42 protein-coding genes and 6 pseudogenes (1 of these 48 cut by a window edge) are annotated in these 57,671 nt (G+C 71.6%); 25 read left to right on the top strand and 23 right to left on the bottom strand.

The genetic code is table 11. The annotated features are described in order from the left end of the window. A protein-coding gene (locus OHS82_RS00620; RefSeq protein ID WP_328432945.1) for a PadR family transcriptional regulator crosses the window boundary here: on the bottom strand, positions 1-143 show its beginning. The gene continues 391 nt to the left of window position 1, outside the view; only the first 143 of its 534 coding nucleotides appear in the window; its start codon is at positions 141-143; the stop codon falls past the left edge of the window. Positions 144-236: 93 nt separating this feature from the next. Here OHS82_RS00620 and OHS82_RS00615 point away from each other — a divergent pair, with 93 nt between their 5' ends. The 5 genes from OHS82_RS00615 (at position 237) to OHS82_RS00595 (ending at position 5,662) form a co-directional block, all read left to right on the top strand. Beyond that, positions 237-1,559, top strand: coding sequence for an MATE family efflux transporter (locus tag OHS82_RS00615; RefSeq protein ID WP_328432944.1), 1,323 nt, complete (start codon positions 237-239; stop codon positions 1,557-1,559). 25 nt (positions 1,560-1,584) lie between these two features. After that, the gene (locus OHS82_RS00610) at positions 1,585-2,355 is read left to right on the top strand and encodes a response regulator transcription factor (protein ID WP_328432943.1); all 771 of its coding nucleotides are present in this window, start codon (positions 1,585-1,587) and stop codon (positions 2,353-2,355) included. Further along, the gene (locus tag OHS82_RS00605) at positions 2,342-4,414 is read left to right on the top strand and encodes a sensor histidine kinase (RefSeq protein WP_328432942.1); all 2,073 of its coding nucleotides are present in this window, start codon (positions 2,342-2,344) and stop codon (positions 4,412-4,414) included. The genes OHS82_RS00610 and OHS82_RS00605 overlap by 14 nt, the downstream gene beginning before the upstream one ends. Positions 4,415-4,537: 123 nt before the next feature. Continuing rightward, positions 4,538-4,930, top strand: coding sequence for a sortase-dependent protein (locus OHS82_RS00600; RefSeq protein WP_328432941.1), 393 nt, complete (start codon positions 4,538-4,540; stop codon positions 4,928-4,930). 102 nt (positions 4,931-5,032) lie between these two features. Next, positions 5,033-5,662 (top strand): class F sortase, encoded by a 630-nt coding sequence (locus OHS82_RS00595; protein WP_328432940.1) that lies wholly within the window; start codon positions 5,033-5,035, stop codon positions 5,660-5,662. 1,298 nt (positions 5,663-6,960) lie between these two features. Here OHS82_RS00595 and OHS82_RS00590 read toward each other — a convergent pair. After that, a pseudogene (locus tag OHS82_RS00590) lies at positions 6,961-7,541 on the bottom strand (IS6 family transposase); the annotation flags it as partial. 193 nt (positions 7,542-7,734) lie between these two features. Here OHS82_RS00590 and OHS82_RS00585 point away from each other — a divergent pair. The 4 genes from OHS82_RS00585 (at position 7,735) to OHS82_RS00570 (ending at position 9,854) form a co-directional block, all read left to right on the top strand. Beyond that, positions 7,735-8,136 carry a hypothetical protein gene (locus OHS82_RS00585; RefSeq protein WP_328432939.1) on the top strand — a complete coding sequence of 134 codons (402 nt, stop codon included), beginning with the start codon at positions 7,735-7,737 and terminating at the stop codon, positions 8,134-8,136. A 905-nt stretch (positions 8,137-9,041) separates the two neighbouring features. Continuing rightward, positions 9,042-9,227: a hypothetical protein gene (locus OHS82_RS00580; RefSeq protein WP_328432938.1), complete on the top strand. Its 186-nt coding sequence runs from the start codon at positions 9,042-9,044 to the stop codon at positions 9,225-9,227. Between the two features lie 20 nt (positions 9,228-9,247). Further along, positions 9,248-9,583: an ArsR/SmtB family transcription factor gene (locus OHS82_RS00575; RefSeq protein WP_328432937.1), complete on the top strand. Its 336-nt coding sequence runs from the start codon at positions 9,248-9,250 to the stop codon at positions 9,581-9,583. Between the two features lie 118 nt (positions 9,584-9,701). Further along, positions 9,702-9,854 carry a DUF6126 family protein gene (locus tag OHS82_RS00570; protein WP_328432936.1) on the top strand — a complete coding sequence of 51 codons (153 nt, stop codon included), beginning with the start codon at positions 9,702-9,704 and terminating at the stop codon, positions 9,852-9,854. Between the two features lie 74 nt (positions 9,855-9,928). On the opposite strand, the gene OHS82_RS00565 is transcribed toward OHS82_RS00570, so the two are convergent. From OHS82_RS00565 to OHS82_RS00510, 12 genes and pseudogenes are all read right to left on the bottom strand, one after another. Next, complete coding sequence (locus OHS82_RS00565) at positions 9,929-10,279, bottom strand: ArsR/SmtB family transcription factor (RefSeq protein WP_328432935.1); 351 nt, start codon at positions 10,277-10,279, stop codon at positions 9,929-9,931. A gap of 231 nt (positions 10,280-10,510) precedes the next feature. Next, a complete protein-coding gene (locus OHS82_RS00560) occupies positions 10,511-10,924 on the bottom strand; it encodes an STAS domain-containing protein (RefSeq protein ID WP_328432934.1) in 414 nt (137 codons plus the stop codon). A gap of 51 nt (positions 10,925-10,975) precedes the next feature. After that, entirely contained in the window at positions 10,976-11,401 is a 426-nt protein-coding gene (locus tag OHS82_RS00555; RefSeq protein WP_328432933.1) for an ATP-binding protein, read from the bottom strand. 98 nt (positions 11,402-11,499) lie between these two features. Then, entirely contained in the window at positions 11,500-13,221 is a 1,722-nt protein-coding gene (locus tag OHS82_RS00550; RefSeq protein WP_328432932.1) for a SulP family inorganic anion transporter, read from the bottom strand. After that, complete coding sequence (locus OHS82_RS00545) at positions 13,218-13,559, bottom strand: ArsR/SmtB family transcription factor (RefSeq protein ID WP_328432931.1); 342 nt, start codon at positions 13,557-13,559, stop codon at positions 13,218-13,220. The genes OHS82_RS00550 and OHS82_RS00545 overlap by 4 nt, the downstream gene beginning before the upstream one ends. A 177-nt stretch (positions 13,560-13,736) precedes the next feature. Beyond that, positions 13,737-14,096, bottom strand: coding sequence for a zinc ribbon domain-containing protein YjdM (locus OHS82_RS00540; RefSeq protein ID WP_328432930.1), 360 nt, complete (start codon positions 14,094-14,096; stop codon positions 13,737-13,739). A 108-nt stretch (positions 14,097-14,204) separates the two neighbouring features. Beyond that, positions 14,205-14,336 carry a hypothetical protein gene (locus OHS82_RS00535; protein WP_328432929.1) on the bottom strand — a complete coding sequence of 44 codons (132 nt, stop codon included), beginning with the start codon at positions 14,334-14,336 and terminating at the stop codon, positions 14,205-14,207. Positions 14,337-14,557: 221 nt separating this feature from the next. Then, the gene (locus OHS82_RS00530; RefSeq protein WP_328432928.1) at positions 14,558-14,761 is read right to left on the bottom strand and encodes a hypothetical protein; all 204 of its coding nucleotides are present in this window, start codon (positions 14,759-14,761) and stop codon (positions 14,558-14,560) included. A gap of 240 nt (positions 14,762-15,001) precedes the next feature. Beyond that, on the bottom strand, positions 15,002-15,406 hold the full coding sequence (locus tag OHS82_RS00525; RefSeq protein WP_328436002.1) for an SgcJ/EcaC family oxidoreductase: 405 nt from the start codon (positions 15,404-15,406) through the stop codon (positions 15,002-15,004). A gap of 153 nt (positions 15,407-15,559) precedes the next feature. Next, positions 15,560-15,748, bottom strand: coding sequence for a YbdD/YjiX family protein (locus OHS82_RS00520; RefSeq protein ID WP_328432927.1), 189 nt, complete (start codon positions 15,746-15,748; stop codon positions 15,560-15,562). Further along, positions 15,745-16,818 (bottom strand): annotated as a pseudogene (locus OHS82_RS00515) (carbon starvation CstA family protein). Before OHS82_RS00515 ends, OHS82_RS00520 begins: the two are co-directional and overlap by 4 nt. A 49-nt stretch (positions 16,819-16,867) precedes the next feature. Further along, positions 16,868-17,254: pseudogene (locus OHS82_RS00510) on the bottom strand (DEAD/DEAH box helicase family protein); the annotation flags it as partial. A 43-nt stretch (positions 17,255-17,297) separates the two neighbouring features. Here OHS82_RS00510 and OHS82_RS00505 point away from each other — a divergent pair. Then, a complete protein-coding gene (locus OHS82_RS00505) occupies positions 17,298-17,534 on the top strand; it encodes a hypothetical protein (RefSeq protein WP_328432926.1) in 237 nt (78 codons plus the stop codon). 246 nt (positions 17,535-17,780) lie between these two features. Here OHS82_RS00505 and OHS82_RS00500 read toward each other — a convergent pair whose 3' ends face one another. Then, complete coding sequence (locus tag OHS82_RS00500; RefSeq protein ID WP_328432925.1) at positions 17,781-18,494, bottom strand: SDR family oxidoreductase; 714 nt, start codon at positions 18,492-18,494, stop codon at positions 17,781-17,783. Positions 18,495-18,605: 111 nt separating this feature from the next. Here OHS82_RS00500 and OHS82_RS00495 point away from each other — a divergent pair, with 111 nt between their 5' ends. Beyond that, the gene (locus OHS82_RS00495; RefSeq protein ID WP_328436001.1) at positions 18,606-19,433 is read left to right on the top strand and encodes a helix-turn-helix domain-containing protein; all 828 of its coding nucleotides are present in this window, start codon (positions 18,606-18,608) and stop codon (positions 19,431-19,433) included. A gap of 27 nt (positions 19,434-19,460) precedes the next feature. After that, positions 19,461-19,709: pseudogene (locus OHS82_RS00490) on the top strand (alpha/beta hydrolase); the annotation flags it as partial. Positions 19,710-19,868: 159 nt separating this feature from the next. Here OHS82_RS00490 and OHS82_RS00485 read toward each other — a convergent pair. Then, positions 19,869-21,290, bottom strand: coding sequence for a non-reducing end alpha-L-arabinofuranosidase family hydrolase (locus tag OHS82_RS00485; RefSeq protein ID WP_328432924.1), 1,422 nt, complete (start codon positions 21,288-21,290; stop codon positions 19,869-19,871). Between the two features lie 1,057 nt (positions 21,291-22,347). On the opposite strand from OHS82_RS00485, the gene OHS82_RS00480 reads away from it, so the two are divergent. From OHS82_RS00480 to OHS82_RS00455, 6 genes are all read left to right on the top strand, one after another. Further along, positions 22,348-22,755 carry a hypothetical protein gene (locus OHS82_RS00480; protein WP_328432923.1) on the top strand — a complete coding sequence of 136 codons (408 nt, stop codon included), beginning with the start codon at positions 22,348-22,350 and terminating at the stop codon, positions 22,753-22,755. 610 nt (positions 22,756-23,365) lie between these two features. Then, the gene (locus tag OHS82_RS00475; RefSeq protein ID WP_328432922.1) at positions 23,366-25,810 is read left to right on the top strand and encodes a M48 family metallopeptidase; all 2,445 of its coding nucleotides are present in this window, start codon (positions 23,366-23,368) and stop codon (positions 25,808-25,810) included. Positions 25,811-25,921: 111 nt separating this feature from the next. Further along, positions 25,922-26,071, top strand: a complete 150-nt coding sequence (locus tag OHS82_RS00470; protein WP_328432921.1) for a hypothetical protein — start codon at positions 25,922-25,924, stop codon at positions 26,069-26,071. Next, positions 26,071-26,748: an RNA polymerase sigma factor gene (locus OHS82_RS00465; RefSeq protein WP_328432920.1), complete on the top strand. Its 678-nt coding sequence runs from the start codon at positions 26,071-26,073 to the stop codon at positions 26,746-26,748. Before OHS82_RS00470 ends, OHS82_RS00465 begins: the two co-directional genes overlap by 1 nt. 338 nt (positions 26,749-27,086) lie before the next feature. After that, positions 27,087-27,350, top strand: a complete 264-nt coding sequence (locus OHS82_RS00460; protein WP_328432919.1) for a hypothetical protein — start codon at positions 27,087-27,089, stop codon at positions 27,348-27,350. 473 nt (positions 27,351-27,823) lie between these two features. Further along, positions 27,824-28,495: a DUF4142 domain-containing protein gene (locus OHS82_RS00455; protein ID WP_328432918.1), complete on the top strand. Its 672-nt coding sequence runs from the start codon at positions 27,824-27,826 to the stop codon at positions 28,493-28,495. A 137-nt stretch (positions 28,496-28,632) separates the two neighbouring features. On the opposite strand, the gene OHS82_RS00450 is transcribed toward OHS82_RS00455, so the two are convergent. The 3 genes from OHS82_RS00450 to OHS82_RS00435 all read right to left on the bottom strand — a co-directional run bounded on the left by OHS82_RS00450 (position 28,633) and on the right by OHS82_RS00435 (position 29,762). Beyond that, positions 28,633-28,845 carry a DUF5988 family protein gene (locus OHS82_RS00450; RefSeq protein ID WP_266715597.1) on the bottom strand — a complete coding sequence of 71 codons (213 nt, stop codon included), beginning with the start codon at positions 28,843-28,845 and terminating at the stop codon, positions 28,633-28,635. A 181-nt stretch (positions 28,846-29,026) separates the two neighbouring features. Then, positions 29,027-29,158 carry a hypothetical protein gene (locus OHS82_RS00445; RefSeq protein WP_328436180.1) on the bottom strand — a complete coding sequence of 44 codons (132 nt, stop codon included), beginning with the start codon at positions 29,156-29,158 and terminating at the stop codon, positions 29,027-29,029. 241 nt (positions 29,159-29,399) lie between these two features. Further along, on the bottom strand, positions 29,400-29,762 hold the full coding sequence (locus OHS82_RS00435) for a hypothetical protein (protein ID WP_328432917.1): 363 nt from the start codon (positions 29,760-29,762) through the stop codon (positions 29,400-29,402). A 240-nt stretch (positions 29,763-30,002) separates the two neighbouring features. Here OHS82_RS00435 and OHS82_RS00430 point away from each other — a divergent pair. Further along, positions 30,003-30,824, top strand: a pseudogene (locus tag OHS82_RS00430) (IS5 family transposase); the annotation flags it as partial. 107 nt (positions 30,825-30,931) lie between these two features. Here the strand turns inward: OHS82_RS00430 and OHS82_RS00425 are convergent. Both OHS82_RS00425 and OHS82_RS00420 read right to left on the bottom strand, forming a co-directional pair. Further along, positions 30,932-31,231, bottom strand: a complete 300-nt coding sequence (locus OHS82_RS00425; protein WP_328436000.1) for a contact-dependent growth inhibition system immunity protein — start codon at positions 31,229-31,231, stop codon at positions 30,932-30,934. A gap of 329 nt (positions 31,232-31,560) precedes the next feature. Further along, complete coding sequence (locus tag OHS82_RS00420; protein ID WP_328435999.1) at positions 31,561-32,304, bottom strand: 2OG-Fe(II) oxygenase; 744 nt, start codon at positions 32,302-32,304, stop codon at positions 31,561-31,563. 563 nt (positions 32,305-32,867) lie between these two features. Here OHS82_RS00420 and OHS82_RS00415 point away from each other — a divergent pair. The 6 genes and pseudogenes from OHS82_RS00415 (at position 32,868) to OHS82_RS00390 (ending at position 54,885) form a co-directional block, all read left to right on the top strand. Further along, a complete protein-coding gene (locus tag OHS82_RS00415) occupies positions 32,868-33,221 on the top strand; it encodes a hypothetical protein (protein WP_328432916.1) in 354 nt (117 codons plus the stop codon). A gap of 50 nt (positions 33,222-33,271) precedes the next feature. Further along, a pseudogene (locus OHS82_RS00410) lies at positions 33,272-33,851 on the top strand (transposase); the annotation flags it as partial. A 407-nt stretch (positions 33,852-34,258) separates the two neighbouring features. After that, positions 34,259-35,038 (top strand): thioesterase II family protein, encoded by a 780-nt coding sequence (locus OHS82_RS00405; protein ID WP_328432915.1) that lies wholly within the window; start codon positions 34,259-34,261, stop codon positions 35,036-35,038. Between the two features lie 643 nt (positions 35,039-35,681). Beyond that, positions 35,682-38,546 carry a helix-turn-helix transcriptional regulator gene (locus OHS82_RS00400; protein ID WP_328432914.1) on the top strand — a complete coding sequence of 955 codons (2,865 nt, stop codon included), beginning with the start codon at positions 35,682-35,684 and terminating at the stop codon, positions 38,544-38,546. 153 nt (positions 38,547-38,699) lie between these two features. After that, a complete protein-coding gene (locus tag OHS82_RS00395) occupies positions 38,700-53,198 on the top strand; it encodes a type I polyketide synthase (RefSeq protein WP_328432913.1) in 14,499 nt (4,832 codons plus the stop codon). Between the two features lie 85 nt (positions 53,199-53,283). Then, positions 53,284-54,885 (top strand): DHA2 family efflux MFS transporter permease subunit, encoded by a 1,602-nt coding sequence (locus OHS82_RS00390; protein WP_057581199.1) that lies wholly within the window; start codon positions 53,284-53,286, stop codon positions 54,883-54,885. Positions 54,886-55,567: 682 nt separating this feature from the next. Here the strand turns inward: OHS82_RS00390 and OHS82_RS00385 are convergent. Next, entirely contained in the window at positions 55,568-56,773 is a 1,206-nt protein-coding gene (locus tag OHS82_RS00385) for a cytochrome P450 (protein ID WP_057584795.1), read from the bottom strand. A gap of 133 nt (positions 56,774-56,906) precedes the next feature. Then, positions 56,907-57,545 carry a TetR/AcrR family transcriptional regulator gene (locus OHS82_RS00380; protein ID WP_328432912.1) on the bottom strand — a complete coding sequence of 213 codons (639 nt, stop codon included), beginning with the start codon at positions 57,543-57,545 and terminating at the stop codon, positions 56,907-56,909. Positions 57,546-57,671 lie beyond the last annotated feature (126 nt).

Genomic DNA, 57,671 nt, shown 5'->3' with positions numbered 1-57,671 from the left:
GCGAGGAGCCGGTTGATGGCCGGGTACAGCGCGCCGTCACTGATCGGGCGGACATGCCCGCTCAGCGCCTTGATGCGCTCCTTCAGCTCGTAACCGTGCAGCGGTGCCTCGGCGAGGAAGCCGAGGATCGACAACTCCAGCACGCCTTCTCCTCCTTGCGGTGCTCGGGACACCATGATAACTCTTTTCGAGCTACCTCGATTCGAGGTAGCTCTTGGAGGTCGAGGAGGCCGGACGTGAATCCCCACCGCAGGCAGCTCATATCGCTCGCCCACCCCGTCTACTTCTCGCTCCTCGCCTCGGTCGTGTCCGGGATCGTCAACACCGTCTGGGTCTCCCGGCTCGGCGGCGCCGCCGTCGCCGCCGTGGCCGTCGCCACCAACACGGAGAACGTGCTGCTCGGTGTCGCCCTGGTCTTCGCTTCCGGTACGACCGTGCTGGTGGCGCATGCCCGGGGCGCCCGCGACCCGGCCGCCGTACGGGCCGCCGTACGCGGCGGTTGGGCGCTGTGCGGGCTGGTCAGCCCGGTCGTCGCGGTGGGCGGGTTCCTGTTGCGCGGGCCTCTGGCCCGGCTGGTCCTCGGCAGCGCCGACCCCGAGTCCCTGCGGCTGGCCACGGCCTACTTCGCGATCTCCCTGCCCGGCACGGCCGTCTTCTTCGCCCAGCAGCTCATCGACGGCATCCTCAAGGGCGCCGGCGACACGCGCACCCCCCTGCGGCTCGCCCTCCTGGCCAACGGGCTGATCCTGCTGTGCGACCCTGTCCTCATCCACCTCTACGGCGTGCTCGGCGCCGCCGCCTCCACCGTGCTGTGCCGCTGCGCGGCCCTCGCGGTGGGTCTGCGCTCCCTGCGCCGCAACGCGCTGCTGCGGACGGCCGCCAAGGCCCGTCCCGCCGACCCGCTCCCCGCCGCCCTGCACCGCACGCTCACCACCGGGCTGCCCATGTCCGCCGACTTCACCGTGCGACAAGGAGGGGCGCTGGCACTGGTCGCGATCGTTGCCCGGCTCGGCGTGACCGCGGTGGCCGCCTACGCCATCGCGTACAAGGTGATGTACGTCGCCACCATGGCCTTCTACGCGGTACGGCAGGCCGCTGCCATCCACACCGCGCACACCCAGGGCGCGGGCGAGGACGCACGGCGGGACACCGGCCGGCAGGCGGTACGCCTCTCCGGGACGCTGGGGCTCGGTGCCACCGCTCTGTTCGCCGCCGCCGCGCCCTGGATCATGGCCGCGTTCGGCGCCGGACCCGACGTCGCCCACCAGGGCGTGCTGTTCCTGCGCTGCATCGGCCCCTACCTACTGCTGATGGCGTGCTTCATCGCGCTCGGCGGCGTCTTCGAGGGCAGCGGGGGAGCACCCGCGCTGTTCCGGGTCACCCTGCTCGGCACCGCCGTCCAACTGCCCCTGGCGTACGCCCTGTCCGGCCTCGGCCTGCCCGGCGTCTGCCTGGCGCTGGGGCTCGCCATGGCCGTGCAGTGCGCGGCCGCCGCGGTGCTGCTGCGGCGCGCCCGCAGTCAGGCGGAGACGGGGGTGTCCTTGGTGCGGGCGGGCTGAGGCGGGAATCGCTACGCTCTGCGGCGTGTGCGCAAACATTGTGGTCGCCGAAGACGACGCGAAGCAGGCCGAACTCGTGCGCCGCTACCTGGAGCACGAGGGGCACGCCGTCACGGTCGCCGAGGACGGCCGGACGGCTCTCGAGACGGTCCGGCACCAGGAACCCGACCTGATCGTCCTCGACGTGATGATGCCCAGGGCCGACGGCCTCGACGTCGTACGGATCCTGCGCGCCGAACGCCGGGAGGTGCCGGTGCTGATGCTGACGGCCCGCAGCACCGAGGACGATCTGCTGCTCGGCCTCGACCTCGGAGCCGACGACTACATGACCAAGCCGTTCAGTCCGCGTGAACTCACCGCCCGGGTAAGGACGTTGCTTCGCCGCAACCGGCGCGGCCCCGACCCGGCTCCGGCGACCGTACCCGCCCCGGCTCCCGCCTCGGAGCCCGAAGCGGCCCCGGACGACGAGGTGTTGACGGTCGGTGCGCTCACGGTCGATCCCTCGCGCCACGAGGTGTCGGTCGCGGGGACGCCCGTCGAGTGCACGCCCGGTGAGTTCCGTATCCTCGCGGCGATGGCGGCCGAGCCCGGCCGGGTCTTCACCAGGGCACGGCTCCTGGGCGAGCTGCACGGCTTCGACAAGTACATCAGCGGCCGGACCGTCGACGTGCACGTCATGAACCTGCGCAAGAAGATCGAGCGCGCCCCACGACGGCCGGACCGCCTCATCACTGTCTTCGGCGTCGGCTACAAACTCACGGACCCCGCGAAGAACGTGCGCCATGCGTCGTCCTGACAGGGGAGGTGCGGCGGGGGACGCCCGGCTGCCGCTGCGCAAGAGCCTGGCGGGGCGGCTGTTGACCGTGACGGCGCTGGTGGCCTCGTGCTCGGTCGCCGCGACCGCCTGGCTGGCCGTGCAGACGACCTCCGTCGCGATCCGCCAGGAGCAGGGGCAGAACCTCAAGTCCGACGCCAAGATCTACAACACTCTCCTCGGCTACGCGGCCACCCACCCCGACTGGGACGGCGTCGACACCACCGTGCGAGATCTGGCCCAGGAGTCCGGGCGCCGGATCGTGCTCACCACGCCGGGCCGACGCCCGATCGTGGACTCGGCCGACTCGCGCTCAGCGGGCGGCGGTTCGTCCGACGATCTGCTCGCTCAGCAGGCCTCGGCGGTCGTGGATCCACGCTCCGTCGACACCGTGCTGGTGCCCGACGCGGCCAAGGCCAGCGCCGACCGCGTCGATCCACGGGCCGTGGGGCCCTTCCGGCTGCCCGCGAAGGAACACGACGCACTGCGGAAGGCCGCCGCCGGGAGGGTGGAGTGCCTCAGTCAGATGGGTATTGCCGCCGACGTCGTCGAGAGCCCGGGCGGACGGCCCCGCGTCCAGCTCGTGAGCGACGAGACCGAGGGGACCGACAGCGTCACCGACCGTGACATGGAGGCCAAGTGCTTTGCGTCCTACCCGGTCGGTCCCACCGCGACCGAGCGGAATGCCCTGAGCGCCCTCAACCAACTGGCTGACGCCTGTCTGAAACGACAGGGTCGCACCGCCGTAAAACTGAAACTGGACCTGTCCTGGGACCGGAGTTACGCATACGGGCGGGACGGCGCGGTCTCCGGTGCCGAGGACGGCCTCAGCGATCGGGAGGCGAAGGCCCTGGCCGCCAAGAAGGCGGAGGACGCCGCGACGGCCGAACGCAAAGCGGCTTCCGGCGGCGCACTCGACTACGCCCCCGCCGAGATCCGCGACAGCACGTACGACCGGGCCGTGGCCAACTGTGTCGAAAGCGCCCGCCGGGAACAGCTCACGGGCTATGTCGCCGAGCCCGCACTCCTGTTCATCGACGGCCCCGGTGCCGCCGGCGTGCCTGGCTTCGACCTCTCCCGCGCCAACACCGCACGCATCGCCGGTGTCACCGCTCTGGTCCTCGCCCTCACCGTCGGTGCCTCGGTGCTCGCCGGAGCCAGGCTCGTACGCCCGTTGCACGCGCTCACCGGCGCCGCCCAGCGCATGCGGGAGGGCCTGGACGCGACGCCGGTGCCCGTGCCCGTCGTCTCCGACAATGAGATCGGACGGCTGACGGCGGCCTTCAACGACATGGCCGCGCACCGGGCCCGCCTGGAGGAGCAGCGCAAGGTGATGGTCAGCGATGTCGCCCATGAGCTGCGAACGCCGCTGAGCAACATCCGGGGCTGGCTGGAGGCGGCCCACGACGGACTGGCCGTGCCGGACCCCGCGTTCGTCTCCTCGCTCCTGGAGGAGGCGGTGCAGCTCCAGCACCTCATCAACGACCTCCAGGACCTGGGCGCGGCCGACGCGGGCGCCCTGCGGCTGCACCGGAAGCCGGTACGGATCGATGAACTGCTCGGCCAGGTCGCCGCCGTTCACCAGGGGTTGGCCGAGACGGCGGGCGTCACCCTCACGGTCCTGACACCGCCGCGGGGCACCCCTCACCCACCGCTCCTCGACGCCGACCCCGTACGGCTGCGGCAGACCGTCAGCAACCTGCTCTCCAACGCGGTGCGCCACACCCCGGCCGGCGGCACGGTGACCCTGCGCCGGTACGTCACCGACCCGGGGGACGAGCTCGCCGTGGAGGTGTCCGACACGGGCAGTGGCATTCCGGCGGGTGACCTCCCGTACGTGTTCGACCGTTTCTGGCGGGCGGAGAAGTCCCGCAATCGCAGCACCGGCGGCAGCGGCCTCGGCCTGGCGATCGTCCTCAAGCTCGCCGAGGCCCACGGCGGCACGGTGGACGTGGCGAGCACGGAGGGGGAGGGGGCCACCTTCACCCTGCGGCTGCCGACAACCGAGTCACGGAAGCCGGAGGGGCCCGGTCGACCCTGATGGGATGACGACAGCGCTCTGACAGTTTCCTCACAAGCAGCCGTCAGGGTGAAGCCACGCCCGGAACCTGGTGCGGATCGGCAACCAGGAACGACCAAGCCGGGCTGGAACTGGAGCCCTCACATGTCCCGCCGTCTCACCCTGCGCCCGCTGCGTATCGCTGTCCTGACCGGCGTCGCGGCCGGCGCGCTGCTCGTCCCGGCCACCGCGGCCTTCGCCACCGCCCCGACTCCGTCGCCGGGCGCGACCGACTCGACCTCGGCCGACAAGGAGGCGCTGGCGAAGAAGAAGGCCGAGGACGCCAAGACGCTCAAAGAGGCCGAGGCCCGGAAGGCCATGGAAGCCCAGAAGACCGGAGGCAAGGGCTACCCGCGTGGCGGTGTCGCCGCGGGCGAGGCCCCCGCCAAGGAAGACGACACCGGCACGCTCATCGGCTCGGCCACGGGCGCGCTGCTGCTCGCGGGCGCCGGCACCTACGTACTGCGCCGCCGCACCACGGCCCGCCGCGAAGGCTGACCTGGCAGCACTGCCTCTCGTACGAAACGGTGGCGCCGCCCTTCACCAGGCGGCGCCACCGCGCGTTCCGGTGAACCTCCGCACCCTGTTCTGGAGCCCGCGTTGCCCACTGCACACCGCCCACCCCTGTCCCGGGCCCGCCTCGCGACCCTCACCCTGCTGACCCTCGTCAGCGTGCTCACCGGCTGCTCGGCCGGCCCCGACCCGACAGTGCGGGTCGTCTCCTCCGCCTCCGCACCCGGAACCCCGAGGACCGAGCAGCCCGCGTCTTCTGACGCTCCGGCGGCTCCGGCTGCCCCCGCCGAGGTGGCCGTTCCCTCCGTGGAGATCACCAGTTCGCTGATGGAGTTGGGCCTCAACACGGACGGGACGGTCGAGGTCCCGCCGGCCGAGGAGGGGATGACCGCGGGCTGGTACACGGGCGGTGCGGTGCCCGGTGAGATCGGCGCGGCCGTCATCATCGGCCACAACGACACCCGCTTCGGCGAGGCCGTCTTCCACGACCTGAAGAAGATCAAGGAGGGTGCGGACATCACCGTCACCGACAAGACGGGAAAAGCCCTCCACTTCACCGTCACGGCCACGGAGAGCGTCGCCAAGAACGCCTTCCCGACGGAGAAGGTCTACGGGCCGACCCAGGAACGCGCTCTACGGCTCATCACGTGCGACGGCGACTTCGACGCGCAGGGGCACCCTGTCGACAACCTCATCGTGTACGCGACAGCGCGCTGAGGGCCGTAGGCGTGTCCGTTTCGCCCTATCGTCACGAGTACCTGACTTCGGTTCGTCAGGGTGATCTTTGGTGATGTGCCTGTTGGGCCAGGGGTGCGGGCCGTATTTCGTGCTGTGTGAGATATGCGGATGGGGGCGGGCTGACCGCTGCGGGACGGCAGCGTCGGGAGGCCGTACGGCGGCAGGCGGCCGTGCTGTTCGAGCAGAAGCATCAAGCCATCAAGCACCGGGGCGGGCACGGCGTGGGCAAGGTCCGCCGGAATCCGAGACGACGATGCCGAAGAAGCAGCCCCGCACCGCGCAACTCGCCCACCGACGCTGTCACGTTGGCTGACCGGGTGGGATGATCTTCGGGTTGATCTGCTGGAGGGGGGTGTCGGTGGGGACTACGTCGCCGTCGTACAGGGGGCACCGGTACCCGGCCGAATCACGGCACTGCCAGCCGACCCGCCACGGTCTGAACAAAGGCCCGGACCGTGGACCCACCACACCCCGACGCACCATCAGACAGTCACGCTCCTAACAACGTGACAACGCCCTCGTAAGGCCTCGCTGCACGGTGTGGAAGCGCGACACGATGCTGGACCGAGAACTGCCGGACGGATCTCTTCTTTCCCGTCGCGAGGGCGAGTTCCGGATCACCATCGAAGAGTGAGCCGCCTGGGTGACCTGAAGCCGCGGCCTCCGATGCCGTCGGTGTCGAGGACGGACCGACTCGGCCACATCGTCGTCGTCGCCTGGGCCAGCCCGGCGAGGACATCGTGGGCCTCGGGTGGGTAGCGTCCGTCCCCGGCGGGCGAACCCCCCCGAGTGCCCGCTCGGGGCAATGCCAAGCCGGTCACTTCCGCAGACCGCAGCACTTCGGGCTCGCTGCGGGACAAGGTCCTCGGTGACAGAGGCTTGAAAGCATCTGGACGCGACCGGTCTCTGTGGTCGGGCTACTGTCGATCCCTGACGAACCGGGTGAAGGTGAACCGAAGACCGCTCGACCTTCGAATCTTTCCGATCCGAGAAGAAGACACGAGAGCGCTTACCGGCCAAGTGTGGAAGACGTAAACACGTTGCCGAAACTTGCCGGGTGATCCGTTCGATCACTACCTTTCGAAAATACCGAATTGCTATGCAGCCGTGTGCGCTTTTTCGTCCGCAAGTGCGCGGTAGTGGCTCGCCGGTGGAGGAGATTCATTGCGATCACCCCTCTGTGCCCGGTTAGGGAAATCCCTGCCTCTTTTCGCTCCGCATGACGAGCGGACGGAAAGCGAGCGTCACGCGGCCCTGGCATCGATACTGCGCCCCTTTGACAGGAACCGCCGGGCCCCGCCCACGGAGCGGAAGCCCTTCATCGCCCGTTCACGCTGCCGGGTCGGCTGGTGGCGGTTCTCCGCCCGGTTGTTCAGGTACTTCGACTGGCGGTGCTCGACGCAGGGCATGACCTCGCGGTGGGCAGTGCCGTAGGAGCGGAGCTTGTCGGTGACGACCACCCGCGGCACCGCGCCCGTCCTCTTCAGCAGCCTGCGGAAGAAACGCCTCACTGCGGCCTTGTCCCGTCGGTTCTGCACCAGGATGTCCATGACGTTGCCGTTTTGGTAGACGGCCCGCCACAGGTGCTGCAACTGCCCGTTGATCTTGATGAAGACCTCGTCCAGGTGCCACTTGTCACCGGGCCGGGGCTGCCGGCGCAGCGCGTTGGCGTAGGCCTGCCCGAACTTGGCGCACCAGCGGCGGATCGTCTCGTAGGAGACGGTCACGCCGCGCTCGAGCATCAGCTCCTCGACCTCTCCCGGAAGCTGAGCGGGAAGCGGTGGTACAGCCACACCCAGTGGGAGATGACCTCGACCGGATACCGGTGCCCCTTGTACGACAGCGACGCGCTCCCCACCGACGACGCCTCCCCGCCTGATCAACCAGAAGATCATCCCATCAGTCCGTCAACGTGACAGTGCCGTCAGCCACCTTGCCCGCCTCGACCTCTCCCTCGCCGCGTGAGGAACTGCTCCAGACCCTCGTGACGTGGTCCGGGGCGGCATCGATGGCATGGAAACGAAGGACGAGTCAGGTGCAATCCTGCATGTATGAACGATCTCGGCGACGCACACCAGCGCACCTGGACGCTGCGATTTATGACCCTCCTCGCAGCTGACACTCAGGATCAACTTGCCTGGCTGGGCGAGCGTGAGCTGGAGACGGAGACGGAGTCCGTCGTTGAAGAAGCGGAGCTGCTCTGCCGCATTTCCGAAGGACTCGCGGAGCGCGGAGTCTTCGAGTCCGAGGAGCTTTGCGGTCTTCAGACCATCGGCCGTCGCCTCGGCGAGATCGATGCCGCCTGCCGGGCCGGACTCTGGACCAACGCCCTGGCTACGGATCCGGCGTGGGACGAAATACGTTCTCTCGCTCGCCAGTTCCTCCTCACGGTACTGGGCGATTGGCGTCAGCCACTGCCACAACCCGTGCGCCCACCCAAGGACGATCGCTGAGGAGCTTTGCGAGACCTCGTAACGTCGGTCGGGGCAGCGTAGATGCCGTTGAAGGCAAGGACGCCGCCTCACGTCGCGAGCCTGGCCGCGCCGCGTGAACCAGCCTCTCCAGTGGCCATCGGGGGGTCGAGTCTTTCTGCTGACTGTCCCGCCCGTGCCTCATGAGTGCCATCACCCACAGGGATATCCGGGCTCCTTCGAATCCCAGCTTCTGACCGAACATGCCAGCAGAATCGCCACCAGCCGCAAGCGGCGGCATTCCTAAGGCGTGCGCGGCGGTACATGTCTGCTCCGCTCAACCGACACGGACGGTTGCCAGGGAGATGTCGGTGTGCCGTCAGGGTCCAGGCCATGCGGCCACAACCTGTTGAAGCCGTCCGGCCATTCGGCCAGGCTGATGCTGCTGTGGTCGGCGGCCTGTCGGGCCAGAGTCTCGGCGTCGTCCCGGTCCCCGGATACCTCCCTGCCGGGGAGGGCTGACCGGCCCCTCACAACGGGCCATGCGGCCTCGATCCAGGACGCCCGGCTGGGGGGGCGGGGTCGGCTCGCGCGCGGCGGCCGGTCGCAGCGGACGGCCGGCGCGCGCGAGCCGACGATCTTCCGTACAGCGACAGCATGTGGATCTTCCGGTAAATCAAGTGCCACCCCGTCTCGGCTCCGGCGTGGGGGGCCGGGCCGTGGAGCGTCGGCGTCGACAGCCGGGCTTCTTCCAGGCGCACGAAGAAGAGGTGGCGGGCGGAGGCCTGGCCGTTCGCCGGGCGGGGATTCATCGTGCGTGGTTGCCGTACGGCCCGGCCCGGACATGGTGTATCACGCGATGGGCGGGGATGTGCCGTCCGGTACTCTTGAAGAGTTCTTCAATTCATTAGTTGCCGTGAATCGCGGCTGTCGGGGAGGAGACCCGGGTGGGCGGGTCGATGTTCGCCGAGGCGATGCTGGGGCGGGTGCTTCGGGCGCGAGCGGCTCTCGCAACGGCACTGGAGGCCGCGAACGCGGACGCGTATGCGGTGGCGGTGGCTCAGGACGAGGTGGACGATGCCGTGCGGGTGGCGTGGAGGCACGGGGTCGGCGTCGGTCCTGTCGAGGCTTGAGCCGAAGGGGAGTGATCCGGATGCCTGTTCCCCTCTATGAGGCCAAGGCGGAGTTCTTCCGGATGCTCGGGCATCCGGTACGGATCCGGGTGCTGGAGCTGTTGCAGGACGGGCCGAGACCGGTGCGGGAGCTTCTGGCGGAGATCGAGGTCGAGCCGTCGAACCTGTCGCAGCAGCTGGCGGTGCTCCGCCGCTCGGGGATCGTCACCGCCACCCGCACCGGGTCGACGGTGACGTACGAGCTGGCCGGCGGCGATGTCGCCGAGTTGCTGGCCGCGGCCCGGCGGATTCTGTCCGTGCTGCTGACCGGGCGCCAGGACCTGCTCGACGAGTTGCGCGGGAAGCCTGCACAGTGACGGGCGGGGAACGGCCGTTGCGGGGGCCGTGGCACCGAAGCTGGCCCGCCGTTGCGATGGGGCGCGTTCTGCGGTCCCTTGTCGGCACGCACGGCAGCCGAACGGAAGGAATGGCACGGTGAGCGACAGCAGGAACGGCAGACCCCAGGACGCGGAGATTCGGAAGGAGCGCGGCGTCACACTGCGCGCCGGCTTCTACATCTTCGGCACACACCTGTTCGCCGGCTTCGTGTGGCTGCTCTTCTACCTGGGCGAGCACGCCAACAAATAGTGACATTCCGCAGCAGGTGTCCTGTACGGCGGGCCTGCGCCTATTCGAGAGCGGCCGCCGTCCATGGGCCGTCGCTACGACGGCGGCTTTCCCGTCCCCCGCGTGGTCTGAAGGTCGGCGAGAAGCTCGGCCTGGCCGGCCAGCACCCCGGACAGGATGGTCCGCGCCACCCGGAGCAGCTCGGACACGTGTGGGCTGGTGAGCGAGTAGTACACGGTCGAGCCCTCCTTGCGGGTCCTGACCAGGTTCGCGCGCCGCAGCACGGCCAGTTGCTGCGAGAGATGCGCGGGCTCGATGCCCACCTCGGGCAGCATCTCCGCCACCGCGTGCTCGCGCTCACTGAGCAGTTCCAGGACGCGGATGCGGGCCGGGTGACCGAGGGTTTTGAAGAACTCGGCCTTCAGCTGGTACAGCGGCGTACTCACCTGGCCGTCCCCTCCCCGGTATAGCGGCACGGACCCCCGGCCGGGCCGTGTGCGCATCGTATCCACCCACTGATCGACAACATGTGGCCCATCCTCGCCTGCGCCACCGGCGGCACCGAACCCGCGGTGGGGAACCGAGCCTCCGAATCCAGCTGTGACCGCGCCCCTTGCCGGTAGCAGCAATGACTGAGGTCGTGGGCGGGGGATTGCGTGATCGCGTCGCCGCACAGGTCACTCGTCTGTCTGGTCTCCGGCCGGCCATCCGGTGGTGCACCACTCGTGGCGCCCCTCCACCGGTTCGCCGCTCCCCGCGCCATGTGCGGCGAGCGCGGCGGCCAGATCGGCGTGGACCGGGATCGCCGGGGAGTCCCCGGTGGGGACGACGGACCCTTCGGGGGGAATGGCGGCCAGTTCCAGTCTGCGGCCCGCCTCGGCGACACGGCGGGCGGCGTCGGTGATCGCCGCCTGCCCCTCGGCCGACCAGCTGCGCAGCTCGGTCAGGTCGACGATCACAGGGCCGGTGCCGCGGGCGAGCGCCCAGCCGACCGCGCCGGTGAAACGGCGGACGGCGTCCGGGCCCAGGAATCCGGCGACGGACAGGATGCAGCGGTTGTCCTCGACGGTGTAGCGCCAATGGATGGTCATGGTGGCAGCTTCCTTACGTGAGCGGCCGGTCGGATTCCGGCGTGGGGTGGTTCAGAGGGGGAGGGTGATCCAGATGCTCTTGCCCTGGCCGTCGGCATCTGCGCGGACCACCGCGGTGCCGCCCAGGACGAGGACCAGCTCCATGACAGTGGCCAGGCCGCTGGCGCGGCCGCCGGTCACCGCCCCGTACAGCGAAGGCTGGTGAGGATGGCGGTCATGGACGGCGAAGGCCAGACAGTCTCCGCCCGCCGCGTAGATCACGGTCACCGTTGGAGAGAGGACCGCGGCGTGCCGGACGGCGTTCGTGACCAGCTCGCTCAGGATCAGCAGGGCCGGATCCACCGTGGGATGACGCAGGCCGATCCCCCACTCGACCAGCGTCTGCTCGGCCGTCTCGCGGGTTGTCCGCACGGCGGACGGTTGCGTGGGCAGGGTGAGCACATGCCGGTAGGGCAGGCTCTCGAGTCGGGTGGCCATTGCTCACGCCTCCGCGCCGGGGGAGGCGCATTCCAACAGCCAAAGGGCCTCCACGCCGGGGAACTCGGCCGTACGGGGGGTGGCGACGGCAGTGCTCGTCACAGGGCTTCCTCGCTCAGGGTTCGGGACTTCTGGGCAAGAAGGGCGGGGAGGACTCCGGCTCTCTGCAGGTGGTCGCGGGCGGCGTGGATCGCCTCGGGGGTGGTGGCGTACTCCCGGCCCTCGTGCCGCAGCAGGTCCAGTGCGCCGACGGAGTCCAGGACCCGGCGCTGGCCGGGGCGGATCCCGGAGGCGAGGACGACGATGCCGCGGTGGCGCAGCTTCTCCACCGCGTCCTTCAGGACGAGGGCGCCGGTGGCGTCCATCGTCGACACCCGGGACAGACGCAGGATGACGACCCGGACGTCGGCGACCTCGGTCAGCTCCAACAGGAAGCGGTGCGCGGCGGCGAAGAACAGCGGGCCGTCGATGCGGTAGGCGACGATGTGCTCGCCCAGCAGGGCGTGCTCCTCGGCACTGTGGTCGCCCCGGTCGAGCGGCACCTGGTCGAAGCGGGCCTCCTGTGCCACCGCCCGCAGAGCGAGGGCGCCCGCGACGCCCAGGCCGATGATGACGGCGTACACGAGGTCCAGGGCCAGGGTGGCGACGGCGGTGAGGACGAGGATCAGGGCGTCGGAACGGGTTGCCTTCGTCATGGCCCTCAGCGAGCCGACCTCGACCATGCGCACTGCGGTGGCCAGCAGGACACCGGCGAGAGCGGCAAGCGGGATCATCGAGACCAGGGGGGCGGCGGCGAAGACGATCCCCGCGAGGATCGCAGCGTGGGTGAGTGCGGCGAGGCGGGAGCTCGCGCCGGTGCGGACGTTGACCGCGGTGCGGGCGATCGCGCCGGTGGCGGGGACGCCGCCGAAGAGCGGGGCGAAGATGTTCGCCAGGCCCTGACCGAACAGCTCCCGGTCCGGGTCGTGTCGCTGGCCGACCGTCATGCCGTCGGCGACCGAGGCGGACAGCAGGGACTCCAGGGCGGCCAGGGAGGCGACCGCCACGGCCGGGGCGAGCAGGGAACCCAGAGCGCCCGGGTCCAGGAAGGACAACGTGGGCGCGGGCAGGCCGCGAGGCAGGTCGCCGATCGGCTTCGCCGCGTCCAGCCCGGCGGCTCGCGCGACCACGGTCGCGGCGATGACGGCCAGGATGGAGAACGGAACCGTCGGCCGCCACCGCGCCCCCGCCAGCATGGCCGCCGCGACGGCGGCGGCGAGGCCGACAGCGGTCCAGTTTGGGGACCGGACGAACTCCTCGACCGCCCGCCAGGTCACCACCAGCACCCGGTCGCCCTCGGGCTTGGCCACGCCGAGGGCGTTCGGGACCTGCTGCAGGCCGATCACGCAGGCGATGCCGAGGGTGAAGCCTTCGACCACGGGGGCGGGGATGTACCGCATGGAGCGGCCGGCCCTCAGCGCGGCCAGCGCCACCAGCAGCACGCCGGCCATCACGCCGACCGTCAGGACGCCCGACGGCCCGTGCTCGGCCACGATGGGGACCAGGACCACCGTCATGGCACCGGTCGGGCCGGACACCTGAAGGTTCGATCCCCCGAAGAGCGCGGCGAGCGCCCCCGCGACCACGGCGGTCGCAAGGCCCGCCTCGGCGCCCAGGCCGGACGAGACGCCGAAGCCGAGGGCGAGCGGCAGCGCCACGACGGCCACGGTCAGCCCCGCCAACAGGTCCCGACGCGGATCGCGGCGCATCTCCGCCAGATCGGCGCGGGTCGGCGACAGCGCGGCGATCCAGGCCCAGACCCGGCTGATCTGCGAGCTCATCGCGCGGGGACCTCGGTTTCCCGCAGCTCCGCGAGCAGCTTGCCCTGCCCGGACAGCATCTCGGTCAGAATCCGCCGCGCGGCCTTCATCAGGTCGGCCACGTCCCCGCCGGCCAGCTCGTAGACGACCGTCGAGCCCTCCCGGGTCGCGGTAACGATCCCCGAACGGCGCAGCACCGCCAGTTGCTGCGACAGGCCGGAAGGCTCCACCTCGATGGCGGCCAGCAGGTCCCTCACTGACGTCGGCCCGTCCTGCAGCAGCTCCAGAACCCGTATGCGTACCGGATGCCCCAGCATGCGGAAGAACTCGGCCTTGGCTTGGTACAGCGGAACGGACACGACCCCTCGACCTCCCTTGCAGACCCGCCCACCGGGAGCAGAGACGACAGGCTGCGCCCGCATCTACCTGCAAGCACAACAAACACAGCATCTAACCAATTGCGAAATTTTGCAATTCTGCATGAGATTGCCGCGCAGGTCTCCGCCCTCAACGGACCGAGGGGCGATTCGGCCGGATCAGCCCTTCTTGACCACGCTCGACTTCAGCTGCATCGCCCCGAAACCCTCGACCTTGCAGTCGATGTCATGCCCGTCCACCCCGTCCACCAGCCGGATGTTGCGGACCTTCGTTCCAGCCCTGATCCCCGAGGAACTGCCCTTGACCTTGAGCGCCTTGACGACGACGACCGTGTCGCCGTCCTGCAGCACATTGCCCACGGAGTCCTTCACGACGCGCTCCCCGACGGTCTCCCCGCTTTCGGCGACGCTCTCGGTGGGAACCCACTCGTGGCCGCACTCGGGGCAGACCACCAGGGCGTTCATCTCGTAGGTGTAGTCGCAGGAGCACTTCGGACAGGGAGGAAGATTCTCGATCATCCCGCCAGGCTATCCGGCGTGTCCGGCACCGGATTCCCGGACCGCGGTGGCTGCGTCCGGCAAGGTTCGGGCGCGCACGCTGCCTCCTCCTGTCCGTCGCGCCGACAGTCAGGTGGCGGGCAGGGCCGTGGCGAGCAGGACGACGTCCAGAGAGCCGATGAGGGAGACGACCGGCAGGGCCCGGGCCAGGTCGGCGCGGTTCTTGGAGTGGGCGAGTTCGTGTCCGGCGGCGGCGAGCATGACGAGGACGAACAGGGCGAGTTTGGTCGCCAGCGTGCGGCCGTAGCCGGGTTCGGGGAGGCCCAGGTGACGCCTCGGTGCCAGGCCATGGCCCAGCCGGTGGCCAGCTGGACGGGCAGGAACACCATTGCGTCAGCATGCCGAAGCGGTGGCCGGCTGCCGCGGTGCAGCGGTCCTTGGCCTCCGGGAGGGCGTCGGCTTCCGCGCTGAGCGCCACCGACCTACTGACTCGTCGTGGCCGCCCGCTGGCTGGGAACCTCACCGGTCCGCAGCATGTGAATGTGCTGGCGAACGGCCCCGTAGGCCAGCAGGTGACGGGGCAGCGGCAGGATCACCATGGAGAGCGCCATTTGGCCGCCGACCCACATGGCGGGGTCGGCCGCGTGCGCGAACCGCACCAGGGACCACCAGTCGACGGTGTCCATCAGCCGCTCACCTGTACCATGCCGTGCGCGCCGGCCTCGGCGTGGCGCATGTCGTGGTCGCGGTGTCAAAGACGGTGCCGATGATGTGGAAGGCGATGCCGTCGGACGGTCCGGCGGCGACCACCCAGAAGCGGGCCCGCTCGCCGGCCATAGAGTGCGGTGGCGAGGGTGTCCAACTCTGTCTTCACACACTGGCGTTGGACACTCTCGCCTCTTCGCGCAGTCAATCCGCCCGAATCGTCAGTCGGCGACGACCGCCGTGTTCTGGCAGGCAGTCAGCAGCCAGCGGCCGTCGTCCTGCTTGGTCATCACGTAAAGCGGCGCACCCTCGCTCTCGTCGTCCGAGGCCAGGTAACGTTGACGAACTTTGACTGCCGCAACGTCAGAGCGGATGAAGAGCACGTGGACCACCTCGTAGGTGACCGCGCCGTCCCAGTCGGCCGCAGGGAGCACCTTACGGGTGAACTCGGAGATCGCATCGAGGCCGATGAGAACCTTGCCGTGGGCTGTGGTCCAGACCGCCTCGGGCCGGAAGAGGGCCAGGAATTCGTCGGGGTCCTTGTGCTGCTGGGAGTGCTCGACGGCGGCAACGACCTGCCGGATGGCTTCAATGTCTGCGGCGTGCGCCGTGGATTCCGTGTCCATGCCGAGCATGATCCAACCTCAAGTGTGGTTGAGATCAAGATGCGACCGCTGACCCCTTGGAATCGATCATCTAGTGCTGCTGGGCGCATACCGCTTGCACTGGACCACAATCCTCTGCAGTTGCGGGGGCGCCGGCATCCGGCGTCCCCGTTGTCAGCAGCAGCGTCCCTGCGGATGGGTCTCCCGGTGCAGGGTCCGCAGCACCTGATACTCGCGGCGGGTCGGAACGGGTGCGAGCGGGTGGTGGCGCAGGTGGCGCTCGCAATAGCGGTCGTACTCGGTCTCCCCTGTCAGTTCCCGGAGGTACCAGCCCACCGCTCGTATCCAGGCACGAACCCTCACCTCGCCGCCTCCACCAGCTCCGGTGCCGCGTCGATGCGGGACTCGACGTACGGTGCCTCGCTCGTCGGCAGCGCGCCCGGCGACCGCACAGCTCGGAGGCTCACCATCGCCGCGTTGCCGATGACGGTCGCGACGAGCAGTAGGAACAGAGTGATGAGGACGCCGTCGACGGTGGAGTTGGTGACGACGGTGTGCATGTCGTCGAGGGTCTTGGCGGGCGCGAGGACCTGTCCCGCGTCGATCGCGTCGGCGTACTTGGCGCGCTGGGCGAAGAAGCCGACCTTGGGGTCGTCGGAGAAGATCTTCTGCCAGCCGGCGGTGAAGGTGACGGCGGTGACCCGGGCGAGCGGAATCCCGGTGACCCAGGCCCAGCGCAGCCGCCCGGACTTGATCAGGACCGTCGTGCAGACGGCGAGGGCGATGGCGGCCAGGAGCTGGTTGGCGATGCCGAAGAGCGGGAAGAGCTGGTTGATGCCGCCGAGCGGGTCGGTGGCGCCGGTGTAGAGGAAGTAGCCCCAGGCGGCAACGACCAGGGCGCTGCAGAGACGGATGCCGGGCTTCCAATTGACCCGCCCGATCGGCTTCCAGGCGTTGCCGAGCATGTCCTGGAGCATGAAGCGGCCGACCCGGGTGCCGGCGTCCACCGTGGTCAGGATGAACAGCGCCTCGAACATGATCGCGAAGTGGTACCAGAACGCCTTCATGGCCGTGCCGCCGAAGACGCCGGAGAAGATCTCCGACATGCCGACCGCCAGCGTCGGCGCGCCGCCGGAGCGCAGTCCGCTGCCGTTGTCGGCGCCCGCCACGGGACCGGAGCGTTGCTGGATGACGTGGGTCAACTCGTGGGCCAGCGTGTGCCGGTCCGCCCCGTCCCGGCCGATGACGACATGGCTGCCCGACGTCTAGGCGTGCGCGCCGACCTCCGCCGCGGAGCGCTGGGCGGCCCCGTCGTCATGGACGCGCACATCCGAGGAGTCCGCCCCCAATCGTGCCTCCATGTCGGCACGGGCCTCGCCGTCCAGCGGCTTTCCCGGGCTGCGCAGGACGTCCGGGACCGTCGAGCGCTGGATGTCGGTGGATGCACCGGCGTCCCCGCGTGCAACGGCAGTCGAAGTCCTAGCGGTCCACGAGAGAGGCGTACGTGGCGAACACGATGACCGGCCCGGGCGTGGCCCACCGGGCGAGTTGGATCGGGTCGGTCGTGGTGCGCACCTCGAGTTCGTTTCGCGAGCACACCGCGACCACGGAGAAGCGGTGGCCCACCGCCCGCCACGCGTGGGCGGTCTGCACGAGCAGGTCCAGGGTCGGTACGGTCACGAGGATCCGGCCGCCGGGGAAGCACTCCACCGGGCACGCGGCAGGTGGTGATCGTCTTACCGGGCCCGGTCGCGGACACGATGGTGCCCCGGGCCTCCTGCGGGGGCGCAGATGACCTTGCAGGGAATCCCACCCACTACGGAACGCCGACTTCTGGTCTATCTGGTGTTCTTGGAGGCTGATGCGCACGTCGCGGGGAGGGGCCCAGTCGTGCACGGCTTAGGGTCCGTATGTGGCACACACCTTCGAAGAACTCGTGGAGAAGCAACGCGGCGCCGACCAGGCGCACGCGACCGCACAAGCCCTACGTACCAAGGGCGACCCGGCCGCTTACGAGGCCGCATGGCAGGTATGGCGCGACCTCGCCCAAGACGTGCAGGGCGCAGTCACCGTACACGCGAAAGAGCAGGGTGTGATGCGGGCCGGCGTGGAGCTCGAAGTGAAGAAGGCGGTCCGCCACCCCGAGTAGCGAGCGCGCGGCTGCGCCCTCGATCAGGACAGGGCCGCCGACGCTCTCGGTATTCCGCAGCACACCGTCGAGCGATACATCGAGCGCCAGATCCGCCGGCCCCGCGCCGACCTTGCCCAGCGCCTGGAAGGCGCCGTGCGCGCCCGCCGGCAGGCCTGCGTCCGCGAATTCGCCCGCCGCCAGGCCGCGACCACTACCGGCCTGGTCGGGTGAGGGGCGCTGGCGCCGGGCGCCTCGGTACCCGGATCAGGTGATGCGGTGTCCTCCATCGATGTGCAGGACGGTCCCGGTGATGAATCCATTGCCTATCACCGACAGGAATGCCTGCGCGATGTCGTCGGGGGTGCCGACGCGGCGTGCCGGGAGTCGTGCGGCCAGCTCGGCGAAGGCTGCTTGTTTATCCATGCCGAGTTGGTCCCAGATGGGGGTGTCCACCCAGCCGGGGGAGATGACGTTCACTCGCACGGGGGCCAGTTCGATCGCCAGCCCATACGCCAGTGACGCGAGCGCGCCGTTGGCCGCGGCCATGATGGTGTTCGACCCGTTCGGCCGGTAGGCGTTGATGCCCGAGGTATAGGTGATCGAGCCGGTGACTCGTCCGGTCGCGTGTTTGCCGACCAGCCAGGCACCGAGCAGCTTGGTTTCGATGATGGCCCGTGCGGTCGCGGTGGTGACGTCGGCGGTCCGCCCGTACACACCGGTCGCGTCCGCAGCGGTGACCGCCACGTGCTCCACGCGCTCCACCTGGGCGAACAGCTCGGCCACGTCCTCCTCCCGCCCCATGTCGGCCGTGATTGTGGTGATTTTCCGGTGGCCGGGGCGTTCCAGTTCTGCCCGGGCCGTCGCGAGCCGGTCCGCGGATCGGCCGACGATCGTCACATTCATGTTCTCGGCGAGCAGAGTGCGGGCCAGGGCGAGGCCCATGCCGGATCCGCCACCGATGATGATCGCGTCAGTCATGATGCGAGGCTGCGCCGCCGGGCCGGTTCCGGGAAGGCCGTGGGATTCCTGGGTGTGCCACGGCCACCCAGGAAGGCATCGGTCGGTGGCAGACTCGAAGCCGTGAACGCTATGGCCGACTTCCTTCGGATCCGGCGCGGGCGGATCGGCCCCGCCGACGTCGGGCTGCCCACCGGGCCGGGCGCCCGGCGCACACCCGGGCTGCGGCGAGAGGAGTTGGCGGCGCTGGCCGGCGTGAGCGTGGACTACTACATCCGGATCGAGCAGGGGCGGGAGAGCGCGCCCAGCGACGCGGTACTGGGCGCGTTGGCCCGGGCCCTGCGGCTCACCGCCGACGAGCACTCCCACTTGCTCGGCCTCGCCGACCAGGTCGCCGGGCGGACACCGCGCCGCCGTCCAGCCGACCCGCGGCCGGCCAGCCCTGGCCTGCGGCTGCTGCTGGAGTCGGTCCGGCCCAGCCCGGCGTACGTACTGGACGATGTCAACGACGTGCTGGCCTCGAATCCGGAGGGCCTTGCGCTGATGCCCGGGCTCGGCGACTGGCCGCCCGCACAGCGCAACACGATTCGGTTCACGTTCCTGCATGCGGCCGCGCGGACCCTTTTCGCCGACTGGGACCGGGTGGCACGTAACTGTGTCGCGCACCTGCACACCGCCGAACTGACCGCCCCGGAGCGGACTGCCGCGCTGGTCGCCGAACTGGCAGCGGCCAGCGACGAGTTCGCCGCTCTGTGGCGCCGGCACGAGGTTTGGGTCAAGCGCGCTGGTGAGACCGCGTTCCGGCACCCGGTGATCGGCTCGCTGACCCTCGCAAACGAGGTGCTCAGCCCTGCTGGCGAGGGCCAGCGCTTGCTGATCTACCAGGCCCGGCCCGGCACGGCCGAGCACGACTCGCTGGTCCTGCTGGCAATGACCGCCGAGGACGTGGGAACTCCGTGAACCCGCAGTGGAGGACGTGCTCCGACGAGCGTCCCCTACGCGCCGCCCGGCGGCCCCCGACCCGCCGACGTCTTCGGCCGGATCGGCGGCCCCGAGCAGGAGTTCTACGTCTCCTGATTCCATGAACCCGGCCGCGCCGAGTCGGAGATCGAGCCCGACGTACGGAACTGGTTCGCCGGCTTCTACGCTGCGTCGTCCGCTGACACCCTGCCCGCCCATGACCAGCCGGACCCGCACTTCGTCGCCCTGGGCGGCCGACCGCGCGACCGTTGCCCCCCGTGCAGGGCCACAACTGGGGGGACCCCAGCCGACGCACGGCAGGGGTCCCATTGGGCGGTGAGCATCGGTCAGCAGGCGAAGTCGCCCGCGCCGTGAACCGCTCGTCCACGCACCGGCGGACCACACTGGGGTGCGATCATCCGTGGACGGGCAGGATCAGCGCTGCAGGGTGAGGACACCCGGCCGCCAGGGCAGTTGGTCGTAGGGGCCGCCCGCGGTGGGGGACTTGCCCTGGTAGAGGAACTGCAGGTTGCACGGGTCGATGGTCATGGTCTGGTCGGGGTTGTTGCGGACCAGGTCGCCGTGGCTGATGTCGTTGGTCCAGGTGGCGCCGCTGTTGGCCTTGCCCGCGAAGGGGTTGTTCTCGCTGGCGGCCTGCGGGGTCCACGAACCGTTCAGACTGGAGGCCGTGAACGATCGGAAGTAGCGCTGCTCGTTCGCACCCCGGGCCTCGACGATCATGAGGTACTGGTTCTGGCCCTGGACCTTGTACACCTGCGGCGCCTCGAACAGGTTCTTCACCGTGTCGCTCATGACGGTCGTGTACGAGGAGCCGAAGTTGCCGGGGAAGTTCCCGATCGGCATGCTCGCCCGGTAGATGCTGCCGTTGTCACCGGCGAAGAACAGGTACATGTTCTGGCCGTCGGCGATCAGGGTCTGGTCGATCGGGGCGGAGCCGGGCACGCTGCCCGTGAACAGCGGCTGCGGCGCGGACCAGCCGTTGGGGTTCGTCGGGTCGCTCGACGTGCGGTAGATGAAGGGCCAGGCACCCCACTGGTACGCCAGCACCCAGATGTTCTTGGGCGCGAAGTAGAACAGCGTGGGCGCCACCGTGGACTGGCTCATCCCGGTCTGGCCGGCCGATGCCATGTCCGACCAGTTCGTGAAGGGCTTGAAAGCCATCGAACCGTACGACGATCCCGACACGTTCGATGCGTAGACCAGGTGCTTGCCCTGATACACCACGTTGGTGAAGTCCTTCAGCGAGACCCACCCGTTCGCCGGCTGCGCCAGCGCGCCCGTCGACGTCCACCGGTAGGTCGAGGGAAGCGAGCACGGGCCGTCTGGCGGAGGTGTCCCGGACAGGCCGGTCCACTTCTGGTTGCTGCCGCCGTTGCACGTCCAGATCTCCATCGCCGTGCCGTTGGCGGTGCCGTGGCCCGTGACGTCCAGACACAGCCCGGACTCCACGCCGACGATCGTGCCGTCGGCGTTCACCCGCCACTGCTGGTTGGCCCCGCCGCTGCAGGCCCAGATCTGCACCCGGGTACCGGCCGCGGTGGCATGGCCCGGAACGTCCAGGCACTTGTTGCCGTACACGGTCAACTGGTTGCTGTCCGTCGCCGTCCACTGCTGGTTGACCGCGCCCGAGCAGTCGTAGATCTGCAGGTACGTGCCATCGGTCTGGCTGGAGTTCGGCACGTCGAGACACCGGCCGGAACCGACACCGCGCAGGGCGCCGCTCGTGGCCGCCTCAGCCGGGTTGGCGACGAGCGCGGCCGCCAACGCGATCAGGACCGTGACCGCAGCGGCGAGCACCACAGACAGACGTCTGCGGCTGAAACTTGGTCTGCGCATGAGGACCTCGTCATCCTTGAGTACGCGGTTCCGGCCGGCCCCGTCGGAGGCTGTCCGGACTGTCGATGGGGTGAGCTTCACAGCGGTCCGTGAGCGCCGGCCGACCCCTGAAGGCTTCCGGGCGCCGCGAGACCTGTGGAAAACCGGTGGCGCCCGGTGCGTCAGGGCCGCGCAACGCACCGTCCTGCGCAGTCCGTCGCCCGTCGTGGTGCCGGCCCGACGTAGGCGGCCCCCCCCCGTGCACCCCGCGAGCCATTCGCGCTCTGATCGGGCCTCCGGGCCCGCGCGGGACGGCGCGCTCCGGAGCGTGCACCGCATTCCCCGAGCGAGGGAAGCTCGGGCAGCCGAACGACTCAACGGCATGCTGTGCTCCGCCTGCAGAGGGCTTCGGGCGTCAGCGCACGAGGCGCCCATTGACGCGCGGCAACGGGGTAATCATTGATGCGGTCATGACATATGCATCTGCGGCATGCTCCTTCAGGCTTCGGCTGTGCGGGATCCGGAGGTGCTCTGCTGTGCGGATGGGGCGACTTCGGCATGTTCGTCATGTCGAACAAGGGTCGGATCGTCGAGCAATCAGGATGATAGGGAACCGGTGGACGGGGTCAATAGTCCTCGCATGATTCGCGACCTGTGTCGAAACATTCGCAGGACTTTATGGGTGATACGCCGCGTACCGAGCCGGTCGAACGCCTCCAGGCGTGAGGCCGACTCGAAGAATCCCGCCCCGATTTTCCCGCCCAGGGCTTCCCGCCCGGGCACAGGCCGCCGCCTCACGCGTGTCCAGGTCCTCGATCGACGAGACTGTCGATTTCCCCCACTTCACCCGCGCTTCACTCGCTGCGGCCGAAGGGCGCCTGCCCCGCCCGCGCCGTCGACCAGCGTTCCTCCCTGCCCAGGGCTTCCCTGGAGAGAGTTGCACCTCTCATGCGCAGGCCGGGGAGTCGGCGCAATGGGCCACCCTCAACTCCTGTGTCACAGAGGTTTCCTGATGGAGTGTCGGGCTACTCGGGCGGTCGTCGGTCGGGACGGTCCCGGCCGGAAGGGAGTTTCGATCATGAACCGGACCTGGATACGCCGCAGGTCGGCCGCGATCCTGGCGGGCGCGACGGCAATGGCCGTCCTGCCCTCGGTCACCGCGGCGGCGGCGCCCGCGCAGACACAGCCCTGCGTGCAGAAGGTGGCCGTCGTCAACAACGCCGGCTTCGTCCTTTCCTGGGCCGCCACCGCCCGCACCGGCGAACAGTCCGCTCCGACCGACGAGTACCCGATCAACCAGACCAGGGTCATCGACCTTGCCACCGCCTTATGGCCGGAAGGCACCGACGTCCGTCCGTACGTCGAGGCGGTGGGTGGGACCAAGGAGTTCGGCAGTTCCTACGTGTCCTACTGCGACAACGGTCAGACGGCCACCTACACCGTCACCGGGACCACCTTCGACTACTCGGTGACCCGGTTGGCCTGACCGGCTTCCACGGTGTTCTCACGCGGCCACGGCGCGCAGGTCCATCGCGGCACGTCGTACCCGAGGGTCCGGGCGGTCCACCGGAGCGCCCGGAGCCGCGCTGAGCAACCCCGCCGAGACGGAGAGGCCACGCCGCGATGCCGCTCATCAGCCTGCCCCTGGTGTGATTTCCGGTCGGCCACGCGGCCGGGGGACCGGGTGGCGGAAAGGCTGTACCGCGTCAGTGCACCGTCTCGTCGCGGGCCGAACGTCGATGGCGGCGGCCATTGCCCTCGTCCGGGAAGCGCGGACCGGCCCCGTCCTGCGGGCTGGCAAAGGAGCTGAGACGGGAGCGGGTCTACGGGCTGGGACCGGGGTGACCCGCCCCGCCCCCCGGAGAGGCGCCCTGACGGCGGCCGGTCCCCGGAGTCTCTGGGTGGGTGATCTTCGAGGTGATGTCACAGGTCCGGTCGAGGCGGCGGCCGGATCGTCGCGTTCTTTTGGTGATTCGCGACGCTATTCCGCTTCACATGGTCGCGATGGGTTCACATACGACCGCATTCCTCTTTTGCTCACCCAGCGCGCGGCTGAGTTGCCAGAATCCCCTTCACGCAGTCACTGAGGGGGCGGTGTGCGCACCGGTGAACGGGGTTATGGCGGTACCTGGCTGACGGTACGCGCGGGGACGGCCGTGGTCCTTCTCGCCGGGGTGTACGTGGTGCCGTGCATACTGGTGCTCGCCCTGGCCGTCGGCGCCGTGCTGATCTCGACCGAGGGCGTCAACATCGCCACGGTGAAGCTCGCCGCTCTGGCGCTCGCCCTGGCCGCGGGAACGGTGGCCGCGATAGCGCGTACCGTCGTCGGCCGGAGCGGACCGCAGCACGGCATCCTCGTGACCTCGGCCGAGGCTCCCCTGCTGTGGAACCACGTGGTCCGCCTGGCCGCGGAGGTCGGCACGCGGCCGCCGCACGAGATCCGCGTTACGGCCGAACCCAACGCATACGTCGTCGAGCACACGAGGCTGCTGGGCCTGGTCCGCGGCAGGCGTTCCATGTACGTGGGGGCGCCGCTCCTCACCGCCCTGCCGGTACAGAGTCTCACCGCCGTCCTGGGGCACGAGCTGGCTCACTTCTCCCACCTGGACACGCGGCTTGCGGTGGTTACCTACGGCGGGAGAGATCTACTGGCCCGGGTCGTCGACGCGGTCCCGCCGGGAGCACCACATCGGCTGGTCCTCCAGGGATACCTCCACTTGTACTCGCTGGTCTCCTCCTCCGTGCTGCAGCGTCAGGAGTTCCTGGCCGACCGCTGCGCGGCGCGGGTCACCGACTCTGCCACTGCGGCCGCCGCCATCGAGAAGGTGCACACGGCCGCGGCCGACTGGCAGCGCTTCGTCGGCGACCACATGAACCCCGCACGCACCGGACGCGCGCCGGCCGGGATCCTGCCAGCCTTCGGACTGTTCCTGGCAGCGGGCGGCTCCGGCCCTGCCGCCTGGCAGCCCGCGCCCCGGCCTGCGACATGGGACACGCACCCGCCGCTGGCCGACAGGATCGAGGCACTCCTGTCCGACGCTCTGCCGGCCGACGCCACCGGAGTGGAAGTGCCGCAGGTCGACCGGTCCTGGGACCTGGTGCCGGGCCTCGAGCACTCAGCCCGGCTGGACGATCTGGTACTCCCTTCACCGGGCTGTACGCGTGAGCCGTTCGACGAACACGCGAAAGCGGTTGCCGTCGGACGTCGCCAGGACAGCGCTGACGCTCTCTACCGTGCGGCCGCCGAGATGCACGGCGGCTCTGAGGCCGGCCTGCCCTACGTCTGGGAACTACTGGCGGGAGGGAAGGGCGGACGGCTCCATGAGCTCCTGCTGCGCGAGTGCCCCGCAACGGCCGCCGGCGCGACCAGCGGCACGGAAAGGCTTCGCCAGGCCCTTCAGGACGCCGTCGTGCTCGCCGCGGTCGCCTCCGGGGCCGCGTGCTGGCGGCCGGACCCGGTACAGGGTGCGCTGCCGGACATCACGCTTCCGGACCTCCTTCCCGTGTCGGCGGGGCGTCTGGTCGATCCCCTGCTCGTGGGGGCGGTGCGCGATCAGCTGCGGGCTCTGGGAGTCGACGAACGACGGGGACGCCCCTCACCGGGCTCCGGCAGCGACGCCGACAACGCCGGTGAACTGATCGGCGCCCTCGCGGTGCGCCTCAACAACCAGCCGTACGACGTGCTGGTGCACATCTCGGGCCTGTACTTCCTCCCGGCGAATCCGCATGACATGGCCTGGGACACGTTCGGCCACAGACTCGCGGCCCGGCTGGAGACCGCCGTGCACGGCCCGAGCGAGCCCGGACTTTTCGTCGCGTTCCGCAGCGTCGCCGCCACACGTCCCCTGCAGCCTGCCGAAGCGGGCACGGACCTCTTCCTGAAGGACGGCACCTGGCTGAGGATGGAGGAGTTCGGCTGGCGCAAACGCAGACGTCGGCGCCGGGTCGATCCGGTGGAAGCCCTGCACCGAGGGGCCGAGGCGAGAGCAGTGGTCGCTGCCCTTGTCGAGCGGACTCCGCGGGAACCGGACCAGGCGCCGTCCCGTGGGCGCGGGGCTGCCCCGGTCACCGCGACGTACCGTGCGCTGGCCGCCGTCGACCTCAACCGCGGTGGTGCGCGGCGTAGCAGCGTCACCGTCCTGATCATGTGGAACCTTGTGTCCGCCATCCTCGTCGTGGCGATCACCGCAGCCGACAGCGACGAGATGATGCCGTTTCTGCCGTTGTTCCTGGGGTTCTTCCTGGTGGGCGCCTTGTTGCAGCGGTCCGCCGCACGCCGGCTCACAGCGCCTCCGCGTCCGGACGGACGCCGGACGCAGAGACGGGCCGCGCGGCTGGCCGCCCACCCGGCCGGGCCCAGCCCTCTGCGATGGGCGGCCAAGGGGGTTCTTGCCAGCGCATGCTGCACGCCACTGGGCGCCTACTTCGCTGCCCGGGCGATCACCGCGGCTCGCCGGAACGGTCAGCGGCCGACAGCCGGCGTCCTCGTCCTCGTCCTGCAGTGCGTCGTGCTCGTCGTCGCTTACGCCTTTCTGCTCTGAACACGCGGAAAGAAACTCGCTGCGGACGGTAAACGAAACGGCGACCGGTCTCTCGTACAGGGACGTACGGCCGTCCGCGCGGACGGCCCCCGCAGAAAGGCCGGATGCCGCATGACCGAACACCTCTGGCTCGACCTGGCAGTCACCGTGGCACAGGTCCTGTCACTCCTCGCGCAAACGGTCCACCAGTGGTGCGTCATGCGTGTAGACGTCCGTCGCAGCCGCACGCTCAACCCCTCCGAGACGGGACGTGACGACTGATGACGATGCATCACACGCCTGATCAGCACCCCGGTGAGTGGGCGGATCGGATTCAGGACCTGTACCGCAAGCATCGCGACCACCTCCTGCGCTTCGCCAGAAGGCAACTGGCGAAACACGAGCACCCGTCGTCGGCTGCCGACGCGGAGGACATCGTCCAGCAGGCTTTCGTCGCCGCCCTGGCGACGTGGCCCACGATGACCGAACACCTGGGCAACCCGCTGGGATGGCTCCACACCGTGGTGGCGCAGAAATGCCGTGACCTGCCCGCCCACGTCCGCCGTTCCACTCCCGTCGACCACGCGGGGTTGGAGCCCGCTTCGGGCCTGCCGCGATGGACGTCGACCTCGGCCGTGTCCGATCCTCAGCGAGCGGCGGAGGCCGACGCGGTGATGGGCGAGATTCTGCGGCTGCCCGACACACAGCGTGAGGCGGTGCTGCTGAGGATCGTCGCAGACTGGAGCTATGCGAGCATCGCCACCGCGATGGACATCGAGCCCAGCACCGCACGAGTCCACGTGTTCCGCGGACGCCGCGTTGTCTCCGAGCGGCAGAACGGGGCTGGTCTCGGCGTCTTCGCCGATCTCACCGCGCACCCGCGAGCCGCGCTCGTGTCCCTGCTCCTGCTCGTCGCTCTGGTCGTGGGCGGGCTCGCCGTGCTGGTTACCTGGTGGTGACCAGCAGACCCACAGGGCTCACGCGACCGGGCGCGGCCAGGTCCCTGACCGGCCCCGCCCGGGGGTGAGTTCCCTCCTGCCCGGGGGTGAGTTCCCTCCTGGCACCCGCACGGTCTGCGGCCCGGTGACGCGCGTTCCACCGCCTGATCACCGACGGCCGGCCCGACCTGCTCCGGATCCGCACGCGACGGCCCGCTGTCGCTGCTGCCGGAGGAGAACGGACGCGCCTACGGCAGCGGCTACGCTGGGGGATGCCCCTACGAGCTGTGGAGAGGCAACGCTGAAAATGCTCACTGACGGCCGAGTTCGCCGCGAGCGGCCGCAGCACAGACCCGGCGATGCCCGGTGCCGCGGGCACCCTCACCCTCTATGTGGACGACCGGCAGGTGGGCAGCGAGGACATCGTCACCCAGCCCGGCGCCTTCATTGTCGTCGGGGACGGAATCTGCGTGGGCCGCGACGACGCCTCGCCGGTCACCCCCGACTACGAAGGGCCCTTCCCGTTCACCGGGGGCGCGATCGACAAGGTCGTCGTCGACGTCTCCGGCGAACGCTACGTCGATCATGAGGCACAGGTACGCGGCTGGTTCATGCTCGACTGAACCGCTTCCTTCGTATCTGCTTACGTCGCTGACGAGCCGGGAAGCGCCGTGTGTGCGGGAATGGATGTGGCCCTTCCCGGCCGCCGCCACATGATCGCCGCAAGGACACCCCATCCCGATAGGGGCGAACGGCCCATGTTTCAGATTGTAGTTGGGGCCGAACGGCCCCTCTTTGCGCCGCCGGAGAGTCTGGCTTCGGCGGGCGGCGACGCCCGGGTAGCGCGCTGACGTCCACTGGACCAGGAACGTCGACCACGAGGGGCTGGTGCCGGTGAGCTGAACCCTCGAACGACACATTCCGCAACGGTGCGAGATCCGTTCATATTGCACACACGCGGTGTATTCACCCGCTCCGGGGCATCCCCGAAGCCGACCGGCCGATTTTGCGAACCCATTGCGAACCCAAGAGATTCTGCCGGGATCCGTATCCGTACTCCTGCGCGTGCGGGATCCGATCCGGATCAGGAGACACGGTGTTCGTTTCACGGAAAGTCGCGGGAACTTTTTTCCTCGGCGGTGGGATCGCCTTCACTCTCGGCTCGCTCCTCTACCCCTCCATGCTCGGAGTTCAGAAGGTCGGCAGCGCACCCGACCGGGTCATCGCCCGCCCGGAGAGCGGGCCGTTGACGGAAGCCGACCGGGACTTCGTGGTCCAGGTGCGGGCGGCCGGACTGTGGGAGTACCCCGTCGGTCAGATGGCGGTACAGAAGGGCACGACCAAGTCGGTCAAGACCGCCGGGGAGCACCTGATCGCCGGGCACGGCTTGCTGGATGCGGTCTGCCGCGGCGTCGCAGGCGAGTTGGACATCACGCTGCCCAACCAGCCCTCGCCGCAACAACTGGGCTTCGTAGCCCAACTGAAGGGCGACACGGGCAAGCAGTTCGATGCCGACATGGCCACCATCCTGCGCGCGACACAAGGGCAGATCCTCTCCACGATCGCGAGCGTCCGCACCACCACGAAGAACTCGCTGATCCGTGTCCTGGCGGACAAGACCAACGAGACCGTCATGGACCACATCACGATCGTGGAGAAGACCGGCCTGGTCGACTTCGACAAGGCTCTCTACGTACATCAGGTCATTCACAGGGACAGTCAACCAGCACGCGGTGGCCTTGATGTGACGGGCCGACAGCATTTTTGAGCCACCCCCGACCAGCTGTTCGGAACTGCCGACTGAGCCGATTTCGAGGAGCGTGGTCAGGGGGTTGTGGGTGGGTCTGTTGTTTCGGTGGTCGGGGAGTGGTGGTGGGCTGGGGTTGTTGTGTGCGGGGGTGGGGGTTATTCGGCGACGTAGGTGTAGCCGGTCCAGGTGTAGACGTGGAGTTGGTTGTTGTCGGTGGTGATGGTGGTGTGGGTGGGTTCGAAGTGTTCGTAGCGGTTGCCTTTGAGTATTTTGACTTTGGTGGTGGTGTCGGCGATGAAGCGGATGCGGTCTTCGTCGGTGAGTTGGAAGGTGGGTCCGCCTTTGAGGATGGCGTTGGGTTGGTGCATGTGGCGTCTCCTTCGGGTGCGGGTGCGGGTGCGGGTGCGGGTGCAGGTGCAGGGGGTGGTGGGTGGTGGGTGTGGGGTTGGGTTTGTTTTGGTTGTGTGGGGGTGTGTGCAGGATAGGAGGGGGTCCTAAACGGGGTCTTAAGAGGGTTTCTAAACTGGGTTGTTCACTAAAGAGGTCATCTCATTTGGCGAGTCTGCGGTAGCGGATGAGGGTGAGGGCCGGGCTGGTGAAGGCGAGGAAGCGTTCGGCCTTGCGTTCGTCGCGGCGGTGGAGTCCGGCGGTAGCCGGCGAGCCAGGCCGTGGTCGTTCCATGGTCCAGCGGTGGTGTCCGAGTCGCTGCGAGGACTTGATTCCCCTGCGGGCGATGCGGTGGCGGATGCCGCGCTGGCGCAACCTCGCGGGCGCATCTTCTGGTGCTGCCGTACATCCTCGCCCGGGCCGTGTTGGGTAGTCAGGCCGGAGGTGGACCGGGCCGCGGCCGGTACTCGGCACCTCGGTGCAGGGTGACTGCCGACGGTCCGCCACGGTGGTCATGGACGGAGCGCGGGCCCGGTCAGAACACGTCGGTGGTCCACAGGAGGTGCATATCCCATGCGATGTCCAGGGATTCCTTCGCTCCCTGACACCACGCACGTTGCGCGGTGTCGTCCGGCACGGTGTGAAGGGCCGCGAGCACATCGGCCGGCATCCATGCTCCACCCCAGTGGCCCAGCCAGGTCCCGGGCGTCTCGGCGGGTTCCGGGGTTCGCGGTATGGCGTAGCCCTCGCTCCGGAGGATCTCCAGAGCGGTATCCCGTTGATTCCTCATCAGGTGCTGCGGGGAGAAGATCCCGTAGGCATCCAGACTGATTCTGTTCCCGTTGAGGTAGGTCTCCCATGCCGCCTCCGCTGTGGGCTGGTCGCGCCAATCGAGCACGGGGCGTCGAACAGAGCGACCTCGCGTATCTCGGCCGGCACGCCGTCCCAGTTGAAGAACCTCCGGATCGGAGGGCCCCCCGTCGCCGAAACGATCTCGAAGTCGTATTTGCCTGGGCTGCCGAGGTCGCGGCCGAGTGCGTAGGACGAAACCCGACAGGCAATACCGTCTTTCACCACGTACGTCTTCCGGGCCAGACCGCAGGTGATGAACTTGCGACCCTCAGACCGCGTTTGAGATCTGCCGTGCCCAGGTGGGTGCGTGGTCGTTGAGCCTCATGTGAGTGGTGCTGGGGGTGGGTATCCGTCGGACTTGACGGACGAGCAGTGGGCGTTGGTGGAGCCGTTGCTGCCGCCGGCGCGGGTGGGGCCGCAGGGCGGGCGGCGGGAGAAGCATCCGCGGCGGCGGATCGTGGATGCGATCTTCTATGTGGTGCGGACGGGCTGTGCTTGGCGGCAGCTGCCGAAGGACTTCGCGCCGTGGCCGACGGTGTACTGGTACTTCACGTGGTGGCACGACGACGGAATGGTCGAACGCATCCACGACGCACTGCGCGGCCAGATCCGTGAAGCCGACGGCCGCAACGTCGAGCCGAGCGCGGGCCTGATCGATTCGCAGTCCGTTCGCACAGCCGATACTGTTCCGGCCGCCACCAGGGGATTCGACGCGGGCAAGAAGGTCAAGGGCCGTAAGCGGTTCATCGTCACCGACACCCTCGGCCTGCTGCTGGCCGTGCACGTGGTCGCGGCGAGCGTGCAGGACCGCGACGGCGCCCGCCGACCGTTGTTGTGGACACGCCTCGACCACCCGGGCGTCAAGAAGATCTGGGCGGACCAGGGCTTCGCCGGCCGCCTGGTCGACTGGACCGCCACCGTGCTTGGCCGCGAGCTGGAGATCGTCCGCAAAGACCCCGATCAGCGGGGGTTCCAGGTGCAGCCGAAGCGGTGGGCGGTCGAGCGCACGCTCTCGTGGATCACCGCCCACCGTCGCCTCGCCCGCGATTACGAGACCAGTCCGGCGCGCTCCGAGACGATGATCCGCTGGGCGATGATCGGCATCATGGTTCGCCGCCTGACTCGCGGCCGCCCGCAACACGGCCAGGACCACGCCCACTCGTGCGGCAGCAGCCCTCGTAGGCAGGGCTATCGCACCGGCCCGCGCCGAAACGCCTACCGAGCCAGGAACCTCGCGGTCTCCTGCATCAAGGACTGCGGCAGATCGGTCAGCTCCGAGACGATCACGCCCAGCTCCCGGCCGAGCTCGGACCACTCATTCCAGACTGCTGGACTTCTGGTCAGAACGGCGGCCAGCAGATCGCCCTCGTACATGTCGCCCTCGGCCATCGGGTCGTCCCGCAGCACCTCCAGCGCGAGCGGCAGAAGATAAGCAAGTCCTACGTCCTGCCCGATCAGCAGACGCATGTCCTCGACGGTCAGCTCGCCGATCGGCCGACACCGAAGGGCGTGCACCGTCGCAACAAGGCGACTTGCCTCAGTCGACGGGGTCGGCCAACGGTCGCGCTCAAGCTCCTCCAGAGAGCGGTCACGGTCTACGAGTCGAGTCACCGGTCGATCGTCCCACGCCGCAGATCTCAAACGCGGTCTGAGACACCGTCTCCACCCAGTCGGTGTGGATCCTCCCGTTGGTCATGCTGCTCTCCCTGCCGTTCGGTGCGAGGGGATTCGATGCCCGGCCGCGGGCAGGGCCCGATGCCGCCCGGCCCGGAGGTGGGCGATCACGGCGTGCCGGACGTCGGTCTCTGGGGTGAGGGACAACGCGACGGTGGCCTTGCCGCTGCTCAAGGCACATCTACGGGCTCGTAGAGCACGTCGGTTCTGAGTATTGTTTTCGTACCCTCAAGAAGCGGGGCCGAGTCGTGAAGCGTTCGATGCCAGAAGAGGAGCGCATCGCCCGGTTCGGGGCGGTGGGCACTCAATATTTCCTCAGGCTTCGCGGGCCTCGGCCAGTCAGAGAAGTCGCGTTGCGCAAAGGGAAGATCATTCTGCTTATCGGCGATGAACCGCGTTTCTCCGCCCACGGCCTCATACGACAGGTAGACGACGACCGTCAGGAGAGTGCGCCTTCCGTCGGGGGCGAAATAGGGCGAATCGTAGTGCGGGACAATGAATCCGCCGTGTTCGTACGTGATGAAGCGCATACGCGGATTGACGGCTGCCGGCCTCCAGGGCCTTCCGTCCGAATCCGTCGGATCGTCCGATCCCACTTCAAGCGAGAGAAGCGTCCGCAGCCTGCGGTAGAATTCTGCCGCCAGGGATGTGGATTCGGCCGTGGCGCGGAGATGAGTGACCGGATCTCCCTCTGCGTAGTTGGCGGCAATGCCGTCTCGGCCTACTGGTGCAAAGCGCTGGGCGGCCAGTTCGGTCGTGAATGCCTCCACTTCGGCCGGAGTGAGGAAATGGCGAATCACCTTGGCGTTGGCCTTTGGGATCTCCGATTCGATCGGGGTCCATGAGGCATCGGCAGATATTCGGCTCAGCGCTTCTTCGGAGAGCTCAAAGGGATTTACCGGCATTTCGAACATGATCACTTCTCCGTGCTGGGGTCGTCGTTCATCCCAACGCGGCCGTGGGTCCCGCAGCCCGGAACTGCCGCGGGCAGCGCATTGAGGTGGACGGCGGGACCGCGGGCCACATACTTGTGCGCTTCGAGTCCGTGGAGGGACTCGAAGCCCCTGAAGTCAATGCCTGCAGGGAGCGGGGACCACTGGGCCATTATCGTCACAATGACGATATTAGGTCGGGGTGAGCCCACGAAGCAAGCAGGACGTACCCAACGCGGCGGAGAGGGCCGGGAGAAGGGGCGGGGACCGGCTCAGGGGACCACCGAGGCGAGGTAGTCCCACGCGGCGCTGGGCTGCTCCGTACCGCAGCGGCTGACGCCATCGAGGGCGTCGACCTTGCCGGGCACCGACGAGGTGCGAGTTCCCTCCGCGGGCGCCCTTCGCTCGCTAAGGGCTGTCCCGTAACTGCTGGTCATGCGACTGGCCAGGGAGTGGAAACTGCGTAGCTGCTGAGTTCGCGGTGCCGGTATCGTCCGGTCTCCCGACCCGTCGTACCGGTGCCCTATGTTCAGAGAGCGACGCAGATGACCATCCAGCAAGTAACGACGACCCTGTGGCGCCCCACCGGCCCCAAGGAACTGGATCTGGTTCGGAAGCTGAACTGGCGTGCCTGGCCACCCCGGCTGCCCGAGCAGCCGATCTTTTACCCGGTCCTCAACGAGGACTACGCCGTCAGGGTGGCGCGGGACTGGAACGTGAAGCACGACGGCACCGGTTTCGTCACTCGTTTCGAGGTCGAGTCGGAGTTCTTGAGGCGGTATCCCATCCAGCAGGCCGGCGGGCAGACGATCCTCGAGCTCTGGGTGCCAGCCGAGGAGCTGGACGACTTCAACGCCCACATTGTCGGCGAAATCCAGGTGGTTCACGAGTTCCGCTGAGGCGGGGGGCTTGCTGACCGAGCACGCTGGCCCGGTGCGATGATCCCGGCGTGGCTGGTGTCTTTACGGCGTCGGTGTCTTCCTGGACAGCGCCGTTCACCGGGCTGAGTCCGCGCCGGTTCAGCAAGATGATCACCGCTCTGCGGGGCGGGGGCGCGGACCCCGGGTGCGCGGAGGCGGGCCGCTGGCCCTGGTGCCTGCTGCTGGAAGACCGGGTGCTCCTCTGGTTGCCGCGTACCGGCGAACGCTGATCTGGCGCCGACTGGCCCCACTGTTCGGAGTGCCCGACTCGGCGGCCGACCGCGTCATCGACCGCCTCGGGCCCGTGCTCGCCCTCCGGCATGCAAGAGGTTGTGCAAGGAGACCGTGCTGATCGTGGACGGCGCTCTTGTCCCCGCCCGCGACCGCACCGTCGCCGAGCAGTCCGAGAACTACCGGTACTCCACCCACGACCAGGTCGTCATCGACGCCGACGCCCGGCTCGTGGTCGCCGTCGGCCGGCCTTGGCCCGGCAACCGCAACGACTGCACGGCATGGGAGCTGTCCGGCGCTAAAGACGCCGTCGGCAAGACCACGGTCATCGCCGATGGCGGCTACCGCGGCACGGGCCTGGTCATCCCGCACGTGCGCGTCGCCTGCGTCCGATCCGAAGGTCTCCGGCGTGAATTCCTCAGCCAGGCCCGCCGAGTACGTAGGCCACGACTCCGGTTCGTCCAGGGGTGGTTGCCCGTCACAGGAGCGGCGACGAGGGGTACCGGTGCCGTGCCGTCTCCTTGGCGGGATTCTCTTCAGCCCGGTGCCGGGTTGTTCGAAGACTGCGGTCCTGACGGGCGAGCGGTTTCGACGCGAGGTGTCTGCCGTTCTGCGGGACGCGGTGAGCGTTTCGTGTGGTCGACCCGCCCAGGCGTGCCGGGGCGCCCGGGTTGTTGCGGTGTGGGGTGTGGGGGGTGGGGGGTGTGGGGGTGCGGGTTGGTGGTGTGGTGTGTGGGTGTGTGGCGCTAGTGCGGCTTTATGGGGTGGTTCTACGGTCTGGGTGTATGAGGAGTGATGAGGGCAGTGCAGAGTTGTGGGTGCGGCGTTTTCATCCGGTTTCGGACCGGCGGGTGCGGTTGGTGTGTCTGCCGCATGCGGGTGGTACCGCGTCGTTTTTCTTCTCCTATTCGCGGGTCCTCGCGGCGTGTGCGGACGTGTTGGCTGTGCAGTATCCGGGGCGTCAGGACCGGCGGCATGAGCCTGCGCTGACGTCGGTGGATGCTCTGGTGGAGGAGATCTTCGACGTGTTGTGCCCGTTTGACGATCTGCCGTTGGTTTTGTTCGGTCACAGTATGGGCGGGATCTTGGGCTTTGAGATCGCGCGGCGGTTGGAGCGGGCGGGGCGGGCGCCGTTGGGTCTGATCGTGTCGGGGCGGCGCGCGCCTGACGTGTATGGCGGGGGCGATGTGCACACGCGTGGCGATGAGGCGTTGATCGCGGAGATGAGTGCGTTGTCGGGGACGGATCCGGGGGTGCTGGCCGATGAGGAGATCCTGCGTATGGTTCTGCCGGCGTTGCGCGCTGATTTCACCGCGATCGAGACCTACCGTTTCAGGCCTGACGGTCCGGGGGCTGCGCTGAGTTGTCCGGTGAGTGTCCTGACGGGTGAGTCCGATCCGCGGGTCGGTCTCGGGCAGGCCATGGCGTGGCGGGACTTCACCAGCGGTCCGTTCACGTTCCGCAGTTTCCCCGGCGGGCATTTCTTCCTGACGCCGCAGCAGGACGCGGTCACCGCGGCCATCGCCGAGGATCTCGGCCGGCTCGTCCAGCCCGCCGTCCGCTGAACCGCCCACGCCCTGACAGACCCCAGCCGCCACACGCCGCACGCCACACGCCGCACGCCGCACGCCACACGGCGCACGCCGCACGCCGCACGGCGCTCGGCAGCCGGCAGCCGGCAGCCAGCAGCCTGCGGCCGGCGTTCGGTGGACTCTGTCGCTGTCGTCGGCTGTCGCGCGGCGGTCGTTGAACCGCCCGCGCTCTGACAGCCCGCAGCCCGCAGCCCGCAGTCGGCGGCCGGTGCACGGCGGCCGGTGTTCGGTGGTTGGTGGACTCTGTCGCCGCCTGTCGGCTGTTGCGTGGGGCCGTGGTGGCTTTGGCCGGGTGACGCTGGCGCAGGGTCTGTGGGAGGCCGCCGGCCCGGGTAGCGGCGGCCCGTGCCGGGTGGTGGTGGCCCGTGGGGGGTGGCGGCGGCTGTACGGGGTAGTGGTGGTCGGGTCGGGTGGTGCTGGCCCGCGCTGGTGGCGGCTGTACGGGGTAGTGGTGGTCGGTGGTCGGGCCCGGGTGGTGGTCCGTGTTGGGTTGTGGTGGCGGTCCGTGTGGGGCGGGGGCGGGGGTTGGGTGGGGGTGGGGGAGTTGTTGCATGGCAGGTTGCGGTCAGCGTTGGTGGGCGTGGTGGGCGGGGTGGGTCTGCCTAGTCTGCTGTTCATGACACTGCTGGGCCGGGACGGGGAGCGCACGCGTATCGAGGGCGTACTGGATGCCTGTATGCGGGGCGCTTTCGGCGTCGTGCTGGTGGAAGGCGCTCCGGGCTGTGGCAAGTCGGCGTTGCTGGAGTACTGCGCCGACACGGCCCGACGTCGTGGGGCGCTCGTCGTGGACGCCGGCTGTGCGGCGCGTCCCGCCGTTCTGTCCGTGTCCGGCGGCACAGGCGGCCCGCGTGCCGCCGCGGTGTGGTGTCCCGACGACACGGACGACACGGATGACACGGATGACACGGGCGATACGGACGGTCCGCGCGCCGCGAGGGTGTGGTGTGTCGATGACACGGATGACACGGATGACACGGATGACGCGGGCGATACGGACGGTCCGCGTGCCGCGAGGGTGTGGTGTGTTGACGACGCGGGCCGCGCCGATGCCGTGTTCCAGGCCCGGCTGGCCGCTCTCGCCCGGTCCCGGCCGTGTGCCGGCGGGGAGGGCGGTCTGCTGCTCGTGCTCGCGGTCGACCTCACGCAGCCGCTCGGTACGGACTTGGAGGCGGTGTTGCTGGCGCATCCCGCCACGGTCCGGGTCCGGGTCGGCCCGCTGGCCCGCTCCGACACCGCACGTCTGCTGCGCCGCCACACCGGCGGGCAGGCGCCGGACACGCTGGTGGGCCGGGTGCATGACGCCAGCGGCGGCAATCCGCTGCTGGTGCGGGCCCTGCTCGGCGAGAGCGGATGCGATCCGCAGCCGGGCGGTCCCTTCGCCCGCGCCGTCGGCGTGTGCCTGCGGCGCTGTCCTGCTCCCGTCGCGCGTCTGGCCCGCGCGCTCGCCGTCCTGGGCGATCATGCGAGCGCAGTGCGGGCGGCGCGCCTGCTGCACACCTCACCCGAGAGTCTGGCGCCCGCTCTGGGCGCACTCGCCGCGATGGGCCTCACCCACGGCCACCGGCTGCGTCATCCGCTGGCCCGCACGGCGGCGTTGGCCGTCCTGCCGCCGGCCGCCCACAGGAGGCTGCACCGGCAGGCGGCCCGCGTCCTGCACGAGACGCAGGCCCGGGCGGACGCCGTCGCCGGCCTGCTGCGCGCCGCCGGCGACATCGACGAGGACTGGGCCGTGCAGGCCCTGCGCGAAGCGGCCCGTCAGGCCATGGCGGCCGGCGAGAGCGAACGCGCCGCCGCCTGCCTCCAGCTCGCCCACACCGCCTGCACTCACCGGGCCGACTCGCGTACCCGCACCGACATCGCTCTCCAACTCGCCGCTCTCACCTGGAAGATGAGCCCGGCGGCGGCCGAGGGCCACCTTGACGAACCCCTGGCCGAACTGCGCGTCGGCCGCCTCGCACCCGCCGCGGCCGCTTTTCTGGCCCGTCTCCTCACCGCCCAGGGACGCATCGAGGAAGCCGCCGAAGCACTGGCCCGCACACCCGGCGCCACCGTGCCGCGGGACCTGTTCGCGCTCCCGCCGGGCGAGAACCCCCCCTCGCCCGGCGGCGGACACCTTCCGCCCGGCGGGCACCTCCCGCCCGGCGGGCACCTCCCGCCCGGCGGCGGACACCCCTCGCCCGGCGGGCACCTTCCGCCCGGTGGCGGGCACCTTCCGCCCGGCGGTGCGCATCTTCCGCCGGGCGGTGCACACTTTGCGCCCGGTGGTGGGGATCTGCGTGTCTGTGCCGCGCTGTGGACGCACCCCGGCCATGACGACGACCCGCGCGACGCCGAGCGTTTCCTGGACACCGCTCCCGCCGGCCCCACCACCCACGACGCCCTCGCCCAGGCGTTACGCACCCTCATCCACACCGGCCGGCCGCGCCGCGCCGAAGCCTTCGCCCGCCGCCTGCGCGCACACGCCGCCCGGCACCGGGCCCCCGGCTGGCACGCCGTGTACGGGGCGCTGCAGGCCGAGGCGCTCCTGCACCTGGGCGACCTCGCCGGCGCCGAACAGGCCGCCGCCGAGGCCGTGCGGGCCGTCACCGGCCGCGGCGGCCGCTCACGCACCGCGCCGGCCGCCGTCCAGGTCATGGCGCTCACCGCCATGGGCCGCTACGAGGAGGCGGCACGCCACCTCGAACCCCTGGACGGCGACACCGTGCCGCACACCGTCCACACGCTGGCGCTGCTGCGCGCCCGCGGACAGTACCTCCTGGCCACCCACCGCGCCGAGGCCGCCCTGGACGCCTTCGGCGAGGCCGGCCGGCTCGCCGCCCGGTGGGGCCTTGACCGTCCCCGCCAGCACCCCTGGCGCACCGACGCCGCCGAGGCGCTCCTGCGCACCGGACGGCGCCACGAGGCCACCGCCCTGATCGCCGAGCAGCTGGCCCTGCCCGCCGGGAGGGGACCACGCCCGGACGGCGTCGCGCTGCGCCTGCGGGCGGCGACCGAAGCGCCCCGCGAACGGGCCCGCACCCTGGCCCGGGCCGCAACCGAACTCCGCGCCTGCGGCGACCGGCTGGAACTGGCGAAAGCCCTCGCAGACCTCGGCCGGGCCCTGCAGACCCTCGGCGAGGGCGCCCGCGCCGGCGCCCTCGTGCGGCGCGCCTGGACGCTGGCGGCGGACTGCGGGGCGAAACCGCTGTGCGAGGAGATACTGCCCGGCCGCCCCCCCGGCGCGCCGCCCCCCGGCCCGGGCGCCCCGGGCGAGGGCCGGGCCGGGCGGCTGAGCGCCTCGGAACGACGCGTCGCGGCGCTGGCCGCCGCCGGATACACCAACCGCGAGATCGCCGCCCAGCTGTTCGTCACCGCCAGCACCGTCGAGCAGCATCTCACCCGCATCTACCGCAAGCTGCAGGTGTCCCGGCGCCGCGATCTGCCCCTGGACCTCGACGCCGACGCCGCCATGCCGGTCCTGGCCTCACCGGCCCTGCCCTAGCGCCGCCGCCCCTCCCTGCGGCCCCGCAAGAGCGGCTTTAGCCCGGCTGACGAAGGTGACAGACCGGACAGCGGCATCGGACACGGGCGCGAAACCCCGCCCCGCGTGTGACGTGTGTGATTTCTGCGTGTGACGAAACGGAGACCGGGCATCGTGCTTTCTGAATCTGGCAGGCCGCACAACGAGCCGATCGCAGTGGTGGGTCTGTCGTGCCGTTTCCCGGGCGGGAAGAACCCAGCGGCGTTCTTCGACCTCCTCCTCGCGGGCGCGGAAGCGGTCGGCGACGTCCCCGCCGACCGCTGGAACGCCGACGCGTTCTTCAGCGAGGACCCTTCCGCGCCGGGCCGCGCCGTGGCGCGGCGCGGCGGGTTCCTCGACCGGGTCGACGGGTTCGACGCGCGTTTCTTCGGGATCTCGCCGCGGGAGGCCACCGCGATGGACCCCCAACAGCGCCTCGTCCTGGAACTGGCCTGGGAAGCGTTCGAAGACGCGGGAATCGTGCCGGCGACCGTCGCCGCGACCTCGGCCGGCGTGTTCGTCGGCGCGATGGCCGACGACTACGCGACCCTGTCCCGGCGCGCCGGCGCCGAGGCCGTCGACGCGTTCACCTCCACCGGCCTGGCCCGCAGCGTCATCGCCAACCGCGTCTCCTACCTGCTGGGCCTCACCGGCCCCTCCTGGGTCGTGGACTGCGGCCAGTCGTCCGCGCTGGTCGCCGTCCACCAGGCCTGCCAGGCACTGCGCCAAGGCGACGTCTCACTGGCCCTGGCCGGCGGCGTGAACCTGATCCTCGCCCCGGAGTCGCAGGTCACCGTCTCCAAGTTCGGCGGAATGTCGCCGCAGGGCCGCGCCTATGTCTTCGATGAGCGGGCGGAGGGTTATGTGCGGGGCGAGGGCGGTGGCCTCGTGGTGCTGAAGCGGCTCTCGGACGCGGTGGCGGACGGCGACGACGTGGTGTGTGTGATCGCGGGCGGCGCGGTGACCAACGACGGCGGCGGTGCGGGGCTGACGGTTCCTTCCGCGGCGGGTCAGGAGGAGGTGCTGCGTCTGGCGTATGCGGATGCGGGCGTCTTGCCTGCGGCGGTGGGTTATGTGGAGTTGCACGGGACGGGGACGCGGGCGGGCGATCCGGTGGAGGCGCGGGCGCTGGGCGCGGTGCTGGGCCGGGCCGAGGGCCGCGGGGAGCCGTTGCGGGTGGGGTCGGCGAAGACGAACGTGGGGCATCTGGAGGGCGCGGCGGGGATCGTCGGCCTGATCAAGGCGGCGCTCGCGGTGCGGCATCGGCTCATTCCGGCGAGCCTGCACTTCCGCTCGCCGGCTGCGGGCATCGACCTGCAGGAGCTGAACCTGCGGGTGCAGACCCAGACGGAGCCCTGGCCGCAGCACGACGACGCGGCCCCGGTGGCGGGTGTGTCCTCGTTCGGGATGGGCGGCACCAACTGCCACCTCGTCCTCACCGCCGGACCCGCCCGCCAGACGGACGCCCGGACCCGGCACACACCCGCCCCCAACGCCGACACCACCAGCCCCGACGGCAGCAGCAACGCCCACCCCGTCAGCACCCGCACCACCCCCGCCCGGACGGCCCTCGTGCCCTGGACCCTGTCCGCGAAGACATCTGCCGCGCTGCGCGGACAGGCCGCACGACTGGCGGAGTTCGTGCGGGAGAGCGAAGGCGACCCGGTCGGCTCGGTCGACTCGGTCGATCCGGTGGATGTGGGGTGGTCGCTGGCGGTGACGCGGTCGGTGTTCGAGCACCGGGCGGTGGTGCTGGGCGAGGGTCGTGAACAGCTCCTGGCGGGCCTGGACGCGCTGGCGGCCGGCAAGAGCGGCGCGGATGTGGTGCGGGGCCGCGCCACCGGCGCGGGCGGGCTTGCGGTGATGTTCTCCGGGCAGGGCAGCCAGCGTGCCGGGATGGGGCGGGAGTTGTATGCGGCGTTCCCGGTGTTCGCGCAGGCCTTCGACGCGGCGTGCGCCCACCTGGATGGGGAGCTGGGCCGGTCGTTGAAGGCGCTGGTGTTCGCGGAGGAGGGCAGCGCCGAGGCGGCGTTGCTGGAGGAAACCCAGTTCACGCAGGCGGCCCTGTTCGCGGTGGAGTCGGCGTTGTTCGCTCTGGTGTCGTCGTGGGGCGTGCGCCCGGACGCGGTGATCGGGCATTCGGTCGGCGAGGTTGCGGCGGCGTATGCGGCGGGGGTGTTCTCGCTGGCGGACGCGTGCCGGCTGGTGGCGGTGCGGGGCCGGCTGATGCAGGCCGCCCGGGCGGGCGGTGCGATGATCGCCGTCGCCGCGCCCGCGGCGGACGTGGCGCCGGTGGTGGCGTCGTTCGGGGGGCGGCTGGCGCTGGCGGCGGTCAACGGGCCTTCGGCGGTCGTCGTCTCCGGCGACGCCGACGCCGCCGGGGAGCTCGCGGAGCGTTTCCGGCAGGAGGGGGTGCGCGTCAAGCGTCTGGCGGTCTCGCACGCCTTCCATTCCCCGCACATGGACACCGCGGTCGCCCGGTTCGAGGAGGCCGTCGCCGGGATCGTGTTCCGTGAGCCGCGGCTCGCGGTGATCTCCAACGTCACCGGCGCCCCAGCCGGCGAAGGCGAGCTGACCGACCCGGGGTACTGGGCGGGGCACATCCGGGCGGCGGTCCGCTTCCACGACGGCGTCCAGGCCCTGCACGCGCGCGGGATCACCGCCTACCTCGAACTCGGCCCCGACCCCGTCCTGACCGCCCTGGTGAAGAACACCCTCGACACCCACACCGACACCGGCACCACAGGCAGCGTCACCGCGGTCGCGGTCTCGGTCCTGCACAGGGACAAGGACGAGGCCCGCACCGCCCTGCGGGCGCTGGCCGCCCTGCACGCCCACGGCATCGGCGCCGACCTCACCCCCCTCCTGCACGGGGGCAGCAGGGTCAAGCTGCCCACCTACGCCTTCCAGCACAAGCGGTACTGGATCGACACCGGCACCGGCACCGCCCCCGCCGCTCCCGCCGCTGCTGCCGCTGCTGCCGGTGCTGCGGCGGCCCCCGCGGGCCCCGGGGCCGCCGTCCCCGATGCCCTCGACGACTCGTACGACGGCGACGAGCCGGACACGGTGCTGGGCCAGTGGGCGGCGAGGATGCGGGGCCTGACCGGCGCTCAGGGCGACCGGCTCCGGGAGAAGCTGATCACCGATCTGGTGCGGCGGCACACGGCGCAGATCCTGGAGTACGAGTCGGCCGAAGCGGTCGATGCGGCCCAGTCGTTCCGCGACCTGGGCTACAACTCGCTGACGTCGGTGGAGCTGCGCAGCCGGCTGGCGGGCGACCTGGGCCTGTCCCTGCCGCCCTCGCTGGTCTACGACTACCCCACCCCCGAGGTCCTGGCCCGGCACATCGTCCGCGATCTCGTCGGAGCCCCCGACCCGCACGCCGTCGACGAGATCCTGTCCGGGCTGCCGGACGCCGTCGACGAGCCGCTGGCCGTGGTGGGCATGGCCTGCCGCTACCCGGGCGGCGTGACCTCGCCGGAAAGCCTGTGGGACGTGGTGTCCGCCGGCGTCGACGCGATCGGCGTCTTCCCCGACGGCCGGGGCTGGGACCTGGACGACCTCTACGACCCCGAGCGGGGCCGCTCCGGCAAGACGTACACGCGGCACGGCGGATTCGTCTACGACGCCGACATGTTCGACGCCGCCTTCTTCGGGGTCTCGCCCCGCGAGGCCGCGGCGATGGACCCCCAGCAGCGGCTGCTGCTGGAGACGGCGTGGGAGTCCCTGGAACGGGCCCGGATCGTGCCCGGCTCGCTGCGCGGCAGCCGCACGGGTGTCTTCGTCGGGGCGATGACGCCGGAGTACGGGCCGCGCCTGTACGAGCCCGCGGGCGGCTCGGAGGGCTATCTGCTCACGGGGACGACGGCGAGTGTGGCGTCGGGGCGTATCGCGTACACGTTGGGGCTTGAGGGTCCGGCGGTGACGGTGGACACGGCGTGTTCGGCGTCGTTGGTGGCGTTGCATCTGGCGGCGCAGTCGTTGCGTGCGGGGGAGTGCGCGCTGGCGTTGGCGGGCGGGGCGACGGTGATGGCGTCGCCGGGGATGTTCGTGGAGTTCTCGCGGCAGCAGGGCCTGTCGGCGGACGGCCGCTGCAAGGCGTTCTCGCAGGACGCGGACGGCACCGGCTGGGGCGAGGGTGTGGGGGTGGTGGTGCTGGAGCGGCTGTCCGACGCGCGCCGCAACGGCCACGAGGTTCTGGCGGTGATCCGGGGCAGCGCGGTCAACCAGGACGGCGCCAGCAACGGGCTGACGGCTCCGAACGGGCCGTCGCAGCAGCGGGTGATCCGCCAGGCGCTGGCGAACGCGGGTCTGTCGGGCGCGGACGTGGACGCGGTGGAGGCGCACGGCACGGGCACCAGGCTCGGCGACCCGATCGAGGCGCAGGCCCTGCTGGCCACCTACGGGCAGGAGCACACGCCTGAACAGCCGTTGTGGCTGGGGTCGTTGAAGTCGAACATCGGTCACACGATGGCGGCGGCCGGGGTCGGCGGTGTGATCAAGATGGTGATGGCGCTGCGGCACGGGGTCCTGCCGCGCACGCTGCACGTCGAGGAGCCGACGGCCCGGGTGGACTGGACGGCGGGAGCGGTGTCGCTGCTCGCGCGGGAGCGGCCGTGGCCCGAGGCCGGGCGGCCGCGCCGGGCGGCCGTCTCGTCCTTCGGGATCTCCGGCACCAACGCCCACCTGATCCTGGAACAGGCGCCCGGGCAGGAGACGACCGCCGACAACGCCGCCCCCGCCGCGCCCTCCGCCGCCACTGCTCCGGCCGATGCGGCCGCTGCCCCTGCACCGGCCCCTGCACCGGCCCCTGCGGCTGTGGCTGTGGTGCCGTGGGTGCTGTCGGCCAAGACCCCCGCCGCGCTGCGTGAACAGGCCGCCCGCCTGGCCGGGTTCGCCGCCGGGCACCCCGGCGTGGACGCGGCCGCCATCGGCTCCGCGCTCGTGCGTCACCGCACCGCCTTCGACCACCGTGCCGTGCTCGTCGGCGCCCACCGTGACGCCCTGGTCCGCGGCGCGAAGGCGCTCGCCGAGCCCGACTCGCCCGTCCAGGCCGCCGTGCAGGGCAAGACCGTGTTCGTCTTCCCGGGCCAGGGCTCGTACTGGCACGGCGTCGCGGCGCCCCTGTACGCCCAGGCGCCGGTGTTCCGGGCCCGGTTGGAGGAGTGCGCGCGGGCGCTGGCGCCGCATGTGGAGTGGGATCTGCTTCAGGTGCTGCTCGGCGAGGGCGACGCCGCGCTGCTGGAGCGGGTGGACGTCGTCCAGCCGGCGTTGTGGGCGGTGATGGTGTCGCTGGCCGAGCTGTGGCGTTCCCACGGGGTCGTGCCGGACGCGGTGGCGGGGCACTCGCAGGGGGAGATCGCCGCGGCGACCGTCGCCGGCGCCCTGTCCCTTGACGACGCCGCGCTGGTGGTGGCGCTGCGCGGCAGGGCGATCACCGGGATCGAGGGCGCCTGCGGCATGCTGTCCGTCGCGCTGCCCGCCGGCGCCGTGCGCCCCTACCTCGCCCGGCACGCCGACGACCTGGAGATCGCGGTCGTCAACGGGCCCTCGTCGACCGTCGTCTCGGGCACCACCGGCGCCCTCGACGAGCTGGCCCGGGCCCTGGAGGCCGACGGCGCGCGCTGGCGTCGCATCGCCACGACGTTCGCCTCGCACTCCCGTCACGTCGAGCCCATCCGCGAGCGCGTCCTCGACCTGCTCGCGCCGATCACCCCCCGCACGAGCGAGACGCCCTTCTACTCCACCGTCACCGGCGGCCCGATCGACACCGCCGGCCTGGACGCCGCGTACTGGTACCGCAACATGCGCCGGACCGTGGAGTTCGAGAAGACCACCCGGGCCCTGCTGGCCGACGGACACACCACCTTCGTCGAGTGCGGCGCCCACCCGGTGCTCGCCCAGGGCATGCAGGAGACCTTCGAGGACGCCGCACCCACCGCACCCGCCGGACATGCCGCACCCACCGCACCCACCGCACCCACCGCACCCACCGTGCACGCCGCACCCACTGCACCCGCCGGACATGCCGCACCCACGGCACACGCGGCAGAGGGGGCGGGCGGGGCGGGTGCGGCTGCGGCGGTGTCGGTGCCGACGCTGCGCCGCGGCCAGGGCGGCCTGGACCGTTTCCTCACGTCGCTGGGCCAGGCGTGGGAGCGCGGCCTGGACGTCGACTTCGCCCCGCTCCTGTCCTGGGACGGGGAGCCGGCCGATCTGCCCACCTACGCCTTCCAGCGCAGCCGGCACTGGCTGGAGCCCGCCCGCCGCACCGCCGACGTGCCGGCCGCGGGCCTGGCCGCCGCCGGACACCCGCTGCTGGGCGCGGTGACGGGTGTGGCCGGCACGCAGAGCGTGGTGCTGTCGGGGCGGCTGTCGCTGAAGTCGCACGGCTGGCTGGCCGATCACGCGGTGGCCGGGACGGTGCTGCTGCCCGGGACGGCGTTCGTGGAGATGGCGCTGCGCGCCGGCGACGAGGCGGGCTGCGACGTCCTGGACGAACTCACCCTGCAGGCCCCCCTGCCGCTGCCCGCCGCGCACGGCGTGCGGCTGCAGGTGGTCATGCAGGCGCCCGACGCGGCGGGTCGGCGCGCGGTCGCGGTGTACTCGCGGCCCGAGGAGGGCGCCCCCGACGACGACGAGGCGTGGACGTGCCACGCCACCGGTGTGCTGTCCGCGGACCCCGCCCCGCCCGCCGCGCCGGCCGCACCTGCGGGTGAGGGGCTGGTGTGGCCGCCGGAGGGTGCGCGGGCGGTGGATGTGGGCGGTCTGTACGGGGCGTTGGCGGGGGCCGGCTATGAGTACGGGCCGGTGTTCCAGGGGGTGGGCGCGGTGTGGCGCCGGGGTGCGGAGGTGTTCGCCGAGGTCGCTCTGGGGGAGGGGGAGCGGGAGGCGGTGGCGGGGTTCGGGGTGCATCCGGCGTTGCTGGACGCGTCGCTGCATGCCGGGCTGCTGCCGGCGGGAGAGGCGGCGGGGGAGGGCGCGGGCGGGCCGCGGCTGCCGTTCGTGTGGTCGGGTGTGCGTCTGCACGCGACGGGTGCGGCGGCGGTGCGGGTGCGGATCGTGCCGGCCGGCGAGAACGGGCTGGGCCTGGAGCTGTTCGACGAGGCCGGGCGTCCGGTCGCCTCCGTCGCCTCGCTCGCCCTGCGCGAGATCCCCGCGGAGCGGCTGCGGGCCGCGGCCGGCGACGACCTCGCCTCGCCCTACGTGGTCGACTGGAGCGAGCAGCCGCTGCCCGAGAAGGCCCGGCCGGGCGGCATCGCCGTGCTGGGCCCGGCCGGCGGCACGGCCGGCTTCCTCGCGGACAGCCTCGGCGTCCCCCGGCACGCGGACGTCGACGCCCTCCTGGCCGGCCTGCGGCAGGGCGCCGAACCGCCCTCCACGGTGCTGCTCGCGGCCGGTGACGGCACGGGCGCCACACCCCTGGCGCGCGTCCACAGCGCGACGCGGCACACGCTTGCGGAGATGCAGCGCTGGCTCGGCAGCCAGGAGCTCGCACCGGCCCGGCTGACCGTCGTCACCCGCGGCGCGGTGGCGACCGGTGACGGCGAGGACGTCACCGACCTGGCGGGCGCCGCCCTGTGGGGTCTGGTGCGCACCGCGCAGCGGGAGGAACCCGACCGGTTCACGCTCGTCGACCTCGACGAGCGCCCCCGCCCGGCCGGCGACCTGGCCCGGGCGCTGACCGCCGACGCCGAACCCCAGTACGCGGTGCGCGGCGCCACCGCCCGCGTGCCCAGACTGGTCAAAGCACCGGCACCGGCACCGGCATCAGTGCCGGCACCGGCACCGGCACCGGCATCAGTGCCGGCGTCGGTGTCCGGCCGGGCGTCCCGCCCGCTCGACCCGCACGGCACGGTGCTGGTCACCGGGGGCACGGGGACGCTGGGCGCGGTGTTCGCGCGGCATCTGGTGGTGGCGTACGGGGTGCGTCATCTGGTGCTGGTGAGCCGTCGGGGCGGGCAGGCGGAGGGGGTGGCCGGCCTCGTCGAGGAGCTGGGCGCGCTGGGTGCGTCGGTGCGGGTGGCGGCGTGTGACGTGGCGGACCGTCAGGCGCTGGCGGGGGTGCTGGCGTCGGTGGAGGCGGAGCATCCGCTGACGGCGGTGGTGCACACGGCCGGGGTGCTGGACGACGGCACGGTGACCGCGTTGACGCCCGAGCGTCTTGAGCGGGTGCTGCGGCCCAAGGCGGACGCGGCCTGGCATCTGCACGAGCTGACCGAGCACATGGACCTCGCCGCGTTCGTCCTGTTCTCCTCCGTCACCGCCACGCTCGGCAACCCGGGCCAGGCCAACTACACCGCCGCCAACGGCTTCCTCGACGGGCTCGCCCAGCACCGCCACGCCCACGGGCTGCCCGCCTGCTCCCTCGCGTTCGGACTGTGGGGCCAGGCCACCGGCCTGACCCGGCACCTCGACGACGCCGACCGCGCCCGGATGACCCGCGGCGGCCTGGCCGCCATGGACACCGAGGACGGGCTCGCCCTGTTCGACGCGTCGTGGGCGGCCGGCCGGCCGCTCGCCGTCCCGGCCCGCCTGGACACCGACGCCCTGCGCGCCGACGCGGCACAAGGACGCCTGCCCGCGCTGCTGCGCACGCTGATCCGGGTGCCGGCCCGCAGGAGCGCCCCGGCCGGCGGCGCGTCGTCCGAGGGGGCCTGGGCGCAGCGCATCGCCCGCCTGGCGATCGGCGAACGCGCGGGCGCCGTCGCCGCGTTCGTGCGCACCCATGTCGCCACCGTCCTGGGGCTCGAGGGGCCCGGCGCCATCGACGACCGGCGGGCCCTGAAGACCTACGGATTCGACTCGCTCGCCTCGGTCGAACTGCGCAACCGGCTGGCCTCGGCCACCGGCCTGACGCTGCCCGCCACCCTGGTCTTCGACTTCCCCACCCCGCAGGCCGTGGCCGGCTATCTGCTGGAGCGGGTCGCGGGCGAGGACACCGCCACCGCCCACACCGCCGCGGCGGCGGCCGTGCCGGTGCGGGTGCGGGCCGCGGACGACGACCCGATCGCCATCGTCTCGATGAGCTGCCGCTACCCCGGCGGCGTCACCTCGCCGCAGGAGCTGTGGCGGCTGGTCGCCGACGGCGTGGACGCGGTGGGGGAGTTCCCCGCCTCACGCGGCTGGGACGAGGCCGAACTGTACGACCCGGACCCCGACGCGGCCGGCAAGACGTACTGCCGCCGCGGCGGGTTCCTGCACGGCGCCGAGGACTTCGACGCCGAGTTCTTCGGGATCAGCCCGCGCGAGGCCCTGGCCACCGACCCGCAGCAGCGGCTGCTGCTGGAGACGGCGTGGGAGGCGTTCGAGCGGGCCGGGATCGACCCCGCGACCCTGCGCGGCAGCCGGACCGGCGTGTTCGCCGGCGTCATGTACAACGACTACGCCTCCCGGCTGCAGCCGGCGCCCGCCGGGTACGAGGGGTACCTCGGCAACGGCAGCATGGGCAGCGTCGCCTCCGGCCGCGTGTCGTACACGTTCGGTCTCGAGGGCCCCGCTCTCACCGTGGACACCGCGTGCTCCTCGTCGCTGGTGGCGCTCCATCTGGCGGCGCGGGCGCTGCGCGAGGGCGAGTGCACCCTCGCGCTGGCGGGCGGCGTCGCCCTGATGGCGACGCCCACCACGTTCGTGGAGTTCAGCCGGCAGCGGGCGCTGTCGCCCGACGGGCGCTGCAAGGCGTTCTCCGCGTCGTCCGACGGCACCGGCTGGGCGGAGGGCGTCGGCCTCATCCTGCTGGAACGCCTCTCGGACGCCCGCCGCAACGGGCACCGGGTGCTGGCCGTGATCCGCGGCAGCGCCGTCAACCAGGACGGCGCGTCCAACGGCCTGACCGCCCCCAACGGGCCCGCCCAGCAGCGCGTCATCCGCCAGGCCCTCGCCGACGCCGGCCTGACGGGCGCGGACGTCGACGCGGTCGAGGCGCACGGCACCGGCACCACCCTCGGCGACCCGATCGAGGCGCAGGCCCTGCTGGCCACCTACGGGCGCGAGCACACGCGTGAGGAGCCTTTGTGGCTGGGCTCGCTGAAGTCCAACATCGGCCACGCGCAGGCGGCCGCCGGGGTCGGCGGCGTCATCAAGATGGTGATGGCCATGCGCCACGAGAGGCTGCCGCGCACGCTGCACGTCGACGAGCCGACCCCGCACGTGGACTGGTCCGGCGGCACGATGGCGCTGCTCACCGAGGAACAGCCCTGGCCCGAGCGGGCGGGCCGGCCGCGGCGCGCGGCGGTCTCCTCGTTCGGCATCAGCGGCACCAACGCCCACCTCGTCCTCGAGCACACCCCCGACCCCACCCCCACCGGCCCCGGCACCGGGCCCGGTGTGTCCACCGCCACGGGCTCCGTCACCGCCGCCGGCGCGGAGCCCGCCGCCGGCTCCGGTGCGGGGCTGCTGGCGTGGGCGCTGTCCGCGCCCACCCGTGAAGGGCTGCAGGCCCAGGCCGCGCGTCTGCTGGCCCACCTGGACGGTGAGGGCGAGCCGCCCCGCGCGCAGGACCTGGCGCTGTCCCTGGCCACCACCCGCGCCCGTCTCGCCCACCGTGCCGTCGCGCTGGGCGCCGGCCACGGGGAACTCGTCGCCGCGCTGGCGGCGGCCGCCCGCGGCCAGGACACCCCCGACGTGGTCCTCGGCGCCGAGTCCGGCGGGGGCCGCACCGCCGTGATGTTCACCGGGCAGGGCAGCCAGCGTCCCGGCATGGGACGCGAACTGTACGCGGCGTTCCCGGTGTTCGCGCAGGCCTTCGACGCGGCCTGCGCCCGCCTCGACGCCGGGCTCGGCCGCTCGCTCAAGGAGCTGGTGTTCGCCGCGCCCGACAGCGCCGAAGCCGATCTGCTGGACCGCACCGAGTTCACCCAGGCCGCCCTGTTCGCCGTGCAGAGCGCGATGTACCGGCTGGCCGAGCACTTCGGGCTCGCCCCCGCCGCGCTGATCGGCCACTCCGTGGGCGAGGTGAGCGCCGCGCACGCCGCCGGCGTGCTGACGCTGGACGACGCGTGCACGCTGGTGGTGGCGCGGGGCCGGCTGATGCAGGCGGCCCGCGAGGGCGGCGCGATGATCGCGATCGGGGCCCGCGAGACCGACGTGGCCGCCCGCCTCGCCCGGCACGCCGGCCGGGTGGAGATCGCCGCGGTCAACGGGCCCCACGCCGTGGTGATCTCGGGCGACGCCGACGCCGCGGAGGAGGTCGCCGGACACTTCCGCGCCCAGGGCGCCAAGGCCCGCCGCCTCACCGTCTCGCACGCCTTCCACTCGCCCCACATGGACGGCGTCCTCGACGAGTTCGAGCGCATCGCCGGCGCCCTCGCCTTCCACGAGCCGCGCATCCCGCTCGTCTCCAACGTCACCGGACGCATCGCCGGGCCCGGCGAGCTGACCGACCCCGGCTACTGGGCGCGCCACATCCGCGCCGCGGTCCGCTTCGACGACGGCGTGCGCACCCTGCACCGAGAAGGCATCACCACCTACCTCGAACTGGGCCCCCACCCCGTGCTCACCGCGATGGTCCGCGACGCCCTCGAAGACGCCGGCCAGGCCCCCGCGGCGGCCGCCGCCCTGCGCGCCGGCCGCCCGGAGGAGCACACCTTCCTCACCGCGCTCGCCGTCGCCGACACCCACGGCGCCCCCGTCGACTGGACGGCGCTGCTCGCCGGGCGCCGCGCCCGCGTCGTCGACCTGCCCACCTACGCCTTCCAGCGCAGCCGCTACTGGCTGCCGACACCGCACGCGCCCCGCGACGTCGCGGGCGTGGGCCAGGACGCGCCCGGCCACCCGCTGCTCGGCGCCCTCGTCGAACTCGCGGACGGCGAGGGGCTGGTGTTCACCGGCCGCCTCGCCCTGGCCGACCACCCCTGGCTCGGCGACCACGTCGTCGCGGGCGCCGTGGTGCTGCCCGGCGCGGCCCTGGCCGACCTGGCCGTCCGGGCGGGCGACCAGGCCGGCTGCACCACGGTCGACGACCTCACCCTGGAAACCCCCCTGGTGCTGCCCGAGCACGGCGCACTGCGCCTGCAGGTCACCGTCGGCGACCCCGACGACGCGGGCCGCCGCCCGTTCGCCGTCCACACCCGCGCCGACACCGCGCCGGGCGGCGACGGCGCGCCCTGGACCCGGCACGCCACCGGACTGCTCGGCACCGACCACACCGCCCCGCCCGCCGCCGGGGACGGGGCCTGGCCCCCGCCCGCAGCGGCAGCCCTCGACCTGCCGGCGCTCCACGAGCGCCTGGAGAGCGCCGGGCTCTTCTACGGGCCCGCCTTCCAGGGCGTGCACGCCGCCTGGCGCCTCGGCGAGGAGATCTACCTCGACGTCCGGCTGCCGGACGCCGAGGCCGCCGACGCCCACCGCTTCGGCATCCACCCCGCACTCCTGGACGCCGCGCTGCGCCCGCTGGCACTCGGCGGCCAGGAACAGCGGCCACACGACGCCGTCCCCGGCACGGGAGGCGACCGCATCCACATCCCGTTCCTGTGGAGCGGCGTCACGCTGTACGCGAGCGGCGCCCGCGCCGTCCGGGTCCGCATCGCCCCGGCGCAGGCCGAAGGCGCCGTCCGCCTCGACATCACCGGCCCCGACGGCGCGCCGGTGGCCCGCGTCGACGCGCTGACCGTGCGGGCGCTGCCCGCCGGGCGCCTCACCGGCCGCGGCGCGGACGGCGGCGCGGACGGCGGCCTGCTGCAGGTGCACTGGAGCGAACTCGCCGACCTGGGCGCGGCGCCCGCCGGCCCCGCCCCCGCCGAGCGGTGGGCCGTCCTCGAAGGCCGCTGCGCGGCGCGGACGGCCGCCCTCCTGCACGCCGACGGCGCGGGCCCCGCCCCGCTGCGGGAGCCCGCGCCCGCAGGCGGCGCCGCACCCGGCGTCCTGGTCGCCGACGCCGTCACCGCCACCGCCACCGCCGGCGCCGCGACGCCGCCCGACGCCGCCCGCGCCGCGCTCGCCGACGCCCTCGCGCTGCTGCAGACCTGGCTCGCCGAGGAGGCCTGGGCCGACAGCAGACTCGTCCTGCTGACGCAGGGCGCCTGCGCGGCGAAGCCCGGCGAGACGGCCGACCCGGTCGCCGCCGCCGTCAGCGCACTCGTGCGCACCGCCCAGTCCGAGAACCCCGGCCGCATCGTCCTGCTCGACCTGGACGGCAGCGAGGCCTCCGCGCGCGCCGTGCCCGCCGCCGTGACCCGGGCCCTGGCGGGGGACGAGCCGCACCTCGCACTGCGCGAGGCCGTGGCCTACGCACCCCGGCTGACGGCCGCCGCGACGGCCGACGACACAAGCCCGCCGCGCCCCATCGACCCCGACGGCACGGTCCTGGTCACCGGCGCCACCGGCTTCCTCGGCCACCTCATCGCCCGCCACCTCGTCACCGCACACGGCGTACGGCATCTGCTGCTGGTCAGCAGGCGCGGAGCCGACGCACCCGGAGCGCCCGAACTGGGCGCCGCACTGACCCAGCTGGGCGCCACCGCCCGCTTCGCCGCCTGCGACGTGGCCGACCGCGCCGCCGTGCAGCGGCTGCTGGCCGACGTCGGCCCCGCACACCCGCTGACGGCCCTCGTGCACACCGCCGGCGTCCTCGACGACGGCGTCCTGACCGCCCTGACGCCCGAGCGCATCGACACCGTGCTGCGGCCCAAGGCCGACGCCGCATGGCACCTGCACGAACTGACCCGCGACCTCGACCTGTCGGCGTTCGTGCTGTTCTCCTCGATCGCCGCACCCCTGGGCACCCCCGGCCAGGCCAACTACGCGGCGGCCAACGCCTTCCTCGACGCCCTCGCCCTGCACCGGCACGCCGCCGGACTGCCCGCCCAGTCACTGGGCTGGGGCCTGTGGGGCGACGACGCGGGCATGGCCCAGGAACTCGCCGAAGCCGACCTGGCCCGCCTCGCCCGCACCGGCATCGCCGCGATGTCCGGCGCCGACGGGCTCGCCCTGTGGGACGCCGCCCTGCGCACCCCGCACGCCCAGCTCACACCGGCCCGCCTCGACGCGGGCGCCCTGCGCGCCCAGGCCGCCGCCGGCCGGCTGCCCGCACTGCTGCGCGCCCTGGTGCGCACCCCGCCGCGCCGCGCCGGCGCAGCCTTCGGCGGCCCGCCCGCCGGCGAGCGGCCGCTGCCCGAGCGGCTGGCGCCGATGACGCCCGAGGAACGCCAGAAGACCGTCCTGCACCTGGTGCGCACCGAAGTCGCGGGCGTCCTCGGCCACGCCGACGCCCGCCGCCTCGAAGACGAGCGCAGCTTCCAGGAACTCGGGTTCGACTCGCTCACCGCGGTCGAGCTGCGCGACCGGCTCACCGCCGCGACCGGCCTGCGGCTGTCCGCCACCCTCCCCTTCGACCACCCCACGGCCACCGCCCTCGCCGCGGAGCTGCTGGGCCGCCTCGCCCCCGCAGACGCCGCGCCGCCCGCCCCGCTGACCGAGGCCCTCGACCGCCTCGAGACGGCACTGGCCCAGGCCGCCGCCGACGGCGGCGCAGACCACGACCGCGACGGTGTCGGCGGCCGGCTCGGCGAACTGCTGCGCCGCTGGCACAGCGGGCACCGGCCGCCCGCCGCGGACGGCGACGACCTCCGGTCGGCCACCGACGACGAACTCTTCTCGGCGCTCGACGACGAGTTGGGGCTCGCGGACGCCGAATGAACCCCAGAAAGCGGGTCATTGACAAGTTTGGGTCAGTGTCCCGAAAATTTAGTGAGCCACTCAGGTGGACGGACAAGGAGCATCGGTGAGGAAACTGCGCGGGAATCCGTGGGCAGTCCTGGTGACCATGGGGCTCGGGTTCTTCATGACCCTGCTCGACCTGACCATCGTGAACATCGCGATCCCCGACATGATGGACCGGCTCGGCTCGTCCCTCGACCAGGCCCTGTGGGTCGTCAGCGCGTACGCCCTCGTGCTCGCCGTCACCCTGATCACCTTCGGCCGGCTCGGCGACCTGCGCGGACCGCGGACCCTGTTCATCGCGGGCGTCACGCTCTTCACGCTGGCCAGCATCGCCTGCGGCCTCGCGGGCACCCCCGGCCTGCTCATCGCCACCCGCGCGGTGCAGGGACTCGGCGCGGCCATGATGGTGCCGCAGACCATGGTGCTGATCATGGCGGTGTTCCCGGCCGAACGGCGCGGCACCGCCATGGGCGTGTGGGGCTCGATCGCCGGCGTCGCGACCCTGTCCGGCCCGACCCTGGGCGGATTCCTGGTCAGCACGGTCGGCTGGCGCTGGATCTTCTTCATCAACGTGCCGATCGGCGTCGCCGTCGTCGTGCTGACCCTCCTGCTGGTGCCCGACATCAGGCCCGCCCGCGCCCACCGGTTCGACCTTCCCGGCGTCCTCGTCGCCACCGCCGCACTGTTCTGCCTCGCCTTCGGCCTCCAGGAGGGCGAGCGCTACCACTGGAACGCGGGCATCGTCGCCCTCATCGCCGGCGGCCTGGCCCTCGTCGCGGTGTTCGTCCTGCACCAGCGGCGCCGGCAGAACGACGAGCCGCTGGTGCCGTTCGCGCTGTTCCGCGACCGCAACTTCACCGTGATGACCACGATCGTCGCCCTGATCTCCATGGCCCTGCTCGGCCTGGTGCTGCCGATGAACATCTATCTGCAGTCCGTGCTCGGCATGAGCGCCGTCCAGGCCGGCCTCACCCTCGCGCCGTCCCCGATCCTGTCGATGACCACCGCGCCCTTCGCGGGCCGGCTCTCGGACCGCATCGGCGGCAAGAACGTCCTGCTCTTCGGCCTCGTCATCTACGGCACGGGCATCTGCCTCGTACTGCTGCTCGCCGGCGCCGACAGCTCCTGGTACACCTTCACCCTGCCGATGGCCGTGGTCGGCCTGGGCACCGGCTGCCTGCTCGCGCCGATGTCGAGCGAGGCGATGCGCAACGTGCCGCCGCAGCTGGCCGGCGCGGCCTCGGGCCTCAACAACACGATCCGGCAGATCGGTTCGGTCCTCGGCGCCTCCGTCGTGGGCGCCGTGCTGCAGAGCCGGCTCACCGCGAACCTGCACTCCCAGGCGCAGGCCCGCGCCGCCGAACTGCCCCCGGCCTCCCGCGACGGCTTCGTCGGCGCCTTCTCGCACGGCGACACCCCCGACGCCGGCGCACTCCAGGCGCTCGCCGCCGACCTGCCCGCGCAGAGCGCGGACCGCCTCGGCAAGCTGGCCGGCGAGGTCTACGACCAGGGATTCGTGGCCACCATGCACGCCTCGCTCGTCCTGCCGCTCAGCGCCGTCGCCGTCGCCGCGGTGCTGTGCACGCTCGCCCACAACCATCTGAGCCGCAAGACGGCCGCCGCCCCGGCGCCCGTCACGACGGAGCCGGAGCCCAGCCGCTGACGCCCCGCCGGCCGTAGCCGCCCCACCCGCCCGCCCCCGATCCCCGGCTCCCGCGGACATCCCCCGCCGCGGGAGCCGGAACGCCACAGGGCGCGGTGTCCGAGAAGGACACCGCGCCCTGCAGCATGCGGGGGAGGAGGGACGGGACCCGCCCTCCCCACCCCTCGCCGCCCCCGAGCCGGCAAACACCGTCACCACCCCGCCGCCCGCCGCCCGCCCGGGGCCGGGGAACCCGGACGCGCCGCCCGCCCACCGCAACACGCGCCGCCCGGCGGCATGCGACCACACCACCCGCCCCGCAGCCTGCCGTCCGCCCGGGCGCCCGAACCGGCTCCCGGCCACCGCACAGGCGCCGGCCGGCGGCACACGAGCAGACCGCCGTCCGGCCGCCGGCCCGCTGCACGCCCGGCCGTCCGGCGTACGCCCGCCGCCCGCTGCCCGCTCTCCCGGCCGTCCGGCACCCGCCCGGCTGCTTCGGCACCCGCCCGGCTGTCCGGCATCCGCCGCGCCGTCCGGGGCACGCCGCGCCGTCCGGGGCACGCCGCGCCGTCCGGGGCACGCCGCGTCGGGCGGCGTCTGCGTCGCTGTCCGGGGAGGCCGTGCGCCGGGGCCGTGCGCCCGACGCCGCGGCGCCCGCCCCCTTCTTTCCCGGGGCGGGCGGGGCAGGTTCAGCGGCCGGCGTTCACCAGCGCACGTGCAGCGCCGACAGGCCGCCGGTCAGTGTGTTGTCCCGGAACTGCAGCTCGTCCAGGCCGGTGGCGAGCTGCAGGCCGGGGAAGCGCTCGAACAGCGTGGAGAACACGATCTGCAGCTCCAGACGGGCCAGCCCCGAGCCGAGGCAGAACCGCGGACCGTGCCCGAAGGCGAGGTGCTGGGTGCTGTCGCGGGTGATGTCGAAGGAGTTCGGGTCGGAGAAGATGTCCGGGTCGCGGTTGGTCGCCGTGAACGCCAGCAGCACCAGATCGCCCTCGGGAATGGTCAGGTCGCCCACCTGGATGTCCTCGTGCGCGTACCGCGGCAGCACGTCCTGGGTGGACGGGGCGGCCATCCGCAGGATCTCCTCGACCGCGCACTGGACGTGCCCCTGCGGGTCGGCCTGCAGCTTGGCCCGCTGCTCGGGGTGGGTGAGCAGCAGCAGCGTGCCCAGGTCGAGCCGGGTCACGGTCGTCTCGTGGCCCGCGAAGAGAATGCCGGAGGCCATCCGCGCGATCTCCGCGTCCTCCAGGCCCTCCCGCTCCTGCGCCGCGACGAGGTCGGAGAAGACGTCCTCCGCGGGGTCGCGCCGCTTCACCTCGACCAGGCGAAGCATGTAGTCGTTCAGCTCCGCCCAGGCCGCCTTCGCCGCGTCCACGTCGTCCAGGCTGGTCGAGCCCGCCGACAGCCTGCGGAACTCCTCGCGGTCCTCGCCGGGCACCCCGAGCAGCTGGCAGATCACCAGGACCGGCAGCGGGAACGACAGCGCCTCATGGAAGTTGCCCGGGTTCGGGCCCGCCTCGAGCCCGTCGAACAGCTGCCCCACGAGCTCCTCGACACCGGTCTTCAGATGCGCGACACGGCGGGCGGAGAACGCCGGCGAGAGCAGCCGCCGAAAGCGGGTGCGGGTGGGCACCTCGTCCTCGGGCTTGCCGAGCGGGCCGGTCAGCACGGCGGCGTTGGCGACCCGCGCGGCCCGCTCCGGATGCGCGTGCGAGCGGCCCAGACGCGGGTCGTTGAGCAGCTGCTTCACCTCGCCGTAGCGGGTGACCAGCCACGCCTCGTCCCCCGCGGACGTGCCGACCCGCACCACCGGAGACTGCGAGCGCAGCGCGCGGAACTTCGGTGCGATGCCGTTGACGTCCTGCGGGTCACGCGGGAAGGGCAGTCGGGCGAGGTCTTGAGCCTGGGTCACGGTCGTGCTCCTCGGGTCAGCGGAATCAAAGGACGGGCGCTCCCGGGAGCGACGCTAGGCAGCGCGGCTAAAGGTGTCTTAAACCGCCTTCCGCACGAACCGGGACCCCGCCCGCCCCCTTGGGGCGCCGGCCTCACCGCTCCAGCGAGGGCGCCATCAACTCCAGCGTGCGGTCGAAGAGATCGCCGATGTCCGGCTCGCCGTCACGCTCCACCCAGTAACGCAGCGTCTCGGTGACCGCCCCGCCGACGGCCGCCGCCAGCACCCGCATCTCGTAACCGTCCGGATCGGCGCCGGACGGCCCGGCCAGCAGGCCGGCCAGCTCACGCAGACCCTCCTGCGTGCGCTGCGCGTTGAGCGCCCGCAGCTCGGGCGTGTCGTTGATCATCCGCAGCCGGGCCAGCAGCGCCCCGCGGTCCCCCTCGAGGGCGCCGCTGCGCTGGATGCCGCGCAGCACCGCCCGCAGCCCCTCCACCACCGACACGCCCGCCGGCAGCTCCGACACGAAATGCAAGGACCGCTCCCGGCCCCCGCCCAGCCCCCCGCCCAGCCCCTCGCCCAGCCCCTCGCCCTGTCCCCGCTCATGGATCCCGGAGAGGATCACCTCTTCCTTCGACGGGTAGTAGCGGTAGAACGTCGTGGTCGAGATCTCCGCCGCCGCGGCGATCTGCTCGACCGTCGTCTCCCGGTACCCGCGCTCCGTGAACAGACGCAGCGTCTCTCGCTGGATCGCCTGCTTGACCTTGACTTTCTTCATCTCCCGAAGCCCCACGCCGGTCATGATGCCATCCGCCCGCACGCCTCCCAAGCGCCGCGAAAGGGGTGCGCAAGGCCCTCCTGCGACCGTGACCCGACCTTCACTGGGGTGGAAGCGGTACTTGAACGCCCGCTTGACCTG

This window comes from Streptomyces sp. NBC_00425 (genome assembly GCF_036030735.1).
GTDB lineage: Bacteria > Actinomycetota > Actinomycetes > Streptomycetales > Streptomycetaceae > Streptomyces.
The sequence above is the reverse complement of the archived record's forward strand: the minus strand, read 5'-3'. Positions and strand labels throughout refer to the sequence as shown.

What these genes read in the sequence shown, in the direction of transcription:
- OHS82_RS00605 (WP_328432942.1), top strand. Translation starts at nt 2,342, where the DNA reads ATGCGTCGTCCTGACAGGGGAGGTGCGGCGGGGGACGCCCGGCTGCCG.
- OHS82_RS00600 (WP_328432941.1), top strand. Translation starts at nt 4,538, where the DNA reads ATGTCCCGCCGTCTCACCCTGCGCCCGCTGCGTATCGCTGTCCTGACC.
- OHS82_RS00585 (WP_328432939.1), top strand. Translation starts at nt 7,735, where the DNA reads ATGAACGATCTCGGCGACGCACACCAGCGCACCTGGACGCTGCGATTT.
- OHS82_RS00575 (WP_328432937.1), top strand. Translation starts at nt 9,248, where the DNA reads ATGCCTGTTCCCCTCTATGAGGCCAAGGCGGAGTTCTTCCGGATGCTC.
- OHS82_RS00560 (WP_328432934.1), bottom strand. Translation starts at nt 10,924, where the DNA reads ATGACCATCCATTGGCGCTACACCGTCGAGGACAACCGCTGCATCCTG.
- OHS82_RS00555 (WP_328432933.1), bottom strand. Translation starts at nt 11,401, where the DNA reads ATGGCCACCCGACTCGAGAGCCTGCCCTACCGGCATGTGCTCACCCTG.
- OHS82_RS00550 (WP_328432932.1), bottom strand. Translation starts at nt 13,221, where the DNA reads ATGAGCTCGCAGATCAGCCGGGTCTGGGCCTGGATCGCCGCGCTGTCG.
- OHS82_RS00540 (WP_328432930.1), bottom strand. Translation starts at nt 14,096, where the DNA reads ATGATCGAGAATCTTCCTCCCTGTCCGAAGTGCTCCTGCGACTACACC.
- OHS82_RS00535 (WP_328432929.1), bottom strand. Translation starts at nt 14,336, where the DNA reads ATGCTCGCCGCCGCCGGACACGAACTCGCCCACTCCAAGAACCGCGCC.
- OHS82_RS00530 (WP_328432928.1), bottom strand. Translation starts at nt 14,761, where the DNA reads ATGGACACCGTCGACTGGTGGTCCCTGGTGCGGTTCGCGCACGCGGCC.
- OHS82_RS00525 (WP_328436002.1), bottom strand. Translation starts at nt 15,406, where the DNA reads ATGGACACGGAATCCACGGCGCACGCCGCAGACATTGAAGCCATCCGG.
- OHS82_RS00500 (WP_328432925.1), bottom strand. Translation starts at nt 18,494, where the DNA reads ATGACTGACGCGATCATCATCGGTGGCGGATCCGGCATGGGCCTCGCC.
- OHS82_RS00495 (WP_328436001.1), top strand. Translation starts at nt 18,606, where the DNA reads ATGGCCGACTTCCTTCGGATCCGGCGCGGGCGGATCGGCCCCGCCGAC.
- OHS82_RS00485 (WP_328432924.1), bottom strand. Translation starts at nt 21,290, where the DNA reads ATGCGCAGACCAAGTTTCAGCCGCAGACGTCTGTCTGTGGTGCTCGCC.
- OHS82_RS00480 (WP_328432923.1), top strand. Translation starts at nt 22,348, where the DNA reads ATGAACCGGACCTGGATACGCCGCAGGTCGGCCGCGATCCTGGCGGGC.
- OHS82_RS00470 (WP_328432921.1), top strand. Translation starts at nt 25,922, where the DNA reads ATGACCGAACACCTCTGGCTCGACCTGGCAGTCACCGTGGCACAGGTC.
- OHS82_RS00465 (WP_328432920.1), top strand. Translation starts at nt 26,071, where the DNA reads ATGACGATGCATCACACGCCTGATCAGCACCCCGGTGAGTGGGCGGAT.
- OHS82_RS00460 (WP_328432919.1), top strand. Translation starts at nt 27,087, where the DNA reads ATGCCCGGTGCCGCGGGCACCCTCACCCTCTATGTGGACGACCGGCAG.
- OHS82_RS00450 (WP_266715597.1), bottom strand. Translation starts at nt 28,845, where the DNA reads ATGCACCAACCCAACGCCATCCTCAAAGGCGGACCCACCTTCCAACTC.
- OHS82_RS00445 (WP_328436180.1), bottom strand. Translation starts at nt 29,158, where the DNA reads ATGGAACGACCACGGCCTGGCTCGCCGGCTACCGCCGGACTCCACCGC.
- OHS82_RS00420 (WP_328435999.1), bottom strand. Translation starts at nt 32,304, where the DNA reads ATGTTCGAAATGCCGGTAAATCCCTTTGAGCTCTCCGAAGAAGCGCTG.
- OHS82_RS00415 (WP_328432916.1), top strand. Translation starts at nt 32,868, where the DNA reads ATGACCATCCAGCAAGTAACGACGACCCTGTGGCGCCCCACCGGCCCC.
- OHS82_RS00405 (WP_328432915.1), top strand. Translation starts at nt 34,259, where the DNA reads ATGAGGAGTGATGAGGGCAGTGCAGAGTTGTGGGTGCGGCGTTTTCAT.
- OHS82_RS00400 (WP_328432914.1), top strand. Translation starts at nt 35,682, where the DNA reads ATGACACTGCTGGGCCGGGACGGGGAGCGCACGCGTATCGAGGGCGTA.